Raw genomic sequence first — 57,671 nt, forward strand, 5'->3', positions numbered from 1 at the left:
GGCTTTATAAAAATAAGGTTGCTGTCACCCATATCGATAATCCCGTCTATCATCTCGGCCTGGAATCTAACGCGCTTTTCTTTGAAAAATGCCTGGAATCGGTAAGGAACAGGAAAAAGTTGCTTGCCTCAGCTGAACGTATTGAAGCTATTAATTCTTTACTGAAGCATTATAAAATGCTGGAGCGTTTTGGTTTGGTTCCGGTCGCAGCCCTGTTCTTCAGGATGGGCGAACCGCTGCTGAAAAAAATGATACTCAAAAAAGACCCTAACCTTTTTTGCCTTGATATTTACAGGTTAGGCTATATTTGTTCTTTAAAGTGAAGCAAATGCCTTATTTTTCGGTAGTAATACCATTATATAATAAAGAGAACTATATCGCCAAAACGCTGGATAGTGTGCTGGGGCAAACATTTACAGACTTTGAGGTCATTATTGTAAATGATGTTTCTACCGACAACAGCCTTGCAGTGGCGCAAAGATTTACAAATGATAGAATTCGGATTATATACCATGAACAAAATAAAGGGCTTTCCGCTTCAAGGAATACAGGTATAAAAAATTCACAAGCTGAATTCGTAGCTTTTCTTGATGCTGATGACCTGTGGCAGCCGCAATTTCTTGAAAAGATATTTGAATTGACAGTAAACTATCCCAATGCAGGGCTATTTGCTACAAAATACGACATGCTATACCCTAACAATATTCTGATTGATAGTCATTTACCACTAAAAAATGGCATAATCAAAAATTTTTTCGATAAAGAGCGCAGGCAGCATATTTATTGTTATTCCTCCATTTGCATTAAAAAAAATGTTTTTGAAAAAGTAGGAATGTTTGACGAAAAGATAACTATGGGAGAAGACGTTGACTTTAATGTCAGGGCAAATTTGGATTATCAATTAGCTTATTTTAGTATTCCCCTGGCATGCATAACTGTGTACTCCGAAAATCAAATAACGCATTCGTCTCTGAAAGGTAAGGTCATTATGGACCACAACAAATATGAGCGTGAAAACCCCAATAATCAGGAACTGAAAAAATACCTCGATTTTCACCGTTATACCATGGCAAAAAGGTATAAAATGGGTGGCAACATAGATGACTACAGGACATTACTTAAAGCGATCGACCTAAAAAACCTCAACTATAAGCAACGTATACTCCTGATGGTTCCCGCGTTTGTGTTAAGGCTTATAAAAAAAATAAAAGCGCAGTTGCACAAAAGGGGGCTTAATCCAACAAGTTATTAGAATTCAAATAGCTGATATACTCATCATAATTTCTCAGATAATCGCCTTCATCATATACATCTGAGGCGAGTACCAGACAAACTGCCCCGGGGGAAAAATTTTTCAGTTCGCTCCAGATATTGTTTTTTACCAATAGACCTTTTGCAGGGTTGTCAAGGAAAACGGCCAGTTCATCTTTGCCGTCTTTCATCACCACCTCAAAGCTGCCTGATATCGCAATGATGAACTGCTGCAGCGTTTTGTGCGCATGGCGGCCCCTTGTAGCTCCATCGGCTATGTCATACAGGTAAAAGACCCTTTTTATTTCGAAGGGGATTGTACTTTTTTCAATTATCCCGACATTGCCCGTAGGGTCTTCAACTTTGGGTATATCAATTATTGTTAGTTGCATTCTCTATTAATTAATTTTAAGGTATTCCATCCAGGACTTCCCTACATTTTCCATCGAAAATTTTTCAATGCTTTTTGCAGCATTCAATTTACATACATTGTATAGGTTCTTATCAAGGTACATACGGTTAATACCTTCTGTGAGCTTATCAAAATCCTGGTCTTCAATCAGCAGGCCATTTTCGCCATCATCAATAATCTCCGAAGGTCCTGTAAAGCAGTTAAAGGCCACAACCGGTGTCCCGCAGGCCAGCGATTCCAGGACTACATTTGGCATACCCTCAAACCTGCTCGACAATACAAAAAATAATGCCTCGCACATATACACATATGGATTTTGCTGAAAACCCTCAAAGACGATTTTATCTTTAAGCCCAAGACTTTTTGCCAGTTCTTCCAGCTGAGCTTTTAAAACACCTTGCCCAAGCAGCATTAGCTTAACATTATTCGCAGGGAGTACAGAAGCAGCATAAGCTTTTATAAGTTTATCAAATTGCTTGACGTTATCGTCACTCATCCTTCCCGCAGCGATAATATAACTGAACTTTTCCGGCTGTTTACCCTCACTCAGCCTTCTGTTTATATAGTCGGTATCGATAGGGTTATAAATGGCAGCAACATTCTTCAGCCCGTGCCGGTTTTCGATATATTCCTTCATCTTGCCGGTTATGGCTATTACACCGTAGCTTTTACCATATATCGCTCTGGTAAGCCATGATTGCACCGGCATGTACCAATCTATATTGGAGCTCCTAACCGTATATACCGATGGCACAGTGAAAACAAATTTTGCAATAAGCCAGTCCTGTAAAAGCTTTCTCCGCATACGGAAGTCTATAATATAATCAAAACGGTGCTTTCTAACATATTTCCAGAGGATGCGTAGCCGTCTGAATTTATTGTAAAAGCCATTGGCATTATCCTTTTCCTTCCCCAGGTTTAGCAATTCCCCGGCGTAGCTGTAGGTCACGATATCCTGCACAATAACATTATGCACCTCTATACCCTGTGCTGCAAAATACCTGGACAATGCTGCATGGGCTTTTTCGGCGCCACCACCGGAGAGCATATCACCTACCAGGCATATTTTAGTTTTACGGGGTTGCAACATTTGGTTTTATTAGCTACTTTTCACGGCAAATATAAACATTCATGAGGATTTTACTGATAGGTGAATACAGCAGGCTGCACAATTCCTTAAAAGAAGGCCTTGTTGCTTTGGGGCACGAGGTAACCCTGGTAGGAGATGGAGACGGCTTCAAGCAATTCCCTGCCGATCATACAATCGATGCTGCCATTAGTAAAACAAAGCTCATCAACCTGCCCCGGCAGGTTCTTTTCAGGCTTTTTAGATATGACATAGCGGCTATTGAGCGCGGCCTGCGGTTTTATTTTTTACTCAGGAAGCTTAAAGGCTATGATGTGGTACAGCTTATCAACGAAGCACCCATCAAAACCACAGCTGCTTTTGAAAAGACCCTTCTCGGCAGGCTAACGGGGCAGAATGGAAAAACGTTCCTGCTATCCTGCGGTGTGGATTATATTTCAGTGAAGTATATGCTCGAAGGCAATTTCAGGTATTCTTTGATGGATCCTTATTATGCCGATGAAAGCCTCCTCCCGTATTACCGCTACATACTTAACTACATTGGAAAAAAGCATAAAAAGCTACATGACTTTATATTCTCTAAAATAAGCGGTGTCATAGCCAGCGATATGGATTATGTACTGCCGATGAAGGGCCACCCACGATTCTTAGGGCTGGTGCCGAATCCTGTCAACCTGAAAAAAATGGAATATCAAAAATCTGTAATTACAGATAAAGTAGTCATCTTTTTGGGAATTAACAGAGGTACCTACCACAAAAAAGGCATCCCTTTCTTTGAAAAAGCACTGGAGATCATAACGCAGAAATATGGCAACAGGACAGAGATAATCATAACCGAGAACATTCCGTACAACGAGTATATAAACCTTTACAACAAAGCACATATTCTGCTGGACCAGGTGTATGCCTACGACCAGGGATACAACGCGCTCGAAGCCATGGCGAAGGGCAAGGTTGTATTTACAGGCGCCGAAAAAGAATTCTCCGATCACTATGGCTTGACGGAAAAGGTGGCCATAAATGCACTGCCTGATGTAGACTCGATAGTGAACGAACTATCCTACCTGATAGAAAACCCCACGGAGATACTAGCAATTGGCAAACGAGCAAGGGCTTTTATCGAAAAAGAGCATGATCATATTGCTGTGGCAGGGAAATATCTGGAGAAGTGGGGCATGATGCTGTGAAACTTATTTTCCATTATTTATGACAGGTTTATTTAAAAAAGCAGGAAGTATCTTTTTACGGGAAAAAATCAACAACAGTATCAGAAAAATAAGAGAAGTAAAGGTATGCGCCATAACTGCACCTTCACTTCCATATCTTGCAATAAGAAAATAACTGGAAACATAAAGTATTGTGAAGGAAACTAGTTCGAATGCGATAAACGACCGGGTCATTTTTTTTGCTATCAGTTCATAGCCCAGAATCAGGCTGCAAACCTTAAAAAAATCTCCGAGCAGCTGCCAGAAAAAAAGACCTTCCATGGCCATGAATTCTTCTGAAAATAATAGCTGTACAATGAAATGCCTGAGAAAATAAACGGCAATAAGACCGGCAGCAAATACAGGTACTATCCCTTTATAATAGCTCAGGAATATACTTCTGGTTTCATCGCGGGAATTTGCCGTAGAAAGTTTGGGTAAAAAGTAAACTGTAAGTAGTGTAGTTGAAAACATGAGGTAAAAAACCGATATACGGTTGATCGATTCCCAAAAACCGGCTTCCGAAGGACTGAAATTCTCCATAAGGTTATTCCGTATAGAGAGGAAAACAAAAGGCCCAAGTATAGCAGAAATAATACTCATTTGGCTATAAGAGAATAACCCACGCAGAATGGTACGATCAAAATATTTCCAGCGCAAAAAAGGAAATCGCGGAAATGTACGGTACAGCAGATAAAAAGAGAACATAAACAAAAGAGCCGGGTATACTATGAGTCCCAGTAAAGCACCTGTAATACCAAGTTTCCATATCATCAGCGCCGATAATAATACTCCGGTAGCATTGCCCCAGATATTAATGCCTATCACCTGTTTGTATTTGCCAAGGCCGTTCAAAACAGCCATAAACACAAGGTTGCCCGTATACCATGGTAAGGAAAAGGCCAGTACTTTAAAGACCCAGCCGTACTCACCTGTTCCAAATATCTTTTCTTCCCAAAAACCCGACAGTACAAGCAAAATAGAGCTTAGCAAAAGGATAGTAAAAAAAATGGATATAAAAACCGTTGCCAGTGTGCGGTAAAGCTTTTGCTCATCGTTAGCATGTTGGGCAGTATATTTTATAATTCCATTCTGGAAGCCAAGTGTAGAAAAAGAATCCAGACCTGTAAGGAAGTTGCGAAGGTTACCGGTAAGGGCCATTCCTGCAGGGCCTATAAATAGGGCTACCATTTTTGAAGCAAGCAACCCCCCGGCAATGCGTACAAGCACACTAACGGAATTCAGCGATGTTACTTTAAATAATTGCCCCCTATATATATTTTTTATTTTCAATGCTTTAGCGCTAGAGGTTTTATTACCCTGGCCGGATTGCCTGCTGCAATTACATTTGGAGGAATATCTTTTGTTACAACAGAACTATTGCCTATAACTGAATTCTCACCTATTGTCACGCCTTTCAGAACTATAACATTGGAACCCAGAAATACGTTTTTCATAATATGAACTTCTTTAACGGGGGGATTAGCTTCATTTCTCCTCAAAGGGTCCAAATGATGGCTGTCGGTATCTGTTATATAGCAGTTTACACCAATAAGGACATTGTCTTCTATTACTATTTTTTTCATTGCGACCATAGAAAAGCCATTATTTATAGCTACATTATTTCCGATAATGATCTGTGATGCAGAGTTTCTTGCTTCAACGTAAGTATAGTGCGAAAAGTAATTTGGGGAATTGACAACCCCGATCTGTACATCATTGCCAAAAACTATCTTTCCTTTTCCTTTCAATAATAATGGATGATACAGCCTGGGGGTACCTTCTGTTGCTTTACAATCAGAAAGCAATTTATACTTCCAAACCCTTAAAGAGGCAAAATAAAACTTTAATCTGTCGACAATACCCATTCAGCTAAATTAAGAAATTTTCCAAAAGATTTCGAGAGTAACTTTGAATAGTGCTGTTATATGTATTTTTATATAATTCAACTTTATTTTTTATAGCACCAATGAGTAGTAATCATGGTTATAGACGGAGCAACCCAATTCTTCTTTCTGTTTTAGCAACCCTTTATTATAAGTCTTTCCCTGGTTTTCGTTTACGGTTCCCATGTCAAAATAGCGACGCTTTTCTTTATATTCAAATATAAGCGTAATAAAAAGATAGTCTAGCGCTCTCATCTCTTCTCCCTTAGCCGTTGTAGCGCCATACTGGGATTTTACTACATCGCCGAAATCGAATAATGTTATCCCGGCAAGTATTTCTCCATCATAATAAATATTATACTGTACAATATTTGATGGAAACCTATTGTGGAGCATTGCGATTTCCTTTTTAGTGTGTACAGGACGCGCACTATACTTTTCTTCCAGTCGCGGAATCAATACACTATCCCAAAAAAGCTCAAAATCATTATCCTTTTTTATTTCAAAACCCAGCAAAGCTAATTTCCTGAAATTCTTCATTTTGCTTTTGGAAACAGACAGGCTTTCAGAATAATTTATTGCAAGGTTCATATCCCTCCTGCAAAGGGTTGCTCCTTTTTTAAACAGCAGGTAATTCATTTCGTTTGCAGGCTTCTTATGATAGATAGATATAACCTGTTTTATGGTTATAGTATTAATCTGCGAGTTTTTAAGATATGCTGTTATAGCGTCAAAAATATGTTCTATATAATTAACGCCAATACTGTCCGCCAAAATAAGCCCCCCATACGTCAGCCCCTGATGCGAATGCACCTCTTCACCTGCTTTGTTGGCCGGAAACACCGCAACAAGCTTATTGCCGTCAAAGGCCAACAGCGAGAAATCTTCAAAACGGTCGCTATGGTATTCCATAAAATCCCGGTGGAAAAGGAATGTGCCGTTCTTTGACTTTTCTATAAAGTCATTCCATTGGCTGTAATGCGACGCGTCGTATTTTTTTATGCTATACATGGGCCTGGTCTTCAAGCCGGTTATCTGTTCGCGTGGCCCGTTTTGAAGAAGGGTAAAAATAGAAAAATATTGCAGTACGTCCTACTATACTGTATATATTATTAAACAGTGTTGTTTTAGTTAAAAAATTGGCTTTAAGCAAATAATTGTTAATTTTAAGCAAAAAAAGAAAATTGCCGTGAAACAAAAATTACTCACCTTACTATTGGCGTTGATTGCTTTCAGCTCATATTGCCAGGACATTAGCCTGTACCAGCAGTTCAATGGCCGGTATGATTTTACTTTTGTCGGCAATACGCTCAATCCTGCCGAAAATAACCCTACACCCACATGCACTATCAATACGTCTTCCTCAGCCAGCCTCAACCTTAGCGCCGGAGATAACATTATTGGCGCCTACCTGTACTGGGCAGGTTCGGGCACAGGGGATTTCGACGTACAGCTCAACGGGCAGCCCATAACGGCGAGCCGGCAGTTCCCGCTCAACGCACTTAATATCGATGGCAATACCAGGCCTTACTTCAGCGCTTTTGCCGATGTGACCGCACAGGTTCAGGCTACAGGTAACGGCAACTATACCTTATCTGACCTGGACCTTACTGCCGTTGTGGCCGACCCTTTATATTGTGGCAACAAGACCAATTTTGGAGGATGGGCAATTATCGTGTTTTATTCGAATACCAACCTTCCCCTCAACCAGCTGAACCTGTATGACGGCATGCAATATGTGCCCAATTCGATAAATATTACCCTGCCGAGCCTTAACGTAATAGACAACGTTGGGGCTAAAATAGGCTTTCTTGCCTGGGAGGGAGATTCATCGCTTGCTGTAGATGAGACCCTCACCATAAACGGAAATGTACTCAGTAATGCACTTAACCCTGCCAATAATGCTTTTAACGGTACCAACAGCATAACCGGATCGACCGCATTGTACAATATGGACCTGGATGTGTATGATATACAAAATAACATAGCTATTGGCGATGAGTCGGCAGAGATAGCGCTTCATTCAGGGCAGGATTTTGTAATGATCAACGCCATTGTAACCAAGCTGAACAGCCAGCTGCCCGATGCCACTGTAACAATTGACGATGTAGCAGTTGCCTGTTACTCGCGTGTGGTTAATATTGATTATACCGTTTATAATGTAAACAGTACCGATGTGCTCCCGGCAGGCACTACTGTGGGTATTTATATCAATGGCGACCTGGTAGCCACAACACAAACTACTGTTGAGCTGCCCATAGGCGGATCGGAAAGCGGCTCGATAAACATTACTATCCCTGCCGGTGCCCCGAATGATTTTGAGCTGATGCTTGTGGTAGACCATAATGGCGCTGTGACCGAAACCGACGAAACCAACAATAGCACCACCATTAATGATTCCCTGCTGATAATGCCAACGCCTAATCCGACAGATATCACGATATGCGAAGACCCCAGCGCTCCCGGTACCGGCTTTGTGGATTTCTCGGATTATGCTGAATCAATGAAAAACCATCCGACCGACATCGTAACCTTTTACCCTACTCTAATAGCTGCACAGAACAACACCGGCAATATAACCAGCATAACTAACTATCCCATAACCACCTCCCCCACTGAAATATTTGTGCGTGTGGAAAGTGCCGAAGGTTGTGTGGCAATTGGCTCATTCCTCGTTATTGTAGATGACTGCCAATTTCCCGATGCTACAGTTGTAATAGACGCTATTGCCCAAACTTGCGATTCGCGTACCATAACGGTACAGTTTACCGTGCGCAACATCAACAGTGTCGACCTGCTTCCTGCCGGTACCACTGTAGCAGCCTATGCCAACAGCACACTGCTTGGCGTAACTACAACAACTGCCGACATACCCGTTGGCGGTTCGCTGCCCGGCACCATTACAGTGACCATACCTGCAGGTATCCCCCTCAGCTTTAACCTGATACTGCGTGTAGACCATAACAACCAGGTAGAAGAGATTAATGAAAATAACAATACGGCACTTCAGGCAATTACGCTATGGACATCTCCCGTACTGCAGCAACCGTCTAATGTTACTGCCTGCGAGACCTTCAATGGGTCGGGTGTTGGGTCGTTCAACTTTTCGGGCTACCTGCAATCACTGAAGAATCAACCGACCGATATAGTGACCTTCCACCCTACGCAGATTGATGCCAACAATAACACAGCGGGAATAAGCAATGCCGATACCTATATCGCCGCAAATAATACCGAAATATTCGTAAGGCTGACGGATGCGAACGGCTGTTTTGATACCGCATCCTTCCGCCTCATTATTATCGACTGCTTTTTCCCTGATGGTGTTGTAGCTGTAAACAATGTGGCACAGACGTGCGACTCACCGACGATAACCGTAAATTACACCGTAAGCAACCCTGCAAGCGGTGATGTATTGCCACAAGGTACGCAGGTGGCTATTTATGCCAATACTACGCTGCTTAGCGTTACCACAACCACTGCCGCGATACCGATTAACGGCAGCCTCAATGCGACGATAACGCTCAACATCCCGGGTTCGCTACCGCTGGGCTTCAACCTGAGGTTTGTTGTTGACGACAACGGTACGGGCGTTGGCTCGGTAGTGGAAACAATAGAAACCAACAACTCCTTTACACAGCCGGTCATTTTATGGGTTTCGCCAATATTGCAGGAGCCTGCCGATATTATCGATTGTGAAACCTTCAACAATTCGGGTGTGGGGCAATTTGATTTCTCAGCCTACCTGCAAACACTCAGGAACAACCCAACGGATATAGTAACCTTCCACACCTCACAGCAGGATGCCAACACCGGAGATAACGACATCCAGGCGCCCGAAGCCTATATTTCTACCGGGCTGGTGCAGGAAATTTATGTGCGTCTGGAGGATGTGAACGGTTGTTTTGATACGGCTTCGTTTACCCTTACCGCCGTAGACTGCTATTTTCCGGATGCGACCGTTACCATAGACGATGTGTACAAGCAGTGCAACTCGCGCATCATCCACGTGCATTATACCGTGCACAATACGGGTAGCGCCGATATATTGCCTGCAGGCACACCGGTAAGTATTTATGTGAATGGCGAATTCCTGGAATATACCGAAACGCTTGAAGATATTGCCATCGGCGAAAGCGAAAGCAACTTCATACTGCTCACCATCCCGATAGGCGTGCTGCTTGATTTTGACCTGACCTTTGTTGCGGATGATACCGGCGACGGCACAGGCATTATTGTGGAAGCCGATGAAACGAACAACAGCTTTACGTTGCCGACCAACCTTGTGCTGTCCCCTGTATTACAGCAGCCTGCCGACATCGTAATGTGTGATAAGGGCTTTGGTCTGGCTACGTTCGATTTTTCGGCGTATGCCGAGTCATTGAAAAATTACCCTGACGAAACGGTGACCTTCTACCTTACGCAGCAGAATGCCGACCAGGATCTTGACCGTATCTACAATACTTCGCTGTTTGTGAGCACCGAGAATCCGCAGCGCATTTTCGTGCGGCTCTTCAACGGTACCTGCCACACCACGGCCTCCTTCCTGCTGTCGACTAAAAAATGCCCGCCGATAACTTACAATTATGTTACGCCAAACGACGACGGCTATAATGACAGTTTCTTTGTAGAAGGGCTGCGCAACATCTTCCTGAACTTTAAGATGAGCATCTACAACCGGTGGGGCAACCTGGTTTGGACGGGCGACCACAGCAAAGCCGACTGGAATGGCATTGCCGATGTAGAGAAAGTAGGCCCCGAAGGTACCACCGTTCCTGTAGGCACCTACTATTTTGTACTGGAACTGAACGAGCCCGGCTTCCCTGAACCTATTGTGGGGTGGGTTTATGTTTCGAAATAATTTCAGATTTCAGATTGTAGATTTCAGATTGAGTTTCGAACACTTTTGAACTTTGTGGTAAAACAAAACAATGAAAAGAATTTATTTAGTGGTGTTACTCATTGTCACTGCCTGCTATAAAAAGGACGCACCTTTCGATGCTTTTGTATTTTCTGTTGGCTCCTATACTAAAGATTTTTCTTTAAAGATAGATAACAGCGATACCATCTATTACCAGGACAGGTTCAAAATGAAAACAGGGCGCAATTATTATGCTGTGCCTAACAAGGCTGACAGGGACAGTATTATTGCTATTATCGAACATCTTAATTTCCCTAATTATGATAGTATTTACATTCAGGAAAATTTAATGGATGGTGCCGGCATAAAATTCTACAAGAAAAAGGGTACGGTTGAAGACTGGATTTTTTTTTACGGCGATGCGGGTCCCAGGGAACTTAATGAATATGCAGATAAGTTTTACATTTTAATGAAGCGGATGAGTTTTAAACCCTATCCTAAGAAGGTTGATCTTGGTGATCTAAAATATGTCCAAATACCTGAAATAACTTTTATTCCTCTAAAAAATCCCACACCATGAAGATAATCCTCATATTTTGCTGCCTCCTTACACTTGTTGGCTGCAATGAAGTAGCGGATCTAAATGTTCCCGGCACGTACAAACAGGACAAAAGCATCACCGTACAAGGTAAAACCGCGACGACACCTGAAGAGCTTACGCTATTGGATGACCATACGTTTACATTAGCTCCAAAAGGCAATGCTTCTAATGGCATATCCGGCAAATGGGAGGTTAAAGAAACTGTTGACGGTCCTGAAAATTCGGGAGGTTCAGAGGCCCAGGCTATTGTCCGGTTCACATATAATGGCAAAACAACCATTGGCGAGCTAAAAGCAAATATTTTCGAGTTCAGGTCGCCGTATGGTTTCCATCCCGATGTTTTTGAATATGTATTATATGTGAAGACTGACGACACATAATTAGCCTAAGAGCCTGCCGGCAATCCTACATTCTTATAAATTATTCAGCTGATTGGATTTCTTATCATCACTGATCGTCCAGAAGAAGCCTACGAAAAAGAAACGGCTGGCAGGCTGCGTAACGGCCTGCCTTGCAAATTGCCCGTCCGTGCCGGGACTATTCGCATAGGTATAGCCGAATATGTTATCAGCCCCTGTAACATTCGATACCGAAAAGTACAATATTTTTTGCGCATCTATCAGATAAGCCCAACTCAGGCTCAGGTTGTTGTAGCTGCCGGTCTTTCCGTTCATGAACGCGGTTTCATTTGGGTTGTCATACGGCCTGCCGGAGTTGAAGGAATAGGTAGCGCCGATTTGCGACCTCAGGCTGGTGACGAAATATTTGCTTACTACAGAGAAATTATGTTTGGCAATATAACCTGGGGTAACGCTTCGCTCATAGTTCCTATAATCCCTCTTGCTGTCGATGTACGAATAGGACACCCAGTACTCCAGATTCTTTATTGATTTATTGTCCCTCCAGAACAGGTCGATCCCCCTGGCGTATCCGGTACCGTTGTTGTTGAACTGCGTATCGTACTGTACCGTTGCCGTATTGTACTTTACGAGGTTGCTGTATTCTTTATCATACAGCTCGGCACGAAAGGTTTTACCATTTCCATTATACATATAATTGAAGATATAGTGGGAAGTCCTCTCATAGTTGAAATCCCGGAAGTACTTAAGGTAATCGGCTTTGGGCGTTTGGTGGAAATCTCCGTAAGCTAAAGAGAACTGGCTTTTATCGCTTACTTTGTAGGCAAGTGCCGTGCGCGGCTCTATTGCTCCCTTTCCCAGAACGCTCGCATGGGTAGCCCTGGCACCGGCTTTAAGGGCGAATTTTTCGGTGAAAATGATTTCGGTTTCGGCGTAGGCCGCCGCTATGGAGTTGTTATAGCCGCTGTTGAACGTAAAAGCATCCGGCTGTTTGTAATCTTCATTGAAATCAGTAATGAAATAGTCACCGCCAAATGTCAGCTTAATATGGTTACGGAACTTTTTAGTGAGCTTTAGCTTCATATGGGAACTGTGCTCGCCATTGGTTACCTTATTGTTGTCCAGACCAATATCGTTATGGCTGTAGCCGTATGCCACCCCGGTTTGTATCGTCCACTGCGTCCCGAACATGCCTTTGTAGGACGTGTTTACATATAAATTATCATTAGCCATATCTACACGCACCGGCACAGGGCTGTTGATGTCTTTTTGGTTGAGGTCGAAAGTGGCGTGGTCGAAAGCGCCGTATATTTTCAGCATCCCGTTCACAAATTTATAGCGATAAACCGTTTCTCCCGAAAGCGACCGGTAAGGCTTGTTCCAGTCCACATTTTGCGGAACAGCCAGTTGGTACGGCTTCAAATCCATATAGGCTGCGTTAAAGCTCAGGGAACTTTTCTCCCACTTTTGCGTATGCCCAAGGCCGAGGCCGACCGTCATAAGCGAAATATCGGTCTGTGCCTGGGCAGGCTCTTCAATAGTGTTAAGCAAAAGCACGCTGGACAGCGCCTCGCCAAATTCTGCCGAGTAGCCTCCCGTAGAAAATGTCATCCCCTTAAAAAGGAACGGGGAGAACCGTCCGCGGGTAGGCAAATTATTAGCCGATGCATTATAAGGCTGCGCTACGCGAATGCCATCTACAAAGGTCTGCGTCTCGTCGCTCTCACCCCCGCGTACAAACAGCCTGCCGCTCTCCCCTACTGTCTGTGTGCCGGGCAGGGTATTCAATGCGCCGATGATATCGCCCGCCGCGCCTGCTGTGGTTACGATATCCAGCGGGTTGAGCACGTTTACCTTACTGTTATCGCCGGCATTGAAGGTTCCTGCAGAGATAACCACCGCGTCGAGGGTATTCACGCTTTTATGCATTTTGAAGGTGACCGGCTGGTAGCTTTCTACCACGATATCCTGCCTGAGGTCTTCGAGGGTAAGCGATGTAATGACCAGTGCCTGTGCACCGGTTTCGACAGTTTCGAAGGAGAAAGTACCGTCCTCTGCCGTAGTGCCGCCATCATATGTACCGTCGATATAAATATTCGCCCCGGCTACAGGCTGGCCTTTATCATCGGTCACGGTACCCGATATTTTGGTCTGGGCCTCCATCAGCCATCCTGCTAAAAGAAATACGATTGTAATTATTGGTTTCATCGGTTGTTGGTTTTGTTAGGTCAAAATTGCAGCAGTAAAACCATATTCCATAAAAAAGCTTACCGAGTTGCAGGATTTTGGGGATGAGTTGTAAAACTAAATAACTATCTAAATTTTTAAAAAACAATAAAAATGTCATATTGAGCGCAGTCGAAATGAGGCATTTTCGTTGTTTTGCTTCTCAACGCGCTCGAAGTGACAATCGTTCACGTTTTTTTTTGCTTATAAGTTAATTTTAAACAGTTACTAAATTGGCCTCCCAACCTTATCAATAAAAAAAGCATCTTATATAATCATATATGGAAAAAACCTTTATTTTCGCACAAACCAACCAAACCAAATGAAACAAGCTTTATCCCTTCTCCTGCTTTTTACAAGCCTTGCCTGCTTTTCGCAAATCAATTATAAACCCGGCTATTTTATAACCAACAATGGCACCAGGACCGAATGCCTGATACGCAATGTGGCCTGGAAAGACAATCCTGTTGAATTTGATTACAAAGCAGATGAAGGGTCAGAAACAAAAAAAGGTGTTATAAAAGATGTATCGGAATTTGGCGTTGAAGGGTATAAATTCAAGCGCTTTACAGTTAGCATTGACCGCTCTTCTACCATCATGGACCAGATGAGCACCAGCGCTATCCCGGAATGGAAGACTGAAACCCTGTTTTTAAAAATCCTTGTTGAAGGGAAAGCTACATTGTACCAATATGAGGACGGCAATGTTGTAAAATACTTCTTCAGTACGGGAGACCACGCTACCGCGGAGCAGCTGCTGTACAGGGAACACAAGGAAAACGGTGTTATAAAAGTGAACACTAAATTCCGCCAACAGCTTTATAACCTCATGAGGGATACAAAACCGGATGTGCGCCTGTACGAAAATACCAGGTATCAAAAAAGTGCACTTACCGACTTGTTTGTAGACTATAATGGGGGCAACGGCGAAGTGAAGGACCTTACAGCAAAACAAAACAGGAGCAGCGTGAACTTTAAGATCACACCGGGTATCAGCATGGCTTCGGTAACTGTAAAGGACAGGCTGGGAAACGCTTTTGGATATGATTTTGATGCAAAGCCTGCTTTCAGGATTGGCGGCGAGGTGGAGTATATTATGCCATTCAACAACAATAAATGGGCGCTGTTTGCCGACCCCAATATCCAGTTCTATAAAAATGATGGCAGGCAGAACCAATTCGACTGGAAAATAGAGTATAAATTCATTGAGGTGCCTTTTGGTGCCAGGCATTACATGTACCTCAATAACGATTCGAAAATTTTCCTGGATGCGGCGTATGCTATTGTACTGAGTGTGGGTGACCCTCATATTTCGTATAATGACATACCGCGAAACATTTCGAAGTCATCTAATTTTACTGCAGGCGCAGGGTTTGCCCATAAGAAATACAGTGCGGAGCTGCGTTACGGCTTCGGCCGCGGCCTTACCGACCTGCACGATACTTGGGGTGCTACCTATACATCTGTCAGCCTGATACTGGGTTATAAGTTATTTTAACAACAGATTTAGCATAGCTTTCGGCCTGAAAAAGCATTGCAATGGTTATTTTTGCAATACTCAATTGTATTGCAATGCCTAACTATGCTTTCCGGAAAATATATCCTTTCGTAAAATACCAGAAATTAATTGCTGTATCCCTTATCATAGGATTCCTTGCGGCGCTTCTTGCCGTATCCTTAAAAAAGATGACCGACCATTATGAAGAAGTGCTGTCTGGCCAGTCGCAGGGTAATGTTTTGTTCATAATACTCTTCCCCTTCTTCGGGCTGTCACTCATCTACATATTAAGGCAATACCTGTTTAAGAAAAAGGAGAACAAGGGCATTAAGGAAGTATTTGAAAGCACCGCTACAGGCAAGGGGCTGCCATCGTATAAAATACCTTCGCATTTCATAAACGGGCTCATCACGGTGAGCTTTGGGGGAAGCACGGGCATTGAAGTCTCTACCGTAGTATCTTCGGCAGCTATAGGCTCATTGGCACAGGAGAAAGAAAAATTCTTTAAACGATACAAGACCGAACTGATATGTGCGGGCATCACGGCAGGCATTACCGCCTTGTTCTGTACACCGTTTGCCGGGCTGCTGTTCGCTTACGAAGTGGTTTCAAAAAAAGCCGGCAAAATATTCTTATTGACCAATATCCTTGCGGCAGCAATTGCCTATGGATTCATTCTGCTTATCGGTGAAAAGCCACTCTTTGCGCTCAATATTACGCAATGGCACCTTCGTGCAGCTCCATGGTTTGCCGTGCTGGGTGTGCTGTGCGGGATTAATGCCGTGTACCTTACCAAATGCGTGATGTTCTTTAAAAAGCAGTTCTTAAAAATTGCAAGCAATTATTACAGGATACTTGCGGGAGCAGCGGCTATAAGCGCCATGATTTTCATACTGCCACAGCTATACGGGGATGGCTACCATGCCATACGTGAAAACCTGCTTACGGCCAACACAATAACTTTGACACTACCGCTTGCCATTGTGTTTTTTGGCATCCTGCTTTTAAAGCCGGTCATAACCTCCATTACGCTTTCCGCGGGTGGCGATGGCGGTGTGTTTGCCCCGAGTATTTTCATAGGCGCTTTCCTCGGGCTTTTTGTGGCAGTGCTACTCAACACGTATTTTGATGCAGGCGTTATCCCGATCAACTTTATGGTAATAGGGATGGCGGCTATGCTGAGCGCGGGGATCCATGCGCCTTTTACAGCTTTGTTCCTTATCTGTGGGCTGGTGGGCGACTATACGCTCTTCCTGCCTGTATTGATCGTTTGCCTGATCTCAAAATATACTGCAAAAGCGATCTATCCTTATACGGTTTACAGCCTGTCAACCAACGCCAAATGACATGCCGATAAAGAAGATTAAACGCAATTACCGTAAAGCACGCTATGTATTTTATAAAGAGACCCTTATTGACTATAAGGAACATTTTTGGGCATTCGTGGGTTCGTTTATCGGGCTTGGTACTATTGCTTTCCTGCAATATAAAGCCCTAACGGAACAGGATATCGTTTTCCTGATAGGTTCGTTCGGGGCATCATGCGTTTTGGTTTACGGGGTGATACAAAGCCCGCTGGCGCAGCCCCGCAATCTCATTGGCGGTCACGTTATCTCGGCTATTATAGGCGTTACGGTACAAAAGCTGCTTCCGGATATACTGTGGCTTGCAGCGCCGCTGGCTGTTTCCTTATCTATCGTATTCATGCAGATAACCAAAACACTGCACCCTCCCGGCGGGGCCACTGCACTTATCGCTGTAACTGCATCGCCCGAAATAAAGGAAATGGGCTATATGTATGTAGTTACACCCGTACTCACAGGATGCCTTATATTACTTGCCGCAGCGCTTATCTTTAATAACATGACGAAGAACAGGCAGTATCCTTCTCCGCTCGCGGTCAGCAAGATAAAACGGTTCAGGAGGCAGTTCAAAAGATCAATTAAACCCTGAAGTATTTCACAGAAAAATAAATAGGACGTATATTTATAGAAATTTATAACCTATGAAAATACCATCATCTTACCTGCCGGTAATGCCTTACCTCATCCTTGAAAAGGCCCCGGAATTTCTGGAATATGCAAAAAAAGTATTTGGAGCCAAAGAGCAAATGATCGTTCCCGGCGAAGGGGAGCGCAGCATTATGCACGGCGAGATAAAGATACATGATGCCGTGATCATGTTTGCCCAAAGCAACGAGAACTGGGGACAAAAGTCAGCCGGAATGTTTTTGTTTGTAGAAAATGTAGACACAGTTTATAATGCCGGGATTGAACAGGGTGGCACATCGCTCTATGCGCCGATGCAGCAGGACTATGGCTACTCGGCGGGGTTTGAAGACCCTTTTGGCAACCAGTGGTGGATAACACAGGGAGAATAGCACAGGATTGGGCAATTTGGATAATTGGCATCATAATTGGTACCTCTTGGGCCGGACAGGATAATCTTGTTCGATTAATTCAAACCAACCAATTTTTATGAAAAAAATTATCTTGCCTGCTATCGTAGCGGCATCGTTCCTGTTTTCGTGCAGTTCGGATGACTCTGAAAGAACCAACAACAATGGCAGCTTTTCTAACGACCCCGTTTCAGGCGTTGTTTATGGCCATGATTTTACATTCGTTGGCGGTAAAGCCAGCCCCATAAATGCCAATGGCGAGGATGTGCTGTACATCGACCTGGCGGGCGTTGCTATGGATTGCGATTCGGATGTGGAAACCCCGATCTGGATCATCGTACCGGCAGCCGTAGGCGATTACACATCGGCAAACGGGGCCAGCATACAATTTAGCGATGATGCAGCCGGCAGCTTCCAGGGATCTTTCAACGAACATGTGAAGATCACCTCTATTACCGACACCACAGTTAAAGGCCAGGTGATGGGTGATGGCGATGACGACGCCGTTAACAGCATCAACGGTACGTTTGAAGTGCATTTTTGCGGTATTGATTAAAATGGCGTAGCTGATTACGTACAATGTTTGGAACGGCCCCGGAAGATAATTTCCGGGGTTTCTTATTTACAGATGCACATCATTAAATTACGAATCCCGGCGGCTAAACAGCAAACTTCTGTACATCAAAAGTTTGGTATTTGGAACTTAAGATTTGGTGCTTATTTAAAATTTTGCGATTTGATATTTGGAATTTTAAACCTTACCTTTGGCCTAATTAAAACAGTACGTTTATGGTTTATAAATTTAGGGTAATACTCGATACGGAAGAGGATATTTTCAGGGACATTGCTATCCTTGAGGAAGATACGCTGGAAGACCTGCACAACGCCATTGTGAATGCTTTTGGCTTTGACGGGCTTGAGATCGCTTCGTTCTACACCTGCGATGATGAATGGATACAGGATGAGGAAATACCATTGTTCGATACAGGCGATACGCCGGGCGAGCAAAAGACAATGGCCGATTACGTACTCAGCAGCATACTTGACAGGGATAATAACAAGATCATATACGTATATGATTTCCTCAATATGTGGACGTTCTTTGTAGAACTTGCCGCTATCGAGGAGCCGGAAACCGGAGTCAGCTACCCGGACCTGCTTTTTGTTCATGGTGTAATGCCTGCCACCGCGCCTGATATGGCTTTTGGGGCCGATGGCGTTGACGATGACCTGTATGGTGAATTTGACGATGACTACGACGAGGAAGACATGGATATGTTCGACGACGACCACAACATGGGCGACCTTGGCCTTGACGACCATAATTGGAATTAGTCTTTTGAGTTGCAAAGTTACAGAGTAACAAAGTTGCAAAGTTTGAAAAGCCGTCCATAATATCTACTTATATAAATTAACCAAAACAGTTGCAGAAAACTTAGTTACTCTGCAACTTTGATACTTTGCTACTTACACAAAATGATCAACCTATTCAACACGCACATTGAGAGCCTGTCCGTACACCGCGTAGGCAATAAGAGCCGTAATGAGGCTATATTTTTATCGGAACAGCCGTATGGCCTTACCGACGAGATTGTTCCGCTATTGAAGGAATATTTCTTTAAGCCTTTCAGGGACAAGGAAGAAAATTACTTCCAGTTCGCGCACGACGTGCATTTGGATTACCACGACATGTACAACTTCGCTACCGAGATCTTTACCAACCCGGGATCGGTGCACGAAGTGTCTAAAAAAATAACAAAGCACCTTTTTGAGCAGTCGAACCACCCGCACATCAAGAATGGCGAGGTGTACATAAGCTACTTTACGCACCTTACCATTGATAATAATCCGGTAGACGCTATCGGTATTTTCAAAAGCGAGATAAAGACCGACTTCCTGCAGTTTGAGGAAAAAGGCAGCAACCTCGAAATCCTGCTGCAACAGGGTATCAACCTGAACAAGCTGGATAAAGGCTGTATCATTTTCAATTACAAAAAAGAAGACGGCTACAAAATATTGACCATAGACAGCAACCGTTATGACGCTCGCTATTGGCTGGAGCATTTTCTTTCGGTAGATGCTTTCCAGGATGAGAACTTCATCACGAAGAAATACCTGAAATTCTGCCAGGATTTTGCAAAGGATGTCGTGCTTCCTGCCGAAGACAAGAAAGAAGAGGTAATGTTCATGAACCGTTCGGTAAACTACTTTGCCAAAAACGATGATTTTGAGGAAACCAACTTCCTTAACGAAGTCCTTGACAACCCGGACCTCATCCCTGAATTTAAAAATTACAAAGAAGAGAAAGCCCCGAAATACAGCATCGAGGACGTGACTTCCTTCCCTATTGCCAACGCAGCCGTAACGGATGCCCGCAAGAAGATGAAGAATGTAATCAGCCTGGACACGAATATCCAGATAAAGCTGGACTTCATCAATCCGGAAAGCGCCGAAAAATTTGTAGAAAAAGGCTGGGATGAAGAAAAGCAGATGTATTACTACCTGGTGTATTTTAATAAAGAACAGAAGGCATAGCCTTATTTGAGCAATACTACAGAGGCCCGTTTCGTGGCCTCTTTTTTGTTGTTAAAACATTGGTAAAAAACATAGCCTTTCTCTATTTTATGTTTTTGTTAGGTTTATATTTCCTAATTTTCAAAATTAAATTGATCCGCGAACAGGAATGACCTTAAAAATAAAGCTGCTGTTGTTATTTGCTTTTATAGCCGTTGCCCCTATGGCGGCACAGGTGACACCTGTACAGAAAGATACCGTGAAGGAAAAGCGCGACCAGATGTACAAACAGCTGGAAGACTATTCGAAGCGCAAGAAGTTCACAAAATTCCTGCACAAGCTCATTTTCAAGCCTGTAAAAAAACAGGAGCTTTCGCAACGGCGAAGAAAGACAAAAGAGCGCACGCCCGAAATGAAAGTCTCTTTCAATAACTTCGAAGGAAAGATCGTGCGCAAGATCGATGTGGATACCTACGACCCTTTTGGCTACTCGATAAACGACCCAAATGAAAAACCCAATAACTGGATCGAAAAATTCGGTAACGGGGTCCACATCAAAACCAAGGCGCTTACCATAAAGAACCTGCTCCTGATAAAGCGCAACCAGCCATTGGATTCCCTGCTGGTACAGGAATCGGAACGCCTTATCCGGAGGCAGCGGTATGTAAGGCGGGTTGTTATACGGCCAGTCCCGGTACCGGGCAGCAAGGATTCGGTAGACGTTGAGATAAAAGTGCTCGACTCCTGGAGCCTTATCCCTAATGGGTCGGCCTCGACATCAAGCACATCGCTGGAACTCACGGAACGGAATTTCTACGGGCTGGGCCACGAGTTTCGCAACGATTTTAGCAAGCAATTCTCCTCCGGGCAAACGGATTACCTGGCGCGGTACACCATACCCAATATCATGAATACCTACATTACCACGACCATAAATTACCAGATATGGAAGAGCGATAACTCCCTGAAAAGCGTGGGTGTAGACCGCAGCTTCTTCTCGGCTTATACCAAGTGGGCCGGCGGGGCGTACTTTGAATCGCGGTCGGAGGTAGACTCACTGCCCAATGCGCAGCAGCAATGGGCCTTACAGCAGTATAGGTCGGATGCACAGGACTACTGGGCAGGATATGCTTTTAAAATATACAAAGGAGAGACAGAAGAAGACCGGACCACGAGGCTGGTAACCACAGGGAGGTTCTTTAACCGCTACTATAAGCAGCGCCCCTCAATAGAATATGACTCTATAGGGTTTTACTCCAATGAAAAGCTTTATCTCGCCAGTGTGGGTTTGACCTCGCGTAAATTCGTACAGGATAAATTCCTTTTCAACTACGATATTGTAGAGGATATTCCGATCGGTAAGGTGTACTCGCTTACCGGGGGCATGCAGGACAAAAACAATGAGCGGCGGGTGTACTTGGGCGGCCGTTACGCGTTTGGTAACTACTACGACTGGGGCTATCTGAGTGTCGATGCACAGGTGGGGGCCTATTTCTATCGGGACCGTACCGAACAGAATATACTCCGCCTGGAAGCGCTGTATTTTACCGATATACGGGACTGGGGGCGGTGGCGTTTTCGGCATTTTATAAAACCTTTGCTTGTTTTTGGCGACAACCGTATGCCCATAATCACAGACCAGCTGAATCTCGGCGGCGATAATGGCATATCGGGCTTTGACACCCGCAGGCCGCTGGGTACCAAAAAAGCACTGCTCACATTGCAGACTCAGGGCTACTCGCCGTGGAATATTTTTGGTTTTCGCCTTAACCCGTTCGCTAATTTTACCATGGGCGTAATAGCCAATGAAGATACTAACCTTTACCAGAGCAAATTATATACAAAATTTGGCCTCGGCCTGCTTATTTATAATGACTACCTGATATTCAACAGCTTCCAGGTATCGTTCGCATACTATCCCAGTATACCGGGACAGGGCACAGAAATCTTTAAGACCAATACCTTTAAGAATACCGATATTACCCTGCCTGATTTCCAGGTAGGTAAGCCGGTTACTGTACCATATCAGTAATTTTTTATTTTCTATTTTTTATTCCGCCTGGAGGAATATACCATTTTGTAGACGTTGCATTGCAACGCCTCTACGCTGTGTCAGATTGTATTAACAGATTATGATGTACTACGTTGTAGAGACGTTGCACCGCAACGTCTAAAATGCTACATTATTTTTTTCATATTTACCGGTAACAAAACCTTTCGGTGTTCGTCATACTGATACAACCGATAAATCAATTATTTTGGAAACCATCTTAACCATCAATAACCTCGACAAAAGGTTTGGAAAAGTACACGCTGTAAAAAACGTGTCTTTTGAAATAAAAAGAGGCAATGTATACGGTATCCTTGGCCCTAACGGCAGTGGAAAATCGACCACCCTTGGAATCATCCTTAACGTAGTGAATAAAACGTCCGGCACCTACAGCTGGTTCGGCGGCCAGATGGAAACCCATGAAGCCCTGAAAAAAGTTGGCGCCATAATAGAGCGCCCCAATTTTTACCCGTACATGAGCGCCTATGACAACCTGAAGCTGGTGTGCACTATTAAAGGTTCCCCCCTGCATAAAATAGACGAAAAGCTGGAACTGGTAGGCCTGCTGGAAAGGAAGGACAGCAAGTTCAAAACTTTTTCACTGGGTATGAAGCAGCGCCTGGCCATTGCCTCTGCCCTATTGAATGATCCCGACATTCTGATACTTGATGAGCCTACCAACGGCCTCGACCCACAGGGTATCCACCAGATACGAAACATCATTAGGGATATTGCCGCTACGGGTACAACCATCCTGCTGGCCTCCCACCTGCTGGATGAAGTCGAAAAAGTATGCAGCCACGTAGTGGTATTGCGCCATGGGGTGATGCTGTATGCAGGCACGGTACACGGTATGCTGAGCAACGAAGGCTTTTTTGAACTCCAGGCTGATGACAATAACACCCTGAAAAACCTGCTGCAACAACACGCATCTGTAGAAAGGTTTGAAGAAAACGAAGGCAAGCTGACGGTGTACCTGAAAGGCCCGCTCGAACCCGGGGAGCTTAACCGCTATCTTTTCAATAACGGGATTACGCTAAGCCACCTTGTAAAAAGGACTAACAGCCTTGAGGAGCAGTTCCTTTTGCTAACTTCTAACCAACCTTCAAACTAACCATCGCCATGAAACGACTCTTAAGCATAGAACTCCAGAAATTGTGGAAAAACAGGGCCAGCAGGGTTCTCATCCTCTCCTATTTTATCATTTTATCTTTTATAGCACTTATAGCTTCCATAAAATTCACACTGTTTGGCGTGGAATTCAGGATAGCCGACCAGGGGATTTTCAACTTTCCCTACATCTGGCATTTTAATACGTGGGTAGCCTCCATAGGCAAATTTTTCCTGGCCGTGGTCATTGTCTCCATGATGGCTAATGAATATACCTATGGCACACTGAAGCAAAACCTCATAGACGGCCTGAGCAAAGAGGAATTTATAAAATCAAAGTTTCTCGTTGTATTCCTTTTCGCGGCTGCGTCAACGGCCTTTATATTCGTGATGAGCCTTATTTTAGGCTACAGTTTTTCTTCTTATAATGAGCCTTCCATTGTTTTCTCGGATATGAGTTATCTGGCCGCATTTTTCCTGAAGCTTGTTGCCTTTTTCTCCTTCTGCCTTTTTGCCGGCATATTAATAAAACGCTCGGCATTTGCGATAGGCTTTATAGTGGTATGGTTCATTTTTGAAAAAATCTGCCAGGGACTGATCGGTTGGTCAACCGGAAATTTTGACGGTATCCATGGCCCGGTACGCTTTTTCCCACTCGAGGCAATGACCAACCTCATCAAGGAGCCAATAAGCCGTTTTCAGGCTTACAAAGCTATTGAAGGGCAGGTATCCGGTGCCAAAATGGCTAAAGTATATGCCGTCCAGTGGTATGAGATGCTGATTGTTGTGGGATGGACCATTTTCTTTATGTTAATGTCGTACAGAATTTTGAAAAAGAGGGATTTATAGTATCTTTGCCGATGCTATGAAAACACGATTGGCATATCTTTCTGCATTACTTTTCCTCGTTGCCGGAATGGCATCGGCACAAAACATACAAGTTAACGATAATTACACCGCACAGCAGCTCGCAGACGCACTGGTAAGCAATTCCTGCGCGCAGGTGAGCAACATTTCTGTAAGCGGCTGGTCGGGAGGCTCCGGCAGCACGAGCTTTGGCTATTTTACGGCAGGGACATCTTCTTTTCCGTTTGCTAATGGTATCGTATTGAGCACAGGTTTTGCCGCATCGGCGCCGGGACCGAACAATTCCCTCCTTAGCGAAGGCAACACGTCCTGGGGTGGCGATACCGACCTGCAACAGGCGCTTGGCGTGACCGGAACGATCAATGCCACCGTACTGGAATTTGATTTTGTGCCTTTTACAAGCCATATCAGCTTCGACTATATTTTTGCTTCGGAACAGTACCTTACCAGCATTAACTCACCCAACCAGTGCAATTATACCGATGGTTTTGCCTTTTTGCTAAAGAAAGCAAACACTGCCGACCCATATCAAAATCTTGCAGTTATCCCGGGCACGAATACACCCGTAAAGGTAAATACCGTTCGCGGCCCCGGTGTATGCCCGGCTGCCAACGAACAGTATTTCGACAGCTTTAACCCCACAAATGCACCGGTGAACTTTAACGGGCAGACCGTTATCATGACCGCAGAATCGGATGTTGAGGCCGGGACAACTTACCATATAAAGCTCGTAGTGGCCGACCAGGGAAACAATCTCTACGATTCGGCTATCTTCCTTGGGGGTGGCAGTTTTGACGCTACGTTAGACATAGGCCCCGACAGGCTTTTAGCCACCGGGAACCCTTTGTGCAGTGGAGAAACCTTTCCAATCGATGCTTCAAATCCTGCGGCAACAGCTTACCAATGGTACAAAAACACCAGCCCTATTACCGGGGCGACCAATGGTATTTATAACGTTACCACACCGGGCGACTATAGCGTGGATGTTACTTTTAGCCCCACCTGTACCGCGACCGGCGAAATAAGGCTGGAATATGCACCTGCCCTGGTATTCGGTAATTATACCCTGCTGCAATGCGATGATGACAACGACGGCCTTACGGTTTATAACCTTGACCAGGCCGGGCAGCTTGCCGAAAATGGCGACCCCGACCTGCAGGCCCACAGCTACTATCTTACAAGCAGCGATGCACAGGATGAAATTAACGCCATAACAAACACGACTGCTTTCCAGAATACGACTGCAGACCAGGACATTTATGTACTTGTGGAAAACAGATACGGGTGTACCGGGATCGCTACGGTAAAGCTTTCGGTATCCAGTAATACTGTAAATAATCCGGCACCGTTGGAAGAGTGCGACACTGACGGAACCGACGACGGCTTCTTTAAATTCGACCTTACCGATACGGCTAACGATATACTGGCAGGGCTACCGGCAGGATTGCAGCTTACGTTTTACCCCTCATATAACGACGCCCTTACTTTCGGGAACGAAATAACCGCGCCCGATGCCTTTACGAACACTGTAGCCAACAGCCAGACGCTATATGCACGTATCTTTAATGCCAGCGATTGCTACGGCATTGCAGAGGTACAGCTGATCGTACATTCTTTTGGCGATGGTTTTGCCGATGAAGATGTTATATTATGTGACGACACTACCGAAACACTGGATGCCGGAAGCGGCTACACTTCTTACAGTTGGGATACCACTCCCGTACAGACTACGCGCAGGATTACTGTAGATGAGCCGGGAACTTATACGGTGACTGTCACCAATACCTTTGGCTGCGAGGGCAGCAAAACGTTTACCGTTTCGCCATCAGGACGCGCTACAGACGCGACATTTGACATAAACGATTTTACCGGTAATGACAACAGCATTACTGTTCACCCTGTTGGTTCAGGAACTTACGAATATTCCCTTGACGGGCTTGACTATCAGGACAGCCCTGTTTTTGAGCACCTCCCATCGGGAGAATATACCATTTATATAAAAGACACCAATGGCTGCGGCCCAAGGTATTCGGAAAGCGTATTTATACTCGACTACCCTGTGTTCTTCACCCCCAATGGCGACGGTATAAACGACATCTGGAGAATACCTTACAGTTACTACCGCCCCGGCATTTTTGTAACCGTGTTTGACCGTTATGGAAAGATCATCACCGGTTTTAAAGGCTATGAGCAGGGATGGGACGGCACCTACAATGGCAGGCCGCTACCCTCTACCGATTACTGGTTCCATATTGAACTGGAAAACGGGAGGAAAGTAAGGGGACATTTTGCCATGGTGCGATAATTTAGCCTAATTTAATTCAATCTTTACTATGAAATTTATCACCAATATAGTTGCGGGGCTGCCTGTTGCATTCCTCCTTTTGTTTTCGCCGGGAGCCAGGGCGCAGGATCCTATACAGGTGGTAAATAACATGACGGACGAGCAGCTTGTAAATGCATTAGTGGACAATGGCTGTGCCGAAATCAGTAATATAAGGATATCGGGATCGGGCGGAGGCGCAGCCCAAAGGAGTTATGGCTATTTTACTTCAGGCCCGGATTTCCCTTTTGAGAACGGCATTATACTAAGCACAGGTTTTGCGATGGATTCGCCGGGGCAGAATAGTAATATCTTAAGTAACGGGGCCGAATCGTGGGGAGGCGACCAGGACCTGGAACAGGTGCTAAGTATTGATGACACGTTTAATGCCACAATAATGGAATTCGATTTTGTGCCTGCCACCAACCATATCAGTTTCGATTATATATTTGCTTCAGAAGAATATACTTCCTGGGGCGACCTCGAGGCCTGCAGCTATACCGACGGCTTTGCATTCCTGCTAAGGGAAGCCGGCAGCACCGGACCTTACCAAAACCTTGCGGTGATACCTGGCACCAACACGCCTGTACAGGTAACCACAGTGCGGGGTGTTGGCACCTGCCCACCGGCAAATACAGAGTATTTCGGTTCTTTTAATGGGGTGGACAGCCCGATCGACTATAACGGCCAAACGGTAGTGCTTACCGCAGAATCTGATGTAACTGCGGGAACGCTTTACCACATCAAGCTTGTTATAGCCGATCAGGGCGATACATTATATGATGCTGCCGTGTTTTTAAAGGGTAACAGCTTTGGCAGCAGCATTAATATTGGTGATGACAGGCTTGTAGCGGAGAACACTGCTATATGCGACGGCCAGACTTTTGGGATTAACGCCCATGTAACTAATGCTATAAGCTACCAGTGGTATAAAGACGGCAACCCTATCGCGGGGGCTGTTAATGAAACATATATCGTAACAGATGCAGGTGATTACAGTGTGGAAGCCGGACTGGGTACAACTTGCTTTACCCGTGGCGAAATAAGGGTGGAATACTACCCTCCTGTCACATTGGATCCTTTTACATGGAACCAGTGTGATGATGACAATGACAGGCTGAGCGCGTATTATTTATTCCGTATTGGTGGTGAGCTGGTGAACAACCATGAAGGGCTTAGCGTTGAATCGTGGCACCTTACAACAGAGGATGCCCAAAGCGGCACCAATAATTTACTGACCAACACAATGCTGCCTTTCTACAATACGGCAGCAGACCAGGTTATTTATGCCAGGGTGAAGAACGAATACAGGTGTACTGCCATTGTACCGGTCACCCTTTCTACGCCGCCGCTTAATGCCTTCAACCCTGCACCAATCGAAGTGTGCGATGACGATGGGGATGGTTTTCATACTTTTGACTTCACACAGCTTTCTGAAGATATACTCAATAACATGCCTGCCGGTACATGGTTACTTTATTATAAAAGCTATGAAGATGCACAGGGATACCAATTCCCTCTCCAGGCTTCTTCTTTTACCAATACCACAGCCGGAAAACAGGTTATCTATGTAGGGGTTTACAATTTAAGCGGATGCTATGCCATCATGGACCTACAGCTTATCGTGCATACTTTTGGCGAAAGCCCTGCGGATGATGAAGTAATTTTATGCGCCGATACTACAGAAACCCTTGATGCCGGCAGCGGGTTTGATTCTTATAGCTGGGATACCGACCCTGTGCAAACCACACGAAGCATTACCATTGACGAGCCGGGCACTTATACCGTAGCACTAACCAATGCATTTGGGTGCGAAGGCAGCAGGACATTCACCGTTTCGCCCTCAGGGCGTGCTACAGATGCCACTTTTGAAATAAACGACCTTGCCGGAAACAACAACAGCATTACGGTCACCCCTGTAGGTACCGGTGTTTATGAATATTCCCTTGACGGCGCCAACTACCAGGACAGCCCGGTTTTTGAGCAGCTCACAGCAGGGGAATACACGGTTTACATAAGGGATGCCAATGGCTGCGGGCCGGTATATTCTGAAAAGGTTTTCGTGCTGGATTATCCTGCTTTCTTTACCCCGAATGGCGATGGCATAAATGATGTTTGGCGTATATCCTACAGCTACCACCGCCCCGGTATTTTTGTAACTATATTCGACCGTTATGGTAAGATCATTACCGGGTTTAAGGGCTACGAACAGGGATGGGACGGCACCTATAATGGCAGGCCGCTACCCTCTACAGATTACTGGTTCCTTATCGATCTGGAAAATGGCAGGAAAGTAAGGGGGCATTTTGCCATGGTTCGATGAGGAATTTCAGATTTCAGAATTTAGATTTCAGAATTGGATTGAGCTACACGATGCTCACATATTAAGAGACTTAGCGGGCGGGACATTTAAAATCATCATTTCATGAAAAAAAAATGGTTTATACTATTAATTATCGGTTTGGTGATCTTTTCGATCTTTAACCAGATCGATGCCCGTAAACATGGCTGGGAAGATTTCAAAAAATTTAATACTACCAATATAAATGGGATCATAACTGAAGTAAAAGTATTTTCTAAAGGCTCTTTTTTTAGTTTGGAAAATGGAAGCGAATATATATTTAATCCATACGTTGATAAAAATGATAACAACAATAATGACGAGGATTATAGCATATTCCAATATTTTGCAAAAAAAGGAGACAGTATAGCAAAACCAGCTAAGTCAGACAGATTGTATCTTTTTAAAAATGGTAAAAGATATGTATACAGATTTACTATCGTATCAAATTAATATGCAACCCCACAAAGCTCTGTGACTTTTTCTAGTAATAAAACACATCCAAACACATATAAATATTCATTTAAGCGATGGCAAGAAGACTGGAATTATTTGCAGACAAAGAAAATGGTGATGCCCCTGCTTTTTCAACAAATTTTGACAACTACGGTGTAATACTTTACTATGCATTTACTGTTAATAAGGAAAAAGCTATCTTGTTGTATAAAGCAATGGTAAATAAATACCATTATGCCTTAGGCTATGATTTGCCCCTGAATGGCCTTTCAGATAATAACACAGAGGTATGTATCCCTATTGAGCAGATTCCGGATGTAATGTCTTTTATTACTAATGATATACTTCCCTCTTTATACGTACTACCGTTGGATCTTAATATGATTGATGAATGGAATACTGGGGAAGATTTAGAAACATTTCTAATGAATCAAGGAAGTTTTTTCGACACTTTCAATATTGACGGAATAGTTGTTGACAACTATACAGTGGATTATTTTATTAGAATTTTTAATAAATTGTTTCATTTCTTTGAGCAAGTATTTTTCTGCGGAACAAGCTATAAAGTTGAAATCGCATAAAACGAAGTCAGAGACTTCGCGGAGCCTTGAGTCAAAAAGCCTTCAAATACAAAACCACCTCTTCCCTTAGCCCCGATCGCTGCGATATCCTCCCGGCGAAGCAAGGGAGATAAAGCGGAGAGCGGGACGATGTATAGCAATAAGCCTTTAACTGGCTGCTCCTGAAAATTCCAGTCCCTGCACATTGCATTCTCGATGAAAAAGCATGATTGCTAATCGTAAGGCACTACTTAATAAATCATGTTAAGAATTAGGCCCTCATTTTTCAATGGTATAGCAATGTAAATTATATTTACAAAAATTTTGCTTTGCTATGAAATTCACCCTTACTATTTTAACACTCCTGTCCTGCCTTTTCATGAAGGCCCAAAACGACTGCCGCGACGCGCTGATCGTGTGCGGGAATATGGGCTACACTGGACTTACTGCCAACGGGCCCGGGATACAGGAGCTCAATAACTCCAACACCTGCCAGAGCTTTGAGAACAACAGCATCTGGCTCGAGCTACGAATAAAGACCGGCGGCACGCTGGGTTTTACCATAACACCCGGCAACCCGGATATTAATGTCGATTTCGATTTCTTTATTTTCGGTCCGAATGTTACCTGCGGCAATATAGGTCAGGCCATACGCTGCTCTACCACCAACCCTGAATTTGCAGGATCTGCAAGCAACCTTACCGGCATGAATGGTGAAGAGACCGACACCGCTGAAGGGCCGGGCGAACTTGGCAACAACTTTATTCAGTGGCTTACAGTACAGGATGGCGAGTCGTATTTTCTAGTGATCGACAGGCCGGTAGGCTCGAGTGACTTTTCGATTGAATGGACAGGGACGGCTTCTTTCCATGACGCGCCGGTATTCAATAACCCTGATGGCATTTCGGTCGACCTGAAGCAGTGTGATGATGACGGCGTGGACGACAAGACCTCGCTGTTTGACCTTACTAAGCACCAGGCGATGTTTTTGGGCACGCAGACAGGCGTTTCTATCGCATTTTATGAAAACCAGAACGATGTGATTACCGAGACGAATGAAATTGCCAACCCATCGGCGTATGCCAACACCCAATTGCAACAAACGATATATGCCCGTATGACCAACCTGGCTACGGGATGCTTTAACACTATGGAGTTTACCATAGAAGTCATCAATCCTATTGTGGCGGGGCAGCCCGACGATCTTTTCCTGTGTGACTTTAATGAAGATGGGAAGCAACAATTTACGCTATCCCAAAATGATGATGCTATAAAGGATGGTGGCGCCAACATGATTGTAACCTATTACCGTACCGAGGCGGATGCCAATAACAAAACGAATCCTATAAATGCATTGTATACCAACCAGGTGCCGTATACTGCCGAAACCGTTTGGGCACGGCTGGAAAATGTAAGCGGCTGCTTTGGGTACGATGTGGTGTCGTTCACCATCAATATCATCCCGCTGCCGGATATCGTTTATACGCTGGACATCGTTGATTTCCGCGAAAGCGACAACTCGATCACCGTGGTTATGCCCGATGCGGAAGATTATGAGTTTTCGCTTGACGGCAGCGATTTTAGTGACAACTTTGTATTCGAAGGATTGGAGGCCGGTCCGCACGTTGTTTTCATAAGGGCAAAAACCGGCTGCAAGACCATCCATGAGAATGTAGTGATACTCAATTACCCAAAATACTTTTCTCCCAACGGTGACGGGCTTCACGACACATGGCGCATACCATACCTTTCGCTGCAGCCAAACGCCAGTGTTACCATCTTTGACCGGTATGGCAAAGTGATCGACGGTTTTATGGGCGAAAACCCCGGCTGGGATGGGAATTTAAACGGAAAAGCTTTGCCTTCAACCGATTACTGGTTTGTACTGGAACTGGCGAACGGGAGAAAAATTCACGGGCATTTTGCGATGCTACGATAGTTTTTCATAAATTTATAAAAAAATTAACATCAGAATGCTGTGAAAACTACCTTCAGGAGATGGCTATTGGCACTCATCCTGCTCCCCTTTGTACACCTGAACGCCCAGACGGACTGTCCGGACGCAATAATCGTATGCGGTAATGCCAGCTATACGGGACTTAACGCAACGGGCATAGGTACACAGGAGATAAACATACAAAATGCCTGTTCCAGCCAGGAGCACAACAGCCTGTGGCTGAAGATACTGATAAAAGATGGCGGGACTCTTGGCTTTATACTAAACCCTGAAAGTGACGACCTTGTAGTTGATTTTGATTTTTGGGTGTACGGGCCCAATGCAACCTGCGGAAATCTCGGGACGGCGATACGCTGCTCTACAACCAATCCCGGTGCGGCAGGGCTCGACTCGAACGTTACGGGGATGAATGAAACCGAAACCGATGTATCCGAAGGGCCAAATGGCGATGGCAATGCCTGGATCAACTGGATAAATGTAGAGGACGACGAAATTTATTACCTGATAATCGACCGCCCGCATGGCCAGGCCAACTTCTCACTGCAATGGACGGGCACGGCTACCTTCCACAACATTCCGGTATTTTACAATCCTGATAACATTCCGCTGGAGATCGTACAGTGTGACGATGACGGGGTTCATGATAATTCGACCGTATTTGACCTGACCGTATTCGAAGAGATGTTCATTGGCGTCCAGACCGATGTGGAAATCAGTTATTACCTTGACAGCAATGGCATGCTTACCGGCGATAATCCTTTGGACAACCCCGCGGCATACGCCAATACATCCAGCCCGCAGACGATTTATATGCGGATGACCAACCCGGTAACAGGCTGCTTTGACACCGAAACCATGACCATAAAGCTGGATCATGATTTTTTGACGGGCCAGCCGCAGGCGTTGTCGCTTTGCGATACCAATGGCAACGGGTTCAGGGAATTTGACCTCTCACAGAATGATGCTGGTATAAGCAATGGCAACGAAAATACGTCGGTAACCTATTATGCTTCTGAGGTTGATGCACAGAACAAGGCAAATCCGCTCACGGTTCCCTACCAAAATGCAACTGCCTACACCACACAAACCATCTGGGCAAGGGTGGAAACAACGGGCGGGTGCTTCCGTTATGGCATTACCTCTTTTACCATTAGTGTATTGCCTGTACCGGAAATGCTGCGTACGGATGACTTTCCGCCCGGTACACCACTCACTATCATAGAATGTGACGATGATGGCGTGGATGATAATGCAACCGCTTTCGATCTCACCGTTTTTGAGGAAATGCTTACCGGTACCCAAACCGATGTCGCACTCACGTACCACATTCAAAACAGCGATGCTGAGACTGGTGATAATGCTTTGGAAAATCCGGAAGCTTATATAAATGCCTCAAACCCGCAAACGATATATTTACGGATGACAAATACTGTTACCGGATGTTTCGCAAGGGAAACCATTACCCTCAGCATAGATCATAGCCTGCCTGTCGGGAATCCGGAAACATTACTGCTTTGCGATACTGATGGCGATGGTTTTGGGGAATTCGACCTGACACAAAACGATGAGTTGGTAATAAATGGCCAGCCTAATACGGCAGTGACCTACTATGTTTCTCAGGCTGATGCTGAAAATAAGGCAAATCCATTGCCGGGAATCTATCAAAACCAAAATCCTAATGCCGTACAAACGATATGGGCACGGCTTGACACTACAAGTGGATGTTTTCGCCACGGAATTACCTCGTTCAATATCACTATATACCCCGTACCGGAAATGCTGCGCAATGACGATATCCCTACCGGAACGCCTTTGGAGATCGTCGAATGTGATGACGATGGCACTGATGACGGGTTTACGGCATTTAACCTGAGGGCATTTGAAGAAATGCTTACCGGTACGCAAAGCGGTGTGGCGCTTACCTATTACCTGGACTACAATAATGCGCTGAACGGTGTACTGCCTATTGCAAATCCCCAAGCCTTTGTGAATACCTCCAGCCCACAGACAGTTTATGCGCGGATGACTTATACCGCTACAGGATGTTTTGTTACCGAAACCCTCTCCATAAGGACGGATATCGATATGCCGACAGGTATACCGGCACCACTTTTTCTTTGTGATGGAGCCGGTACTGGCATCGTTCAATTCGACCTCACACAGAATGATGAAGCGATAAGTAACGGCAACAATAATACGACTGTAACCTACTATGCCTCGCTGGCAGATGCTGAAAACGAAACAAACCCGCTGCCGGGACTGTATCACAACCAAACCCCTTATGCCGCACAAACCATCTGGGCATGGCTTGAAGGCAATGATGGATGTTTCCGTTACGGGATCACTTCTTTTACGATAGGTGTCTACCGTTTGCCGGAAATGATGCGCAACAGCGGATTTCCTGTAGGTACGCCGCTGGAGATCGTGCAGTGCGACAGCGATACCATTGATGATGTTTCAACAGCATTCGACCTTACTGCCTTTGAAGCCATGCTGGAAGGGAGCCAAACGAATATGGCCTTCACCTACCACCTGAATGCCGATGACGTGCTTACAGGCGCAAACCCTATAGTTTTCCCGCAAGCATTTAATAACACTTCCAGTCCGCAGACAGTTTATATCCGGATGACTAATACTGTAACTGGCTGTTTTGCGACTGAGGCCCTTACCATTTCAATAGATAAGATCATTCCCACTGGCATACCGGATAATCTATTTAAATGTGATGACGGCACAGGCCTTGCAGTTTTCGACCTTTCACAGAATAATGCCCTGATAAAAGACGGCAGGCCCGGAACTGTGGTTATCTATTATGCATCGGAAGAAGATGCTGAAAACCAGCAGCACCCGCTACCCTACTTTTACAGAAACCAACAGCCCTATGTTGCTGAAACGATATGGGCAAGGCTTTCGGGTACCGATGGCTGCTACCGGCATGGCCTCGCTTCGTTCACCATAAACATCCTGCCTGTGCCGGAAATAACTTATACTGTTGATGTAAAGGATTTCACCCAGGACAGCAATTGCATTACCCTGTCGATGGCAAATATTGAGGATTACGAGTTTTCCCTGGCTGATGGGGATTTTTCCGATGAGCATATTTTTGAACGGCTCGAACCCGGTATCTATAAAATCGGGATACGGTCTAAAGACGGGTGCAGCGAAACAGTGACATTTGTCCCCGTGCTGAATTACCCTAAATTCTTCACCCCGAACGGCGACGGCATCAATGAAGTGTGGAATGTATTTTTCATCCGTTATTTCCCTGATGCCATCGTAAATATTTTCGACCGTTACGGCAAGCTCATCAAAAGCTACTTCGGCAAAGAATTAGGATGGGATGGTACCTACAACGGGCACAATCTCCCTTCTACCGACTACTGGTTTGAAGTGGTGTTTACCAGTGGCAGGAAAATAAAAGGCCACTTCTCTATGATACGATAAAATTAAATTACTTTTGGCGGTTATTTGTTTGATATGAAAAAGTTTGCCCCCCTGCTGTTACTCTTTTTTTCCCTGAATGCCTTCGCCCAGAAAGAAGCCAATAACTGGTTTTTCGGCAGGTTGGCGGGGATGCGTTTCCTTGATGATGGGTCTGTCGTAGCGCTTACCGGAGGCCAGATGGATACCAATGAAGGGTGCAGCGTGATATCGGATGCCGACGGTAACCTGCTGTTTTATACTGATGGCCGCAATGTGTGGGACCGCAACCATGTAAAGATGCCGAACGGCAATTATAATGCGGGAACCGGCCTTATGGGCGACCCGTCGAGTACGCAATCAGGCATTATCGTACCGAAAAAAGGCGACCCGAATATCTATTACATTTTTACCGTCGACGAGCCGCACCACGAAAATGCACAGGTATACCCGGCCCAGTTTAGCAGTATTTATTCGGACACTAACCTTGGTGTGCCTGATGCAGACGACGGCTTTAACAACGGGCTTAATTACTCTGTAGTCGACCTTTCTGTAACCGGCTCCAATGGCAGCATAGGCGATGTGGTGACACGAAATACGCATCTTGTAACGTATAATCCTGCAGACGTAAACGAAATAAAATATAAATGCTCCGAAAAGATCACGGCAGTAAAAAACAATACAGGCACCGGTTTTTGGGTAATTACGCATTTTATCGATAAATTTTATGCTTTTTTTGTAGATGAGGCCGGTGTTAATGAAACACCTGTAATTTCCCAGCTTGCCCCTACAGTAAACATCGATGGCTATAGGCGTAATGCCATAGGCTACCTTAAAGCGGCGCCAAACGGAAGAAAGCTGGCCATTGCTCACAACCAGCGCGGAACAATAACCGGAGGTACAGCACAGAATGGGGCGGTTTACCTGTATGATTTTAATAATTCCAATGGTGTGGTTTCGAATCCGGTAATGGTAAGTACTAATTCAGTACCCTACGGTGTTGAATTTTCGGCCAAATCAAAAAAACTCTATGTCACCTACGATACCACCCCCAGTGTAGCGGGTGGGCTGCACCAGTATAATCTTGAAGCTGCTGATGTGGCAGCATCGGATGTTTTAATTACCTCAGTAAACAGCGCTACGGCACTACAGCTGGGTCCCAATGGTAAAATATACAGGGCGGTGAACGGCGCCTCTTTCCTGGATGTAGTGAATGCACCCGAAGAAGACGGGGCGGGCTGTGATTTTGAGCTTAATGGTGTAGCGCTTGGAGCAGGTAAAATTGCTATTTTCGGGCTCCCGCCATTTATCACATCGATGTTTTCGGCCAATATGCTTGTTAACAACACTTGCTTTGGCGATACAACTGAATTTTCGCTTAATTCTGTAGGTACCTTTGAAACCGTTTCCTGGAATTTTGGCGATTCCTCCACCCTTTCGCCAGAGCTTAATCCGACACATTCGTATACCGCTCCGGGAAGATATACTGTAATAGCAACCCTTACCAACCTTGGGGATGTTTATACCGTGATAAAGGACATAACCATCTACACGATGCCGGTGGCAAACAGCGCTTTGCCGCTTAACGAATGTGACCCTGAAAATGATGGCGTTGAAGTATTTAACCTCTCTGCCGATAATGCCGCCATATTAGGAACTCAAAATCCCGAAACCTTTGATGTACAATATTTTGCCTCGCAGCAGGCCGCTGACGACAATACTGATGCTCTTAACGCAACAGCTTATACCAACACGTCTAACCCGCAGACGATTTATGCACGCGTGCACCAAAGAGGCAACACAAAATGCTACAAAACCACTTCTTTTGAGATAAGCGTAACAGCCGCACCGGTATTGAATACCGATAAATTTGCCATTTGCGATGACAACACTGATGGCGATGGCGCGAACGGCAGGGCCACTTTTGATATGGCTACTGTTACAACGGCACTGGTGCCAAACAGCGCGCAGTATACCACTACCTATTATGCCACACAGGCAAATGCTGACACACAGGCCGACCCGCTGCCTGTACAATTTTACAATACTGTAAGTGATGAGCAGGTAGTCTATGCCCGTATTATGAATAGTACGTTTACGAACTGTGTCACTGTCCTGCCGGTAACCCTTATTGTCAACCCGCTGCCTGATGCGATAACAGTTGTCGATTTATTAAACAATACCATTACCGTAAATGTAAACCCGGACCAGGATCCGGATACCTCGTACCTGTATAGCCTTGACGCCCCTAATGGCCCATGGCAGGAATCGAACTTTTTTGATCATGTGAGTGCAGGCCTGCATACTGTTTACGTGCATGATTCCAATGGCTGCGGTGTAGCTTACCGGGATGTGGCAGTACTGTTTATCCCGAAATTCTTCACCCCGAACGGCGATGGCATTAACGATACCTGGGATATCATTGGCGTAAATGCACAGTTCTTTGAAACCAGCAAGATCTATATTTTCGACCGTTATGGCAAGCTGCTCGCCGATGTAGACCCAAAAGGGCGCGGATGGGACGGCACCTACAACGGGCACAGGCTCCCATCTACCGATTACTGGTTTGTAATAGCATTAGATGACGGCAGGATCGTGAAGGGGCATTTTTCGATGATCCGATGAGGAATTTATTTCAGATTGTAGATTTCAGATTTCAGATTAAGCTACACTCTTGCCTTTCAATCTTGTTATAGTGCAGGAGTGGCAAATCTGAAATCTACCTTCTGAAATCTGAAATTTTTACATCTTCTGCGTGTAATAATTATAATCATTTAAAATCGTATCGATGAACGCGGTCGCATTTGCAGATACCGATCTTATTCCGGTCACGGCTTCTACCTTGTTTTGCAGTTTATTGATCATCTCAAAATCGGTTGCCCTGATGCTGGCCTCGTAGGTTTCCTTGATGATGCGCACATCATTATCACTAAGCTTAATAACCAATGGATAAACCGGGATGTAGGTGTCGTTTATTTCCTTTAGGATAGTATGGTTGATGCTGATATCATTTTTAAGGGATATAACCGCCGTGCCTGCAGCAAGGTCGCCGAGGCGCTGCGTTTTGCCGGTGACCATAAGGCAAATGATCCCAATAACGCTAAATGGCGGCGTAACCTCGATGAGCCGGAACAGCCAGCGGATAAGGTAATCGCCAAAGCCGGCCTGGTAGCCATCGATCTTGATCACTTTTATTTTCATGATGCGTTTTCCAAGGGTTTGGCCTTCCATAAGGCTTTCAAGAACAAGCGCATACAACATTACCGGCAGGAAAAAGAACGTATATACCGCCATTTCCGACCATCCATCGAGCTCACTGAGATAAACATCGAACCCCGTAATCCCGAAAATCACTACATATACCACAATATAATAGGCTATCCATATCACCAGATCAAGCAAATAGGCCAGCATACGGTCGCCTGCGGATGCCGTATTAAAATTTATATTCACATTTTGCGTAGTTGTGATAGATAGTTCTGACATATTTTATATTTTAGCTTTCGTATGAGAGAGGTCGCGTTTATAAAACAAAATAAAGAAAAATGGCTTGAATTTGAGCAGGCTATTTTCGGTAAAGCTAAAAAAAATCCTGATGAACTGGCGAGCCTGTATATTCATTTGGTGAATGACCTGTCATACGCACAAACCTATTATCCTAAAAGCAAGACGGTTGTATACCTGAACCACCTTGCTTCTATTACTTACCAAAAGATATATAAGACCAAGCGTGAAGAAACCAACAGGCTTGTACATTTCTTTAAGACCGAAGTCCCGCTGATCGTATACCAGAACAGGCGCTATGTGCTCTATGCCTTCCTGATGTTCTTTATCTTTTTGGGCATAGGCGTTATCTCTGCCATGAATGACGACTCGTTCGTGCGCCTTATCATGGGCGATGATTATGTGAACATGACTTTGGAAAACATAGAAAAAGGCAATGCGGTAGCCGTATATAAAAGCGGCAGCAACTGGGGCAGCGCTTTTGGTATTACCCTCAACAACCTTAAAGTAGGATTATTTTCTTTTATAATGGGCGTGTTCGGAGGTTTTGGCACTGCTTATGTATTGTTCCAAAACTCACTTATGCTGGGCGCTTTCCAGTACTTCTTTTACGAAAGGGGCGTTTTCTGGGAAAGCGTACGCGGTATCTGGATACACGGCTCTATGGAAATCTTCGGGATGGTAATAGAAGCTGCAGCGGGCCTTATTTTTGGCGCAGGGATATTGTTCCCAAGAACCTATTCAAGGCTTACCTCTATGAAAATGGGCTTTAAAAACGGGCTGAAAATAGTACTGAGCACTATGCCGTTTACTTTTGCTGCCGGGATGCTCGAGGGGTTTGTGACCCGTTATGCCCCGGATATGCCCCGCATACTGAATGTTTTCATCATACTGTTCACACTTTCGCTTATATCGTTTTACTACCTGGTGTATCCGTTTATCGTTAACAGAAAAATAAAAAACCAGCATGTTCCAGCTATATAAGAAACGAAACTTCAGTGCGCTGATTAATGATACCTTTACTTTTTTCAGGGTGTCAGGCAAGAACTATTTCCGTAATTACATTATTATCAATGGCGGGATGATGCTTGTGCTGCTGCTGCTCATTTTTTTGATAAGCAGGATATTCTTTGAGAATATGTTCTCTGGGATGGGTTCTCCCGAGTCGCAGCAGATGCTCGACGATTATTTTGATTCAAATACCGGTTTCTTCATTGCTGCCGGGGTTGTATGCGGTATCCTTGTACTGCTTATCACTATAACTAACTATAGCTACCCTGTACTATATCTCAGCCTGGCTGAAAAGAAGGAAAAGCCAACTTCCCGCGAAGTACTGGGGCTTTTAAAAAAGAAGATCGGCAGGATATTGCTGTTCGGGCTGTTGTCGCTTATAACCTTTGTGCCCATAGCTATAATAATAGGCCTTTTCGGAATGCTAATGTTTGCCATATTTATAGGCATACCGGTAGCAATCATATTATTTGCGGCGCTTTCCAACTGGATATTCCTCAGCTTTTATGATTACCTGAACACCGATAAGAACTATTTTGCTGCCATGGGCAGTGGCATGCAGATGCTTTTCAAAAATTTCTGGCCACACATGGGCTCGACAGCGATCATCTATGTCATCATTTCGATAGCGCAGAGCATACTGTCGTTCATCCCCTACTTCATTGGGATATTTATCATGCTTTTCAGCACCGACGGAAAGATGGGGCAGGAAAACATATCGCTCATGGGGATCCTGATGCTGCTAACATTCATGCTGTATTTTGTACTGGCTTATCTTCTCGGCAATATCCTGATGGTAAACCAGGGGCTTATATACTACAGCTGCAGGGAAGACAACGAACACCATTCATTACATTCTGATATTGATCTAATAGGTACCGATTTTGAATAAGCTCCTTATATACATATTGTTGCTTGGCAGTCCTGTATGCATGCCTGCGAACACTACGCAGGACAGCATAGCCGCACCCGCTGCCAAAGCGGAGGCTGCCGAAACACTGTACTACAAAGACCGGAAATTTGATAAGGGTCTGAAAGAGAAATATTCGGACACAGAATTTCAATATGAAAACAAAACCGTTGCAAAATCGCAATGGCAGCGCTTTTGGGAATGGGTAGCCCGGGTAATTGACCGTATTTTCAACTTTGGGCATAAAACGCAAAAAGCCGATGGGTTTACCATATTTATTCGAATACTTGCTTTTGTAGTGATAGGCCTTGCTGTCTACCTTATTGCAAGGGCGATCCTCAACAATGAAGGCTACTGGATTTTTGGCAGGGGCAATAAAAAAATCCAGGCATTTGAGATTGACGAAGAGAACATCCACGAAATGGACTTTGGAAAGTTGGTAGACGAGACCAAACAAACGGGCAATTATAAGCTTACCGTGAGGTATTACTACCTTTGGTTGCTAAAAAAGCTGTCCAGCCGTGAGATTATCGACTGGCATTGGGATAAGACCAACAGCGACTACCTGTACGAGATACGCGACAACAACCTGAGGAAAGACTTCGAATACCTTTCGTATGTGTACGACTACAGCTGGTATGGCGATTTCCCTCTTGACGAAATGGCTTTTGCCAAGGCAGAAAAAGCATTCCGGAAAACATTAAATACGCTGTAAAATGAACAGGAAACTCACCATTTATATCGTATTGCTGGCTGTATTGATAGGCATCATCATTTTTATAGATGCCTCGAGGCCAAAGCCTGTTAACTGGACACCTACGTATAATACAAAAGACAAGATACCTTTGGGGCTTTATGTACTCGACCAGGAAGCGCCTGCTTTATTTAAAGGCCAGCCTATAAAGAAATTTGGTATAACCCCCTACGAATATTTCGATGCGCTGTATGACTACAAAACCAAGAAATATAAGGCTAAAGGTACTTTCCTGGCCATCAGCGAGGAAAATAACATAGATAAGGAATCGGCTAAGGAACTGCTCTATTTTGCCGAACGTGGTAACACCGTATTCCTGAGTATGAAGGACTTCCCGGGAATCCTGCTCGATACACTTCAGGTAAAAATTAGCGGCAATTATTTCATGAAAGACTCTATCCGAATGAGCCTTGGCAGGGAGCAAGCTAAAAAATACTGGTTTAATGAAGGTATCGGCTTTACCTGCTTCGATTCGATCGAAAAGTCGGGGGCTACAGCACTTGGCTACCAGGATGCGTCTGATAAAGACCAGCCGAACTTTATACGCGTGCCTTTTGGCGAAGGCCAGTTTCTGCTGCATACCCAGCCGGCGGCTTTCAGTAATTTCCATTTGCTTAAAAACGACCATTATCAATATGCCGAAAGCGTACTGTCATATTTTCCCCAGGGAAATATTTACTGGCATTCGGGCCAAAGGGATGAGAATATTTCCTCGAGCCCGTTCCGTTATATCAATAGCCAGCCGGGGCTGAAATGGGCGTTCCGCATCGGGCTCATCGCTATTGTGATCTTTATATTTTTCAATGCCAAAAGGAAGCAGCGCATCATCCCGGAGATCACCCCGCTTAAAAACACGACGGTGGACTTTACCAAGACCATAGGCAACCTTTACTACCAGGAAGGCAACCACCACACGATCATCGAAAAGAAAATAATTTACTTCCTTGAGCACATAAGGAACGAATACATGATAGACACCTACACACTGGATGAGAAATTCATAGAAAAACTGCACCTGAAATCAGGTAAATCTTTCGAAGACATCCAAAAAACGGTAGGTTTAATAAAAAAACACAGGCACCAGTTTCAGAGTACCGAAGCTGATGTGATAGAGATCAACAAAGCAATTGAAAAATTAAGGTTATGACAGAAGAATTCAACAACGATCCCCGCGAGATAAACCTTGAAAAAGGAGGATATACCAATAATGCAGAAAACATCCCTTCGGAAAGCGAGAACATCAACTTCACTTCGAGGCTGGACCTTTCGGCATTGCAGCAAAGCATTGAGAAGGTAAAGGCGGAGATCAATTCGGTTATCGTAGGCCAGCACAAGATGATCGACCAGCTTTTGGTTTCGATACTCTCTAACGGCCACGTGCTGCTGGAAGGCGTTCCTGGTGTTGCCAAGACCATTACCGCAAAGCTGCTGGCAAAAACCCTTACGCTCGACTTCAGCAGGATACAGTTTACGCCCGACCTTATGCCATCGGACATTTTGGGAACATCGGTTTTCGACCTTTCGTCTTCAAAATTCAATTTCAAAAAAGGGCCTATATTCTCGAATTTCGTACTCATAGACGAGATCAACAGGGCCCCGGCCAAAACACAGGCAGCCCTTTTTGAGGTAATGGAGGAGCGCCAGATAACTATTGAAGGCACCACCCACGCAATGGAAGCGCCTTTTCTTGTTATTGCTACGCAAAACCCTATCGAGCAGGAAGGCACCTACCGCCTGCCGGAAGCGCAATTGGACCGTTTTCTTTTCAAAATTTCCATAGACTACCCCAAACTGGATGAGGAGATCGCGATACTGCACCGTGAAAATGCATTGCAGGACAGGAACAAACTGGACAACATCATGAAGATACTTTCGCAGGCCGACATCCTGAAATACCAGGGAATTGTGAAGCACATTGTTATTGAGCCGCAACTGATACAATATATCGCGAAGATCGTAACGAGCACCCGTGAAAACGCGTTCCTTTACCTGGGGGCATCGCCAAGGGCTTCTATCGCTATCCTGAATGCAGCCAAAGGCTTTGCCGCGCTGAGGGGCAGGGATTTTGTTACCCCGGAAGATATCAAAGAATCAGCCATACCGGTACTGCAGCACAGGGTAATGGTAGCGCCGGAACGCGAAATGGAGGGCCTTACCAGCGAGCAGATCATCAAGCAGATAATTGACACTGTAGAAATTCCACGTTAATGAAGTGGTTTAACCGCATATACCTCAACAATTTCTTCTTCTATGTGCTCATGGGCATCATGGTGTGCTTTGTGCTGGCTTATTTTTTCCCTGCGCTGTATAACGCTACATGGCTCGGGACCTATATTTTCATAGGTTTTACGGTGATCGACTTCCTGCTGCTTTTTGCCAGCAACCAAAGGTTCGAAGGTTCCCGTACCATGCCCGAAAAACTATCGAACGGCGATGAGAACCCTGTTGCCGTAAAACTGGAAAGCGGGTATTCGTTCCCTGTTTCCTTAAAAGTCATCGACGAGATTCCGGTGCAGTTCCAGATACGTAATTTCCAGGTATACAAAAAACTGGATGCTGGCGGCACTGCTAGCTTTGAATATTTTTTGAGGCCCACGGAACGCGGCGAATACTATTTTGGCAGCCTGAATGTGTATGCCTCTTCTCCCCTGCGCCTTGTGGCAAGAAGGTTCATTTTTGATAAAGGCCAGATGGTGCCTACGTATCCGTCCTACATCCAGCTTAAGAAATATGACCTGATGGCGTTCTCGAACAAGCTCTTTCAGTATGGGCTTAAGAAGATACGCCGTATCGGCCACACCATGGAATTCGAACAGATAAAAGAATATGTGGGCGGTGATGACATCCGTACCATAAACTGGAAGGCCACAGCCAAGAAAAACCAGCTGATGGTAAACCAGTTCCAGGATGAGAAATCGCAAAACGTGTACATGGCCATAGATAAAGGCCGTGTGATGAAAATGCCCTTCAACGGGTTGAGCCTGCTGGATTATGCCATCAATTCAACGCTTGTATTATCCAATATCATCCTGAAAAAGCAGGACAAGGCGGGGATGTTCACTTTCTCGAAAAGGGTGGAAAACCGTGTGGCTGCCGAAAGGCGCTCGTCTCAAATGCAGCGGATACTGGACACGCTGTATAATATTAAAACCGATTTTTTTGAGAGTGATTTTGGAAGATTATATGCCGATATAAAAAAGAACATTACCCAACGCAGCCTCATTGTGCTGTATACCAACTTTGAAACCCTGGACGGCCTCAAGCGCCAGCTGCCCTACCTGAAAGGGATAGCCAGGAACCACCTTTTGGTAGTGGTATTCTTTGAAAACGTGGAGCTTGAAGACCTTATGCAAAAAAAGGCCGGCAACATCCAGGAGATATACGACCAGGTGATCGCCGAAAAATTTGCTTTTGAGAAAAGGCTAATCGTGAATGAGCTTAAGAAGTACGGTATCTATTCGGTACTAACAAAACCGGAGAACCTGACTATAGACAGCATCAATAAATACCTTGAAATAAAGGCAAGGGGAATATTATAAACTGTTTCCAACTAATAAGCTATGGCAGCAAAGGTCAGTGCAAATTTTACAGACGGCCTTAACATCGGGTTAATGGTACTTGCCTTAGTGCCAGCAATGCTCCTGCCTTTTGAGCTGTTCCTCTTTGTGTACGCCATTCTGGGGCCGCTGCATTACCTAACCGAGATCAACTGGCTGCACAAAAAGCAATACTTTACCACAAGAAAGCACGATTACCTTGTACTGATTGTTTTCAGCTGTATTATCGGGTTCCTGCCTTTCACGCAATCGTTGTGGCGGTATTATATCCCGCTGTTTGTGTTTATTGCTTTTTTTGCTTCTTTTGGCTTTATGTTTTTTGAGGGCACAGTAAAAAAAATACTGTTTACCGTTGTGAGCGCGCTCATCGGTTACCTGCTCTTCACCAGCTTTTATGCTAATTTCAGGGTTGTTTTTCTCACCCTCCTGCCCACGATTATGCATGTTTTCCTGTTCACTGGGGCATTTATCCTTTTGGGTGCATTACGGTCCAAAAGTCGTCTGGGTGTAGCTTCATTGGTCGTTTTTGTGGCCTGCGCATTAGTGACATTATTTGCCGGTGCAGGATTCTCTGTGGTATCAGGCTATGTTGCCGAAAGCTACAGTCCATTCAGGCACCTGAACATGGTAATGATCGACCTTTTTAACGTGATGCACGTAGACGAGATAAAAGCCGATTTCGATATCCCTTCCCGTTTTAGCGAAAGCGACATGCCCATCTATTTTTCCGGTACAGGCATAAGGATCATGCGGTTCATAGCGTTTGCGTATACTTACCATTACCTCAACTGGTTCTCGAAAACGTCGGTCATACAGTGGCACAATACCAAAAGGCGCAATCTCGTTATTATCGCAATCATCTGGATCATCTCTGTCGCGCTGTATATAAAAGATTATAAAACGGGGCTGAAATGGCTTTATGTGCTTAGTTTCGCGCATGTGGTTTTAGAATTCCCGCTAAACCACCTGAGCTTTGTGGAAATTAAACGGCAATTATTAAAGCGTTTCGGATAAATGCAATACATAAACCAACTATGAAATTAAATCATTTTTTATGCCTGCTCGCTGTTTTATTCCTTGCATCCTGTAAAAAAGAGAAAATGGAGGAAACCGTTACCGAAACCACGGCAGATACTATAGCTAAAGTTAGGCCGGATGACAATCATAAAATACCGGAACTCGAAAAGCTTACCGGCGATTTTATAAAACGAAAGAAGGAGACCGAAGAAAAGCTTAAGGCGTTAAGCCCTTTGGAAGCTAATGCATTGTATGAAGACCTTTTAAAACAAAATGGGCAGGCATTAATGGCTATCGAAAAGCTTGAAGAAGATTTTGTAATCAACTACTATAATTATTTTTACGAAGGTGAAAAACAAATAACACCGCCTGACTCTATCCAGAAAAAAGTCAAGCTTCTTACCCGGGCAAAACTCGAAGTATGGGATATTGGCGAAGGCATGGTGGAGATACGTACTGTTCCCGATTATTACAAAGATATTTTTGAAAAGTATGTCACGGAGGATTACAGCGAGTTCATTGCTATAAATGCGGAAGAGGACAAAGCATTGTTCTCTAACGATGCCGCTATAGCTATTCCGTTGGAAGACGTAGGCAAGCGTGTTATCTCGTGGGAAAAATTTATTGCCAAATATCCTGACAGCAAACGTATTGGCGATGCAAAAAACTTATACCTGGATTACGTAATGTCTTACCTTTTTGGGCAGGACAACACGCCTGTAATGGACTATGAGAGTGGCAAAATTTATCCGGAGAACCTGGCCGATTTCAAAAAATTCATTGCCAGATATCCCGACAGCCCTACAACCAAACTGATAAATATGGTCATCAGTAATAAGGGCAGCCATGATGAATTAAGAGAAACAATACTGGAAGAAATCAAGAAAATGGGCTTTGATACTTCGATATACGGAGGAACGTGATAACTTTGCAGCAATAGCATCTCATTCATGAAACAAATTACCAGCGCCCAAAACCCATTTATAAAACAACTTATTCTTTTGCAGGACAAAGCAAAGGCCCGCCGGGAAACCGGCACGTTTCTTATTGAGGGGCAGCGCGAAACGGAACTGGCGCGCAAGGGCGGCTATGAAATTGAGACAGTGCTGTTCGTGCCTGAAATGATCGCGGAAGCACAGGTAAAAACCATCGCCGGAAGGCAAACCGAACTGATAGAGATAAGCCGCGAGGTGTACCAAAAGCTGGCCTACCGCGATACTACCGAGGGAATGATCGCTGTGGCTAAAACCAAAAGCCTGAAGCTGGAAGACCTTCAATTAGGAGATAATCCGTTGGTAATGGTTGCCGAAGCTACCGAAAAACCGGGAAATATCGGTGCATTGCTCCGTACAGCCGATGCGGCCAACCTTGATGCCGTAATCATCGCCAACCCTAAAAGCGACCTGTACAACCCGAATATAGTGCGATCTAGTGTGGGGTGCCTGTTTACCAACAACATCGCCACCGGAAGTACCAACGAAGTAATCGCTTTCCTGAAGTCTAAGAATATCAATATCTACTGTGCGACGCTTCAGGATTCGGCGCAATACCATACGCAGGATTACACCGCACCAACTGCCCTTGTAGTAGGTACCGAAGCCACAGGACTCTCGAAGGAATGGCGGGAAGCATCGACCAAAAACATAATTATCCCCATGCAGGGCGCTATCGACTCTATGAATGTATCGGTTGCGGCGGCCATATTGATCTTTGAGGCAAAAAGGCAGCGGGGGTTTAAATAAAATTGCAATGAAATACTTATTTTACATACTCTTCTTTATAAGCCTTCCGGTATTCAGCCAGGAGGTTGAAGGCATTTCGTGGGATGAGGCGAAGATCAGCGATAAGATAACGCTTACCATATCGAAAGCAGAATTCGACAAGCGCTATAAAAAAGCCGACAGCATTACCGACCCGACAGATAAGGAAACCTGCGGGCGCGAGGAAGAAGCAACAGTAAAAATGGTGCATTATAAAGGCGCTAAATTCGAACTGGATAACGGCATCATGAATTTCAGGAGTATGGATTTTACCAAAAACAGGAATACCTGGTTTTCCATAAAAGACAATTGGTTTGACCATACGACTACACTAAAGAGCTTCAGCAAGGATTTCCCCGCATCGGCTTCTTTTGTTGAAGATGTGACCGACCGTGACGGCGATGTCCTCGAAATGATTACTATACTTCCCAAAGGCACTACCGAAGACTTTGAGTGGCGCTTTTATTTCAGGGATGGGAAGCTGGTTTTCCTCGAATGCTGGTTCCCCTGCGACTGATGCCCGGGCCTAAAACATATTACAATCCCGTTAATGGCGAATATACCCGCATCCTGGAATCTTCAGAAGATACAAATGGTGCTTATTCGCTGCTGGAGGTGAGCCTTTCGCCCGGTGGTGGCAATCTGGTACACTACCACACCCGCTTTACCGAGGAATTCACCGCCGTAACAGGTAACCTCGGCCTTCGGTATGAAAAAGAAATTGTGCACCTCAAGCCCGGGGAAAGTAAGTTAGTCCCCATAGGCACGCCACACCGGTTCTTTAATGATACCGCAGAAGCAATAGTGTTCAGGGTCGTGCTGCGACCGGGCCAGCCCGGCTTTGAAAACTTTTTGAAAGTTATGTTCGGACTGGTGAACGATGGTAAGACCATAACGAAGAACCAGATACCCAAAAACATTTACCACATAGCCGTACTATATGAATGGGGTGACACCCATTTGGCAAGCCAGTTTTTCAGGCTGTTCTCTCCAATGGTGACACTGTTTTATAAGGGGGCAATTCGTATGGGAGTCGATAAGGAGCTTTTGGAGCGGTATGCAAAATAATAAACTTAAAAACTACCACAGAGGAAGCACAGAGTTGCACAAAGAAATTTTCAGTTTGCGCATTCTGCGTGAATTCACAGAGTTGGGTGTGATATTCCGTATGCTCTGTGGCCTCACACAAAGGTGTCATCTTAAAATCCTTGGCGTAACTCTGTGTCTCTTTGTGCGGCTCTGTGGTATAGCTTTAATTTACTTATTAGGCTTTTAAAATTTAAATTGATAAATTTGCATTTTTAAATACATCATGGATCCAAAAGATATAGAACGCATTTCGAAAGCCCTGAGCGACCCTAACCGCCTGAAAATATTGGAGCAGGTTAAGGAACAAGGCAACATGGCCTGTGCCTGTATCATCAATTTCCTCAATCTGGCGCAGCCATCCGTGTCGCACCACATCAAACAGCTTACCGACTCCGGCCTCCTTATACCCCACAAGGAAGGAAGAAACATCAGCTATACTATTGATAGCGATAAACTCAACAGCTACATCTCCTACCTGCAATCATTCGGGAAATAAAACACATCGAAATATTTAAATGTATTGATTTAATTACTACATTTGTCTTGTATTTCGCAGCAGGATTTTCTCAATCAATTATATCGAAATATTTAAATATATAAATAATTTAAATTTAAAGAAAAATGAGTTTACAGTTAGAAGGAAAAGTAGCCGTTGTAACCGGAGCCAGCAAAGGTATCGGTGCCGGGATAGCCAAAAGCCTTGCAGCAGCAGGCGCGGCAGTAGCCGTTAATTATGTATCGGATAAAGCTGGCGCGGATAAGACCGTTAACCAAATAACCTCTGAAGGCGGAAAAGCATTTGCCGTTCAGGGCAATACAGGCAATGAAGCCGATGTGCAGCGCATTTTTGAAGAGACGCTAAAAAACTATGGAAGGCTGGACATCCTGGTAAATAATGCCGGGGTCTATAAATTTGAGTCGCTGGAAGAGATCAGCCGCGAAGAGTTTGACAGGCAGTTCGACACCAACGTTTTTGGCCCTATATTAACTACTAAAGAAGCAGCCAAACACTTTGGAGAAAAGGGCGGCAGCATTATAAATGTGAGCTCGGTTTCGAGCCGCAAAGCAATGCCGGGCGCCGCGGTGTACTCGGCTACAAAGGCATCGCTTGACATGATTTCGGAGACATTTGCCCTGGAGCTTGCCCCTAAGAACATTCGTGTAAATATAGTAGCGCCGGGCCCTGTTGACACGGAAGGATTTGCCACGCTTGGGTTTAAAGGTACCGACTTTGAACAAGGGATGATCGCACAAACCCCGCTGAGGCGCATAGGGCAGCCGGAAGATATTGGCCGCGTAGTTACGTTCCTTGCATCGGACGATTCGGCATGGATCACCGGTGAGCGCCTTACTACCGCAGGCGGTATGAAATAAAAAGATAAAACAGCAATCATTAAACAGGCAGCATTTTCTGCCTGTTTTTTTATTTCAGTTATTTAACAATATAACATTCGCCTGTTGCAAATCATAAAACTTTTCCTTACTTTTAGTGATATTGAAACGATACTATGACTGAAGTTGATATAGAACAGGAAAACAAGGCGATTGCCAAAGAATATAAGGAACTGCTCCGCATCAGTTACCAGACACTTTCGGAAGACGATAAAAAACTGATACGCAAGGCGTTTGACGTTGCCGTTGATGCGCACAAAGACCAGCGAAGGAAATCGGGTGAGGCCTACATCTTCCACCCTATTGCCGTTGCCAAAATCGTAGCTTCGGAGATTGGTTTGGGAGCTACCTCTATTGCCTCTGCCCTGCTTCATGATGTGGTGGAAGATACCGATATCACGGTTGAGGATATCGAAAGGATGTTCAACCCCAAAATCGCGAAGATCGTGGAGGGGCTTACCAAAATAGCACAGGTTAAGACCGACCAGGAAATATCGATGCAGGCGGAAAACTTCCGTAAAATGCTCCTGACGCTTAATGACGATGTGCGTGTGATCCTCATCAAGATAGCCGACAGGCTGCACAACATGCAGACGATGGGCTCGATGGCTGATTATAAGCAGGCCAAGATAGCATCGGAAACCTTGTACATCTATGCTCCGCTGGCACACCGCCTGGGGCTTTATAACATAAAAACACAGCTGGAAGACCTCGGCCTGAAATATACCGAACCCGCCGTTTACAATGACATTGTAAGCAAAATAAAGGAAACAAAGGAAGAGCAGGACGCTTATATCAAGGCAATTTCGGATATTTTGAAGGCATCGCTGGATGCCGAAGGGATAGAATATACCATCAAAGGCAGGCCGAAATCGATCTATTCCATCCGACGGAAAATGCTGGCTCAGGGCGTTACCTTTGATGAAGTGTATGATAAATTTGCTTTGCGCATCATCTATAAATCCAGTCCGCATGAAGAAAAATTCCTGGCATGGAAAATCTATTCTATCGTGACCGACCATTACCGCCCGAGCCCAAGCAGGCTGCGGGACTGGATATCTTCGCCAAAATCGACAGGGTATGAAGCGCTGCATATTACCGTTATGGGCCCAAAAGGCCGTTGGGTAGAGATACAGGTACGAAGCGAGCGCATGGACGAAGTAGCCGAGAAAGGATACGCAGCCCACTACAAATACAAACAGGGTGGCGATACCGAAGAGCATGGCCTCGAAACATGGCTCAACCTGCTGAAAGAAGCTCTGGAGAATTCATCGTCTAATGCTGTTGACTTTGTGGAGGACTTTAAGCTGAACCTTTACGCGAAGGAGATCTATGTGTTTACGCCGAAAGGCGAGATAAAATCGCTGCCGAAAGGCGCCACCTCGCTGGACTTTGCCTTCAGCATCCACTCGGAGATAGGTATTCGCACACGGGGAACCAGGGTGAACGGCAAGCTGGTACCGCTGAACCACATCCTGAATAGCGGCGACCAGGTAGAAGTGATCACCTCTCAAAACCAAAAGCCCAACCCGCACTGGCTGGATTATGTGACTACCGCCCGGGCAAAGAACAAGATAAAGAACGTGCTTAATGAAAGCACCAAAAAGATAGCTGAAGATGGCAAAGAACTGCTTACGCGGAAACTGCGCCACCTTAAGATCACGCTCAATGAAGCCACAGTGAACGAACTGGTAAATTACTTTAAGCTGAAAACCAGCCTCGACCTGTTTTATCGTGTGGGCGTAGGTACCATAGAGAACCAGCAGCTCAAAGATTTTGCAGCTCTGAAGAGCAACACGTTCATGAACTTCTTTAAGGGGAAGATCAAGCGCACGCCAAACCTTCCGCCGGAGCAGCTGCATAAAGAAGAGATCAGCCGCAATTACGACCTCCTGGTTTTCGGGAAAAATGAAGATAAGCTTGATTATAAGCTATCCAACTGCTGCAACCCAATTCCGGGAGATGATGTGTTTGGGTTCGTGACCATAAATGAAGGCATCAAGGTGCACAAAAAGGACTGCCCTAATGCCATCAGGCTGCAGAGCAACTATGCCTACCGCATCATCCAGGCCAAGTGGATTGACTCCTCGCAGGAAGAATTTAAGGCTACCCTCAAAATCACCGGTATGGACTCGCTGGGCCTTACCAATGAGCTTACTAAGGTAATATCCAACAATATGCACGTCAACATACAGAGCATCTCCCTTAGCGGTAACGCGGGTATTTTTAACGGACAGCTTACCGTTGTGGTACAAAATAATACCATATTGAAAAAGCTGATGGAGAATATCAAAAAGATAGACGGCATTGATAAAGTGACACGGATTTATAATAATTAGAAATGAAAAAACTGCTTTTATTACTCCTTGTGCTGGTTTCTCAGCAAACTATTTGTCAGGAAATTGAAATTAATGAAAAGAACCTCAGTAAAAAATGGGTTTTCAGCGATGTTATAAATGACAAAAGTGAAGCCGAAAATGCTGAAATGAGGGAAATGCTGGAAGGCACGTCACTTACCTTCAGGGAGGATAAAACCTATACCTTCGATTTTGTGTCAGAGCTCAACGGTACGTGGACGTTAGACCCTGCTAAAAAAGAGATCACTACGAAAGACAGAAGAGGCACTAACATCTGGCATATCCATTCGTTAACGAAAGAAAAAGCAGTACTCTCGCGTAATGATGCCCAACAGAAGGTAATTTTTAAGCCTGAATAGCTATTTCCAGAGAAACTTTCCACTTCCCGAAAATTAGATTATCTTTGCCTGACTGATACTACCATCATGGAAAATAATAAAAACCAGGACATTGTAAAAAATGTCTTCACAAAATTCCTTGAGGATAAAGGCCACAGGAAAACCCCTGAGCGCTATGCCATCCTCCAGGAAATATACAACAGCCAGGAACATTTCGATATAGAGTCGCTTTATATAAAAATGAAGAACAAGAACTACCGTGTAAGCCGCGCAACGCTGTACAACACGATAGAGCTGCTGTTGGATTGCGGCCTTGTGCGCAGGCACCAGTTTGGGCAGAACCAGAGCCATTACGAAAAATCGTATTTTGACAGGCAGCACGACCATATTATCATGACCGATACAGGAGAGGTGATCGAGTTTTGCGACCCGCGCATCCAGTCGATCAAAAAAACGATAGAAGAGATATTTGGCATTGAAATTCACAACCATTCTTTATACCTTTACGGCCACAGAAAAGTGCCTGTTGCTGTAGAAGAGAATGATGTAAAGACCGATGCTGAAGCGACACCGGCTGCAAACCAACCCTAACGGATTGGTTTTATTTTTTTACGGAATAACAATAACTACAATAAACAACTAACAACTAAAGAGAATGACGGTAGACTTGCTGCTTGGATTGCAATGGGGTGACGAAGGCAAAGGAAAAATTGTTGACGTGCTTACTTCCAAATATGATATTATTGCCCGTTTCCAGGGCGGCCCTAACGCAGGGCACACGCTGGAGTTTGACGGCATAAAACACGTGTTAAGGACGATACCTTCAGGGATATTCCACAAAAACTCCATCAACATCATTGGCAATGGCGTGGTAATAGACCCTGTGGTTTTCCAGAAAGAATTGGAAGGGCTGGAGAAATTCAACATCGACATCAAATCAAGGCTGCTAATCTCCAGGAAGGCGCACCTCATACTACCTACACACCGCCTGCTTGATGCCGCTTCGGAAGCATCCAAGGGCAAGGCAAAGATAGGCTCTACGCTAAAAGGCATCGGCCCTACGTATATGGATAAGACCGGCAGGAATGGTATCCGCGTAGGCGATATCGAACTTGCCGACTTTAACGAGCGCTACCGGACACTGGCCGATAAGCACCAGGCAATGATCGATTTTTATGACGTTTCCTTAGAATACGACCTCGAAGAACTGGAAACAGAATTCTTCACTGCCATAGAAGAGCTTAAGAAACTTAACTTCATTGATAGTGAGCAGTACCTGAACAATGCCATGAAAGAAGGCAAAACCATACTTGCCGAAGGAGCGCAGGGTTCGCTTCTTGACATTGATTTTGGAACGTATCCATTCGTAACTTCATCGAACACTACTGCTGCCGGAGCCTGTACCGGACTTGGCATTGCACCGAATAAAGTGAAAGATGTGTTCGGTATATTCAAGGCCTATACTACCCGCGTGGGCAGCGGCCCCTTCCCTACCGAGCTTTTCGACGAAGACGGCGCCACCATGGCCCGTGTGGGCAATGAATTCGGGTCGGTAACCGGGCGTGCAAGGCGCTGCGGATGGCTGGACCTTGTAGCGCTGAAATATGCAGTGCAGGTAAATGGCGTTACCCAACTGTACATGATGAAAGGCGACGTACTTTCGGGCTTCGACACGCTGAAAGTCTGTACCGCTTACGAATACAAAGGGCAGAAAATGGATTACTTCCCGTACAACATCGAGCCGGAAAATGTAACCCCTATTTTTGTGGAGAAAAAAGGATGGGCAGCCGACCTCACAGGAATGACTACCTACGAAGAACTGCCGGCTGAACTGAAAGAATACATTGAGTTTATCGAGAAAGAACTGGAAGTGCCTATCAAAGTTGTTTCGGTAGGGCCGGACAGAACACAGACGATAATGAAATAAATGTAATTGATCTTTTGATCATCAGACCTGACAAGTGTAAAAACCTGTCAGGTCTTTTTGCGTAAAGCGGCGATCGTTATACTATCAAAATCCTTCTTACGTTTTAACGTAACAATAAAGCGCGGCACAGCTATTGTGATATTATTTGCGTAAATTTGCATCAAACTTTCAGACATTGAAAAAACTGTTTTTCTTTATCATAAGCCTCATAGCACTATGTGGCACAGCTTCATTTGCCCAGGAAAAGAAGAAGATCATTATTGAGAATTCTGATTTTACAGAAATGAACCAAAATGAGGTTCCGGGTGCGGTGATACTTACCGGCAATGTAAGGATACTGCACGAAGGTGTGAGGATTACCTGCAATAAGGCCTACCATTTTACAGACGAGAATTACATAAAGCTCTTTGGTAATGTAAAGCTGAACCAGGGCGACTCCCTTTTTATGGACAGCCGCTATGCCGAATACAATGGTGACAAGAAGTTTGCCTTTGCTACCGGCAATGTTGTGATGCGCTCGCCAGATATGACCCTTACTACTGATACGATTAACCTTGACCGTACAATCCAACAGGCCTATTATAATACGTACGGCACTATCGTGAACAAGGATAATGTGCTTAAAAGCAAATCGGGGCGGTATATTGTAGGGCAGAAAAAATACGAGTTCAGGACGGCAGTAACACTTACGAACCCGAAGCATGTGCTGAAATCGAACAATCTGGATTATTACACCAATTCCGGGCATTCTTATGTTTTTGGGCCAAGTACCATTACCAGCAAGGAGGATTATGTTTATACTGAAAAGGGCTTCTACGATACCCGTAAAAAGCAGGCCAACCTGTATACCAACTCCTATATAAAATATGACACCCAGATCATTAGGGGAGATGAGATGTATTACGACCAGGTCACGCAATTCGCTACGGCAAAGAACAATGTGAGCGTGACCGATACCGTCAACAAATTCAAGGGTACGGGGCATTATGCCGAAGTGTACCGGGCAAAGGATTCGCTGATGCTGACCAAAAGGGCGCTGGTGGCAACGCTGGTAGAAGGCGATTCGTTATTTACCCATGCCAAAAAAATGATCATTACAGGAAAACAGGGCAGCAGGATCGTTAGGGGGTATAATAATGCGCGGTTCTACAAAACAGACATGAATGGCAAATGTGACTCTATCCATTCGGATGAGGCTAAAGGCCTGACGCAGCTTATCCGCAGGCCGGTTGTGTTCAACGGGCTCAACCAGATCACCGGCGACGTAATACACCTGATATCCAACAGCAAGACCGAAAAGCTGGATTCTATTAAAGTGCTCAATAACGCCTTCATTATCCAGAAAGACACCCTCGGTACCGGCTATAACCAGCTTAAGGGCGCTAACCTGTACGGGAAATTTAAGGACAACAAGCTATCGGAAGTCGACCTCGTAAAGAACACCGAAAAGATATACTTTATGTATGACGACGACGATGAGCTTATCGGTATTGACAAAGGCGTGAGCAGCAGGATACATCTTGATATAGAGAATAATGAGATCGTGGCAGTAACGTCTTATACCAATATTGAAAGCAACTCCTACCCTGACAAAGACCTTCCGGAGAACGTGCGGAAACTCAGAGGTTTCCTTTGGCGGGGTGACGAGATCATAAAAAGCAAGGAAGATATTTTCCCTCCCGAAGAACAGGAATTGAATGATAAGATCGTTGCCGAAAGCAAAAAGGAAAAAGAGCAGGAAGATACCCCTATGGAACCGCTTCCGCAGACGGTAAATTACGACAAAGATCATCCTGCGCCCAAGCCGGCAGCACCTAAACCCGATACCGCAAAGACAGATACAATAAAGCCTGCTGCCACGGCGAAACCTGAAAAACCGAAAGCAGCACCTAAGAAAAAGCCTAAAAAATAACGGCAGCATTTTAACAATGATCAACGATTTTTATAAATACCAGGCGCAGACTTCCCCTTACCCTTTAGGAATGGAAGTTTCTCATGCCAAAGGCTCCTATATATACGACACGCAAGGCAATGCTTACCTCGACTTTGTAGCCGGGGTTTCGGCAGCAAGCCTTGGCCATCAGCACCCACGGGTGAACGGCGCTATCATAGACCAGCTTAACAAATATTCGCACGTAATGGTATACGGCGAATATGCACAACACCCCGCAACGGAATTCTGCCGCCTGCTGGCACAACACCTGCCTGAAAAACTGAGCAAGACTTATCTTGTAAATTCGGGTACCGAAGCTACTGAGGGTGCACTGAAACTGGCACGCAGGGTAACCGGGAGAAGCCAGCTCATTTCCTGCTTTAATGCCTATCATGGCAATACTATGGGCTCGATGAGCGTTATGGGTTTTGAGGAGCGCAAGCAAATATTCAGGCCGCTGATCCCCGATGTGGACTTTATCACCTTTAATAACGAAGAAGATCTACTAAAGATAACAACAAAAACCGCAGGCATTATCCTGGAGACCATACAGGGAGGCGCGGGTTTTATACAGCCGCATAACGATTTCCTTAAAAAAGTAAGGCAGCGCTGCGATGAAGTGGGCGCAGTAATGATAATCGATGAAATACAGCCGGGCTTTGGAAGGACCGGCAAATTGTTCGGTTTCCAAAACTATGATGTAGTTCCCGACGTAATTGTTATGGGTAAAGGCATGGGTG

The 57,671-nt window shown here is 44.8% G+C and carries 49 protein-coding genes (2 of these 49 cut by a window edge); 42 read left to right on the plus strand and 7 right to left on the minus strand.

Annotated elements, in window-relative coordinates:
* On the plus strand, positions 1–323 hold the 3' portion of the coding sequence (locus HYN59_RS17150; RefSeq protein WP_108779449.1) for a glycosyltransferase family 2 protein. 556 nt of this gene lie to the left of the window's left edge; only the last 323 of its 879 coding nucleotides appear in the window; its start codon lies off the left edge, out of view; its stop codon occupies positions 321–323.
* Between the two features lie 5 nt (positions 324–328).
* Positions 329–1,252 carry a glycosyltransferase family 2 protein gene (locus HYN59_RS17155; RefSeq protein ID WP_146185977.1) on the plus strand — a complete coding sequence of 308 codons (924 nt, stop codon included), beginning with the start codon at positions 329–331 and terminating at the stop codon, positions 1,250–1,252.
* Here HYN59_RS17155 and HYN59_RS17160 read toward each other — a convergent pair.
* Both HYN59_RS17160 and HYN59_RS17165 read right to left on the minus strand, forming a co-directional pair.
* Positions 1,233–1,643: a sugar 3,4-ketoisomerase gene (locus HYN59_RS17160; RefSeq protein WP_108779451.1), complete on the minus strand. Its 411-nt coding sequence runs from the start codon at positions 1,641–1,643 to the stop codon at positions 1,233–1,235. The two genes, HYN59_RS17155 and HYN59_RS17160, sit on opposite strands and share 20 nt — an antisense overlap.
* A 6-nt stretch (positions 1,644–1,649) precedes the next feature.
* Entirely contained in the window at positions 1,650–2,753 is a 1,104-nt protein-coding gene (locus tag HYN59_RS17165; RefSeq protein ID WP_108779452.1) for a glycosyltransferase, read from the minus strand.
* A 41-nt stretch (positions 2,754–2,794) separates the two neighbouring features.
* On the opposite strand from HYN59_RS17165, the gene HYN59_RS17170 reads away from it, so the two are divergent.
* Positions 2,795–3,937: a glycosyltransferase family protein gene (locus HYN59_RS17170; protein ID WP_108779453.1), complete on the plus strand. Its 1,143-nt coding sequence runs from the start codon at positions 2,795–2,797 to the stop codon at positions 3,935–3,937.
* Positions 3,938–3,940: 3 nt separating this feature from the next.
* Here HYN59_RS17170 and HYN59_RS17175 read toward each other — a convergent pair whose 3' ends face one another.
* The 3 genes from HYN59_RS17175 to HYN59_RS17185 all read right to left on the minus strand — a co-directional run bounded on the left by HYN59_RS17175 (position 3,941) and on the right by HYN59_RS17185 (position 6,852).
* Positions 3,941–5,146 carry an O-antigen translocase gene (locus tag HYN59_RS17175; protein ID WP_146185978.1) on the minus strand — a complete coding sequence of 402 codons (1,206 nt, stop codon included), beginning with the start codon at positions 5,144–5,146 and terminating at the stop codon, positions 3,941–3,943.
* A 98-nt stretch (positions 5,147–5,244) separates the two neighbouring features.
* The gene (locus tag HYN59_RS18325) at positions 5,245–5,823 is read right to left on the minus strand and encodes an acyltransferase (protein WP_108779455.1); all 579 of its coding nucleotides are present in this window, start codon (positions 5,821–5,823) and stop codon (positions 5,245–5,247) included.
* A 90-nt stretch (positions 5,824–5,913) separates the two neighbouring features.
* The gene (locus tag HYN59_RS17185; RefSeq protein ID WP_108779456.1) at positions 5,914–6,852 is read right to left on the minus strand and encodes a FemAB family protein; all 939 of its coding nucleotides are present in this window, start codon (positions 6,850–6,852) and stop codon (positions 5,914–5,916) included.
* Positions 6,853–7,030: 178 nt separating this feature from the next.
* Here HYN59_RS17185 and HYN59_RS17190 point away from each other — a divergent pair, with 178 nt between their 5' ends.
* From HYN59_RS17190 to HYN59_RS17200, 3 genes are all read left to right on the plus strand, one after another.
* Positions 7,031–10,702 carry a CARDB domain-containing protein gene (locus HYN59_RS17190; RefSeq protein WP_146185979.1) on the plus strand — a complete coding sequence of 1,224 codons (3,672 nt, stop codon included), beginning with the start codon at positions 7,031–7,033 and terminating at the stop codon, positions 10,700–10,702.
* Positions 10,703–10,772: 70 nt separating this feature from the next.
* Positions 10,773–11,282: a hypothetical protein gene (locus tag HYN59_RS17195; RefSeq protein ID WP_108779458.1), complete on the plus strand. Its 510-nt coding sequence runs from the start codon at positions 10,773–10,775 to the stop codon at positions 11,280–11,282.
* Complete coding sequence (locus tag HYN59_RS17200; RefSeq protein WP_108779459.1) at positions 11,279–11,683, plus strand: hypothetical protein; 405 nt, start codon at positions 11,279–11,281, stop codon at positions 11,681–11,683. The genes HYN59_RS17195 and HYN59_RS17200 overlap by 4 nt, the downstream gene beginning before the upstream one ends.
* Positions 11,684–11,716: 33 nt before the next feature.
* On the opposite strand, the gene HYN59_RS17205 is transcribed toward HYN59_RS17200, so the two are convergent.
* Complete coding sequence (locus HYN59_RS17205; RefSeq protein WP_108779460.1) at positions 11,717–13,870, minus strand: TonB-dependent receptor; 2,154 nt, start codon at positions 13,868–13,870, stop codon at positions 11,717–11,719.
* Positions 13,871–14,210: 340 nt separating this feature from the next.
* Between HYN59_RS17205 and HYN59_RS17210 the strand changes: the two genes are divergently transcribed.
* From HYN59_RS17210 to HYN59_RS17295, 17 genes are all read left to right on the plus strand, one after another.
* A complete protein-coding gene (locus HYN59_RS17210) occupies positions 14,211–15,386 on the plus strand; it encodes a hypothetical protein (protein WP_108779461.1) in 1,176 nt (391 codons plus the stop codon).
* A gap of 41 nt (positions 15,387–15,427) precedes the next feature.
* Entirely contained in the window at positions 15,428–16,732 is a 1,305-nt protein-coding gene (locus tag HYN59_RS17215) for a chloride channel protein (RefSeq protein WP_245895607.1), read from the plus strand.
* Position 16,733: 1 nt separating this feature from the next.
* Positions 16,734–17,339, plus strand: a complete 606-nt coding sequence (locus HYN59_RS17220; protein WP_108779463.1) for an HPP family protein — start codon at positions 16,734–16,736, stop codon at positions 17,337–17,339.
* A 52-nt stretch (positions 17,340–17,391) separates the two neighbouring features.
* The gene (locus tag HYN59_RS17225; RefSeq protein ID WP_108779464.1) at positions 17,392–17,766 is read left to right on the plus strand and encodes a VOC family protein; all 375 of its coding nucleotides are present in this window, start codon (positions 17,392–17,394) and stop codon (positions 17,764–17,766) included.
* A gap of 97 nt (positions 17,767–17,863) precedes the next feature.
* Complete coding sequence (locus HYN59_RS17230) at positions 17,864–18,340, plus strand: hypothetical protein (RefSeq protein ID WP_108779465.1); 477 nt, start codon at positions 17,864–17,866, stop codon at positions 18,338–18,340.
* Positions 18,341–18,573: 233 nt separating this feature from the next.
* Positions 18,574–19,119, plus strand: a complete 546-nt coding sequence (locus HYN59_RS17240) for an IS1096 element passenger TnpR family protein (protein WP_108779467.1) — start codon at positions 18,574–18,576, stop codon at positions 19,117–19,119.
* A gap of 141 nt (positions 19,120–19,260) precedes the next feature.
* Positions 19,261–20,319, plus strand: coding sequence for a nucleoid-associated protein (locus tag HYN59_RS17245; RefSeq protein ID WP_108779468.1), 1,059 nt, complete (start codon positions 19,261–19,263; stop codon positions 20,317–20,319).
* A 148-nt stretch (positions 20,320–20,467) separates the two neighbouring features.
* On the plus strand, positions 20,468–22,330 hold the full coding sequence (locus tag HYN59_RS17250; RefSeq protein ID WP_108779469.1) for a BamA/TamA family outer membrane protein: 1,863 nt from the start codon (positions 20,468–20,470) through the stop codon (positions 22,328–22,330).
* Between the two features lie 226 nt (positions 22,331–22,556).
* Positions 22,557–23,462 (plus strand): ABC transporter ATP-binding protein, encoded by a 906-nt coding sequence (locus tag HYN59_RS17255; protein WP_108779470.1) that lies wholly within the window; start codon positions 22,557–22,559, stop codon positions 23,460–23,462.
* Between the two features lie 8 nt (positions 23,463–23,470).
* Positions 23,471–24,307, plus strand: coding sequence for an ABC transporter permease (locus HYN59_RS17260; RefSeq protein WP_108779471.1), 837 nt, complete (start codon positions 23,471–23,473; stop codon positions 24,305–24,307).
* A 16-nt stretch (positions 24,308–24,323) separates the two neighbouring features.
* On the plus strand, positions 24,324–26,630 hold the full coding sequence (locus tag HYN59_RS17265; RefSeq protein ID WP_108779472.1) for a choice-of-anchor L domain-containing protein: 2,307 nt from the start codon (positions 24,324–24,326) through the stop codon (positions 26,628–26,630).
* Between the two features lie 28 nt (positions 26,631–26,658).
* A complete protein-coding gene (locus tag HYN59_RS17270; protein WP_108779473.1) occupies positions 26,659–28,971 on the plus strand; it encodes a choice-of-anchor L domain-containing protein in 2,313 nt (770 codons plus the stop codon).
* A 102-nt stretch (positions 28,972–29,073) separates the two neighbouring features.
* Positions 29,074–29,442: a hypothetical protein gene (locus HYN59_RS17275; protein WP_108779474.1), complete on the plus strand. Its 369-nt coding sequence runs from the start codon at positions 29,074–29,076 to the stop codon at positions 29,440–29,442.
* A 77-nt stretch (positions 29,443–29,519) separates the two neighbouring features.
* Complete coding sequence (locus HYN59_RS17280; protein ID WP_108779475.1) at positions 29,520–30,026, plus strand: hypothetical protein; 507 nt, start codon at positions 29,520–29,522, stop codon at positions 30,024–30,026.
* Between the two features lie 313 nt (positions 30,027–30,339).
* A complete protein-coding gene (locus tag HYN59_RS17285; RefSeq protein WP_108779476.1) occupies positions 30,340–31,944 on the plus strand; it encodes a T9SS type B sorting domain-containing protein in 1,605 nt (534 codons plus the stop codon).
* Between the two features lie 39 nt (positions 31,945–31,983).
* Entirely contained in the window at positions 31,984–35,406 is a 3,423-nt protein-coding gene (locus HYN59_RS17290) for a T9SS type B sorting domain-containing protein (protein WP_108779477.1), read from the plus strand.
* Positions 35,407–35,439: 33 nt separating this feature from the next.
* Positions 35,440–38,007 (plus strand): T9SS type B sorting domain-containing protein, encoded by a 2,568-nt coding sequence (locus HYN59_RS17295; protein WP_108779478.1) that lies wholly within the window; start codon positions 35,440–35,442, stop codon positions 38,005–38,007.
* 117 nt (positions 38,008–38,124) lie between these two features.
* Here the strand turns inward: HYN59_RS17295 and HYN59_RS17300 are convergent, their stop codons facing one another.
* Positions 38,125–38,868, minus strand: coding sequence for an RDD family protein (locus HYN59_RS17300; protein ID WP_108779479.1), 744 nt, complete (start codon positions 38,866–38,868; stop codon positions 38,125–38,127).
* Between the two features lie 21 nt (positions 38,869–38,889).
* Between HYN59_RS17300 and HYN59_RS17305 the strand changes: the two genes are divergently transcribed.
* The 19 genes from HYN59_RS17305 to HYN59_RS17395 form a co-directional block, all read left to right on the plus strand.
* Positions 38,890–39,870 (plus strand): stage II sporulation protein M, encoded by a 981-nt coding sequence (locus HYN59_RS17305; RefSeq protein WP_108779480.1) that lies wholly within the window; start codon positions 38,890–38,892, stop codon positions 39,868–39,870.
* Positions 39,854–40,789, plus strand: a complete 936-nt coding sequence (locus HYN59_RS17310; RefSeq protein ID WP_108779481.1) for a DUF2189 domain-containing protein — start codon at positions 39,854–39,856, stop codon at positions 40,787–40,789. Before HYN59_RS17305 ends, HYN59_RS17310 begins: the two co-directional genes overlap by 17 nt.
* Positions 40,782–41,522 carry a DUF4129 domain-containing protein gene (locus HYN59_RS17315; protein ID WP_146185980.1) on the plus strand — a complete coding sequence of 247 codons (741 nt, stop codon included), beginning with the start codon at positions 40,782–40,784 and terminating at the stop codon, positions 41,520–41,522. The genes HYN59_RS17310 and HYN59_RS17315 overlap by 8 nt, the downstream gene beginning before the upstream one ends.
* Before the next feature lies 1 nt (position 41,523).
* Positions 41,524–42,708: a DUF4350 domain-containing protein gene (locus tag HYN59_RS17320; RefSeq protein WP_108779483.1), complete on the plus strand. Its 1,185-nt coding sequence runs from the start codon at positions 41,524–41,526 to the stop codon at positions 42,706–42,708.
* Complete coding sequence (locus HYN59_RS17325; protein WP_108779484.1) at positions 42,705–43,769, plus strand: AAA family ATPase; 1,065 nt, start codon at positions 42,705–42,707, stop codon at positions 43,767–43,769. Before HYN59_RS17320 ends, HYN59_RS17325 begins: the two co-directional genes overlap by 4 nt.
* Positions 43,769–45,100: a DUF58 domain-containing protein gene (locus HYN59_RS17330; RefSeq protein WP_108779485.1), complete on the plus strand. Its 1,332-nt coding sequence runs from the start codon at positions 43,769–43,771 to the stop codon at positions 45,098–45,100. The genes HYN59_RS17325 and HYN59_RS17330 overlap by 1 nt, the downstream gene beginning before the upstream one ends.
* A gap of 21 nt (positions 45,101–45,121) precedes the next feature.
* Positions 45,122–46,132 (plus strand): hypothetical protein, encoded by a 1,011-nt coding sequence (locus HYN59_RS17335; RefSeq protein WP_108779486.1) that lies wholly within the window; start codon positions 45,122–45,124, stop codon positions 46,130–46,132.
* 20 nt (positions 46,133–46,152) lie between these two features.
* Positions 46,153–47,058, plus strand: a complete 906-nt coding sequence (locus HYN59_RS17340) for a hypothetical protein (protein ID WP_146185981.1) — start codon at positions 46,153–46,155, stop codon at positions 47,056–47,058.
* A 27-nt stretch (positions 47,059–47,085) separates the two neighbouring features.
* Positions 47,086–47,877 (plus strand): TrmH family RNA methyltransferase, encoded by a 792-nt coding sequence (locus HYN59_RS17345; protein ID WP_108779488.1) that lies wholly within the window; start codon positions 47,086–47,088, stop codon positions 47,875–47,877.
* A 7-nt stretch (positions 47,878–47,884) separates the two neighbouring features.
* Positions 47,885–48,412 carry a hypothetical protein gene (locus HYN59_RS17350; RefSeq protein ID WP_108779489.1) on the plus strand — a complete coding sequence of 176 codons (528 nt, stop codon included), beginning with the start codon at positions 47,885–47,887 and terminating at the stop codon, positions 48,410–48,412.
* Complete coding sequence (locus tag HYN59_RS17355; protein ID WP_245895609.1) at positions 48,391–48,963, plus strand: cupin domain-containing protein; 573 nt, start codon at positions 48,391–48,393, stop codon at positions 48,961–48,963. Before HYN59_RS17350 ends, HYN59_RS17355 begins: the two co-directional genes overlap by 22 nt.
* A gap of 244 nt (positions 48,964–49,207) precedes the next feature.
* The gene (locus HYN59_RS17360) at positions 49,208–49,480 is read left to right on the plus strand and encodes an ArsR/SmtB family transcription factor (protein WP_108779491.1); all 273 of its coding nucleotides are present in this window, start codon (positions 49,208–49,210) and stop codon (positions 49,478–49,480) included.
* Positions 49,481–49,605: 125 nt separating this feature from the next.
* Positions 49,606–50,358 carry a glucose 1-dehydrogenase gene (locus HYN59_RS17365; protein WP_108779492.1) on the plus strand — a complete coding sequence of 251 codons (753 nt, stop codon included), beginning with the start codon at positions 49,606–49,608 and terminating at the stop codon, positions 50,356–50,358.
* A 134-nt stretch (positions 50,359–50,492) separates the two neighbouring features.
* Positions 50,493–52,715 carry a RelA/SpoT family protein gene (locus tag HYN59_RS17370; protein WP_108779493.1) on the plus strand — a complete coding sequence of 741 codons (2,223 nt, stop codon included), beginning with the start codon at positions 50,493–50,495 and terminating at the stop codon, positions 52,713–52,715.
* A 2-nt stretch (positions 52,716–52,717) separates the two neighbouring features.
* Positions 52,718–53,092, plus strand: a complete 375-nt coding sequence (locus HYN59_RS17375; RefSeq protein ID WP_108779494.1) for a hypothetical protein — start codon at positions 52,718–52,720, stop codon at positions 53,090–53,092.
* A gap of 66 nt (positions 53,093–53,158) precedes the next feature.
* The gene (locus HYN59_RS17380) at positions 53,159–53,662 is read left to right on the plus strand and encodes a Fur family transcriptional regulator (RefSeq protein ID WP_108779495.1); all 504 of its coding nucleotides are present in this window, start codon (positions 53,159–53,161) and stop codon (positions 53,660–53,662) included.
* Positions 53,663–53,726: 64 nt separating this feature from the next.
* Positions 53,727–54,998: an adenylosuccinate synthase gene (locus tag HYN59_RS17385; RefSeq protein WP_108779496.1), complete on the plus strand. Its 1,272-nt coding sequence runs from the start codon at positions 53,727–53,729 to the stop codon at positions 54,996–54,998.
* A 175-nt stretch (positions 54,999–55,173) separates the two neighbouring features.
* A complete protein-coding gene (locus HYN59_RS17390) occupies positions 55,174–56,910 on the plus strand; it encodes an OstA-like protein (RefSeq protein ID WP_108779497.1) in 1,737 nt (578 codons plus the stop codon).
* Positions 56,911–56,926: 16 nt separating this feature from the next.
* Positions 56,927–57,671, plus strand: partial view of an aspartate aminotransferase family protein gene (locus HYN59_RS17395; RefSeq protein WP_108779498.1) — the 5' portion only. Its footprint extends 443 nt past the window's final position; 745 of the gene's 1,188 nt are visible here — the first part of the coding sequence; the start codon lies at positions 56,927–56,929; the stop codon falls past the right edge of the window.

The sequence above is a fragment of the Flavobacterium album genome, from assembly GCF_003096035.1.
In the GTDB taxonomy this organism is placed as follows: domain Bacteria; phylum Bacteroidota; class Bacteroidia; order Flavobacteriales; family Flavobacteriaceae; genus Flavobacterium; species Flavobacterium album.

Bases quoted from the DNA above. Each gene is read 5' to 3' on its own strand.
- HYN59_RS17240 (WP_108779467.1), top strand. From the start codon at position 18,574: ATGGTTTATAAATTTAGGGTAATACTCGATACGGAAGAGGATATTTTC.
- HYN59_RS17380 (WP_108779495.1), top strand. From the start codon at position 53,159: ATGGAAAATAATAAAAACCAGGACATTGTAAAAAATGTCTTCACAAAA.
- HYN59_RS17300 (WP_108779479.1), bottom strand. From the start codon at position 38,868: ATGTCAGAACTATCTATCACAACTACGCAAAATGTGAATATAAATTTT.
- HYN59_RS18325 (WP_108779455.1), bottom strand. From the start codon at position 5,823: ATGGGTATTGTCGACAGATTAAAGTTTTATTTTGCCTCTTTAAGGGTT.
- HYN59_RS17245 (WP_108779468.1), top strand. From the start codon at position 19,261: ATGATCAACCTATTCAACACGCACATTGAGAGCCTGTCCGTACACCGC.
- HYN59_RS17215 (WP_245895607.1), top strand. From the start codon at position 15,428: ATGGTTATTTTTGCAATACTCAATTGTATTGCAATGCCTAACTATGCT.
- HYN59_RS17335 (WP_108779486.1), top strand. From the start codon at position 45,122: ATGGCAGCAAAGGTCAGTGCAAATTTTACAGACGGCCTTAACATCGGG.
- HYN59_RS17370 (WP_108779493.1), top strand. From the start codon at position 50,493: ATGACTGAAGTTGATATAGAACAGGAAAACAAGGCGATTGCCAAAGAA.
- HYN59_RS17200 (WP_108779459.1), top strand. From the start codon at position 11,279: ATGAAGATAATCCTCATATTTTGCTGCCTCCTTACACTTGTTGGCTGC.
- HYN59_RS17310 (WP_108779481.1), top strand. From the start codon at position 39,854: ATGTTCCAGCTATATAAGAAACGAAACTTCAGTGCGCTGATTAATGAT.
- HYN59_RS17340 (WP_146185981.1), top strand. From the start codon at position 46,153: ATGAAATTAAATCATTTTTTATGCCTGCTCGCTGTTTTATTCCTTGCA.
- HYN59_RS17230 (WP_108779465.1), top strand. From the start codon at position 17,864: ATGAAAAAAATTATCTTGCCTGCTATCGTAGCGGCATCGTTCCTGTTT.
- HYN59_RS17260 (WP_108779471.1), top strand. From the start codon at position 23,471: ATGAAACGACTCTTAAGCATAGAACTCCAGAAATTGTGGAAAAACAGG.
- HYN59_RS17165 (WP_108779452.1), bottom strand. From the start codon at position 2,753: ATGTTGCAACCCCGTAAAACTAAAATATGCCTGGTAGGTGATATGCTC.
- HYN59_RS17375 (WP_108779494.1), top strand. From the start codon at position 52,718: ATGAAAAAACTGCTTTTATTACTCCTTGTGCTGGTTTCTCAGCAAACT.
- HYN59_RS17170 (WP_108779453.1), top strand. From the start codon at position 2,795: ATGAGGATTTTACTGATAGGTGAATACAGCAGGCTGCACAATTCCTTA.
- HYN59_RS17345 (WP_108779488.1), top strand. From the start codon at position 47,086: ATGAAACAAATTACCAGCGCCCAAAACCCATTTATAAAACAACTTATT.
- HYN59_RS17205 (WP_108779460.1), bottom strand. From the start codon at position 13,870: ATGAAACCAATAATTACAATCGTATTTCTTTTAGCAGGATGGCTGATG.
- HYN59_RS17280 (WP_108779475.1), top strand. From the start codon at position 29,520: ATGGCAAGAAGACTGGAATTATTTGCAGACAAAGAAAATGGTGATGCC.
- HYN59_RS17365 (WP_108779492.1), top strand. From the start codon at position 49,606: ATGAGTTTACAGTTAGAAGGAAAAGTAGCCGTTGTAACCGGAGCCAGC.
- HYN59_RS17210 (WP_108779461.1), top strand. From the start codon at position 14,211: ATGAAACAAGCTTTATCCCTTCTCCTGCTTTTTACAAGCCTTGCCTGC.
- HYN59_RS17185 (WP_108779456.1), bottom strand. From the start codon at position 6,852: ATGTATAGCATAAAAAAATACGACGCGTCGCATTACAGCCAATGGAAT.
- HYN59_RS17295 (WP_108779478.1), top strand. From the start codon at position 35,440: ATGAAAAAGTTTGCCCCCCTGCTGTTACTCTTTTTTTCCCTGAATGCC.
- HYN59_RS17385 (WP_108779496.1), top strand. From the start codon at position 53,727: ATGACGGTAGACTTGCTGCTTGGATTGCAATGGGGTGACGAAGGCAAA.
- HYN59_RS17325 (WP_108779484.1), top strand. From the start codon at position 42,705: ATGACAGAAGAATTCAACAACGATCCCCGCGAGATAAACCTTGAAAAA.
- HYN59_RS17155 (WP_146185977.1), top strand. From the start codon at position 329: ATGCCTTATTTTTCGGTAGTAATACCATTATATAATAAAGAGAACTAT.
- HYN59_RS17195 (WP_108779458.1), top strand. From the start codon at position 10,773: ATGAAAAGAATTTATTTAGTGGTGTTACTCATTGTCACTGCCTGCTAT.
- HYN59_RS17225 (WP_108779464.1), top strand. From the start codon at position 17,392: ATGAAAATACCATCATCTTACCTGCCGGTAATGCCTTACCTCATCCTT.
- HYN59_RS17305 (WP_108779480.1), top strand. From the start codon at position 38,890: ATGAGAGAGGTCGCGTTTATAAAACAAAATAAAGAAAAATGGCTTGAA.
- HYN59_RS17160 (WP_108779451.1), bottom strand. From the start codon at position 1,643: ATGCAACTAACAATAATTGATATACCCAAAGTTGAAGACCCTACGGGC.
- HYN59_RS17320 (WP_108779483.1), top strand. From the start codon at position 41,524: ATGAACAGGAAACTCACCATTTATATCGTATTGCTGGCTGTATTGATA.
- HYN59_RS17175 (WP_146185978.1), bottom strand. From the start codon at position 5,146: ATGGTAGCCCTATTTATAGGCCCTGCAGGAATGGCCCTTACCGGTAAC.
- HYN59_RS17250 (WP_108779469.1), top strand. From the start codon at position 20,468: ATGACCTTAAAAATAAAGCTGCTGTTGTTATTTGCTTTTATAGCCGTT.
- HYN59_RS17360 (WP_108779491.1), top strand. From the start codon at position 49,208: ATGGATCCAAAAGATATAGAACGCATTTCGAAAGCCCTGAGCGACCCT.
- HYN59_RS17270 (WP_108779473.1), top strand. From the start codon at position 26,659: ATGAAATTTATCACCAATATAGTTGCGGGGCTGCCTGTTGCATTCCTC.
- HYN59_RS17285 (WP_108779476.1), top strand. From the start codon at position 30,340: ATGAAATTCACCCTTACTATTTTAACACTCCTGTCCTGCCTTTTCATG.
- HYN59_RS17220 (WP_108779463.1), top strand. From the start codon at position 16,734: ATGCCGATAAAGAAGATTAAACGCAATTACCGTAAAGCACGCTATGTA.
- HYN59_RS17265 (WP_108779472.1), top strand. From the start codon at position 24,324: ATGAAAACACGATTGGCATATCTTTCTGCATTACTTTTCCTCGTTGCC.
- HYN59_RS17275 (WP_108779474.1), top strand. From the start codon at position 29,074: ATGAAAAAAAAATGGTTTATACTATTAATTATCGGTTTGGTGATCTTT.
- HYN59_RS17330 (WP_108779485.1), top strand. From the start codon at position 43,769: ATGAAGTGGTTTAACCGCATATACCTCAACAATTTCTTCTTCTATGTG.
- HYN59_RS17355 (WP_245895609.1), top strand. From the start codon at position 48,391: ATGCTGGTTCCCCTGCGACTGATGCCCGGGCCTAAAACATATTACAAT.
- HYN59_RS17350 (WP_108779489.1), top strand. From the start codon at position 47,885: ATGAAATACTTATTTTACATACTCTTCTTTATAAGCCTTCCGGTATTC.